General features: G+C 63.9%; 53 protein-coding genes and 1 tRNA gene (2 of these 54 cut by a window edge). 26 read left to right on the top strand and 28 right to left on the bottom strand.

Features of this window, described 5'->3' with window-relative positions; genetic code table 11:
* The 10 genes in view from dctP to ACN9MY_RS19520 are tightly spaced (at most 8 nt apart) and all read left to right on the top strand, a layout consistent with a single transcriptional unit that may run on beyond the window.
* Window positions 1-273 carry the 3' portion of a TRAP transporter substrate-binding protein DctP gene (gene dctP / locus ACN9MY_RS19475; protein WP_426162159.1) on the top strand. 744 nt of this gene lie to the left of the window's left edge, so only the last 273 of its 1,017 coding nucleotides appear in the window; its start codon lies off the left edge, out of view; its stop codon occupies window positions 271-273.
* Window positions 270-824 carry a TRAP transporter small permease gene (locus ACN9MY_RS19480; RefSeq protein WP_426335995.1) on the top strand — a complete coding sequence of 185 codons (555 nt, stop codon included), beginning with the start codon at window positions 270-272 and terminating at the stop codon, window positions 822-824. Before dctP ends, ACN9MY_RS19480 begins: the two co-directional genes overlap by 4 nt.
* Window positions 821-2,170 (top strand): TRAP transporter large permease, encoded by a 1,350-nt coding sequence (locus ACN9MY_RS19485; protein WP_426335996.1) that lies wholly within the window; start codon window positions 821-823, stop codon window positions 2,168-2,170. Before ACN9MY_RS19480 ends, ACN9MY_RS19485 begins: the two co-directional genes overlap by 4 nt.
* Window positions 2,171-3,838 carry a malonate decarboxylase subunit alpha gene (mdcA, locus tag ACN9MY_RS19490; protein WP_426335997.1) on the top strand — a complete coding sequence of 556 codons (1,668 nt, stop codon included), beginning with the start codon at window positions 2,171-2,173 and terminating at the stop codon, window positions 3,836-3,838. It abuts the gene before it with no gap.
* Window positions 3,839-3,846: 8 nt separating this feature from the next.
* On the top strand, window positions 3,847-4,161 hold the full coding sequence (gene mdcC, locus ACN9MY_RS19495) for a malonate decarboxylase acyl carrier protein (protein WP_426335998.1): 315 nt from the start codon (window positions 3,847-3,849) through the stop codon (window positions 4,159-4,161).
* Window positions 4,158-5,042 (top strand): biotin-independent malonate decarboxylase subunit beta, encoded by an 885-nt coding sequence (locus ACN9MY_RS19500; RefSeq protein WP_426318352.1) that lies wholly within the window; start codon window positions 4,158-4,160, stop codon window positions 5,040-5,042. Before mdcC ends, ACN9MY_RS19500 begins: the two co-directional genes overlap by 4 nt.
* Before the next feature lie 2 nt (window positions 5,043-5,044).
* Window positions 5,045-5,761, top strand: coding sequence for a biotin-independent malonate decarboxylase subunit gamma (gene mdcE / locus ACN9MY_RS19505; RefSeq protein WP_426162165.1), 717 nt, complete (start codon window positions 5,045-5,047; stop codon window positions 5,759-5,761).
* Window positions 5,745-6,443, top strand: a complete 699-nt coding sequence (gene mdcG / locus ACN9MY_RS19510; protein ID WP_426162166.1) for a malonate decarboxylase holo-[acyl-carrier-protein] synthase — start codon at window positions 5,745-5,747, stop codon at window positions 6,441-6,443. The genes mdcE and mdcG overlap by 17 nt, the downstream gene beginning before the upstream one ends.
* Complete coding sequence (mdcB, locus tag ACN9MY_RS19515) at window positions 6,440-7,366, top strand: triphosphoribosyl-dephospho-CoA synthase MdcB (protein WP_426335999.1); 927 nt, start codon at window positions 6,440-6,442, stop codon at window positions 7,364-7,366. Before mdcG ends, mdcB begins: the two co-directional genes overlap by 4 nt.
* Window positions 7,324-8,256 (top strand): ACP S-malonyltransferase, encoded by a 933-nt coding sequence (locus tag ACN9MY_RS19520; protein WP_426336000.1) that lies wholly within the window; start codon window positions 7,324-7,326, stop codon window positions 8,254-8,256. The genes mdcB and ACN9MY_RS19520 overlap by 43 nt, the downstream gene beginning before the upstream one ends.
* On the opposite strand, the gene trxC is transcribed toward ACN9MY_RS19520, so the two are convergent.
* Window positions 8,253-8,687: a thioredoxin TrxC gene (gene trxC / locus ACN9MY_RS19525; RefSeq protein ID WP_426162169.1), complete on the bottom strand. Its 435-nt coding sequence runs from the start codon at window positions 8,685-8,687 to the stop codon at window positions 8,253-8,255. The genes ACN9MY_RS19520 and trxC overlap by 4 nt on opposite strands.
* Before the next feature lie 61 nt (window positions 8,688-8,748).
* On the opposite strand from trxC, the gene ACN9MY_RS19530 reads away from it, so the two are divergent.
* Window positions 8,749-9,630 carry an alpha/beta fold hydrolase gene (locus ACN9MY_RS19530; protein WP_426336001.1) on the top strand — a complete coding sequence of 294 codons (882 nt, stop codon included), beginning with the start codon at window positions 8,749-8,751 and terminating at the stop codon, window positions 9,628-9,630.
* On the opposite strand, the gene ACN9MY_RS19535 is transcribed toward ACN9MY_RS19530, so the two are convergent.
* Genes ACN9MY_RS19535 through ACN9MY_RS19560 form a run of 6 tightly spaced genes read right to left on the bottom strand, consistent with a single transcriptional unit; the run spans window position 9,627 to window position 17,218 of the window.
* Window positions 9,627-10,433 carry a substrate-binding domain-containing protein gene (locus ACN9MY_RS19535; RefSeq protein ID WP_426318357.1) on the bottom strand — a complete coding sequence of 269 codons (807 nt, stop codon included), beginning with the start codon at window positions 10,431-10,433 and terminating at the stop codon, window positions 9,627-9,629. The two genes, ACN9MY_RS19530 and ACN9MY_RS19535, sit on opposite strands and share 4 nt — an antisense overlap.
* Complete coding sequence (locus ACN9MY_RS19540) at window positions 10,434-11,087, bottom strand: energy-coupling factor ABC transporter ATP-binding protein (protein ID WP_426162172.1); 654 nt, start codon at window positions 11,085-11,087, stop codon at window positions 10,434-10,436.
* Window positions 11,084-11,791, bottom strand: a complete 708-nt coding sequence (locus ACN9MY_RS19545; RefSeq protein WP_426162174.1) for an ABC transporter permease — start codon at window positions 11,789-11,791, stop codon at window positions 11,084-11,086. Before ACN9MY_RS19545 ends, ACN9MY_RS19540 begins: the two co-directional genes overlap by 4 nt.
* Complete coding sequence (locus ACN9MY_RS19550) at window positions 11,791-12,747, bottom strand: formate dehydrogenase accessory sulfurtransferase FdhD (protein ID WP_426318358.1); 957 nt, start codon at window positions 12,745-12,747, stop codon at window positions 11,791-11,793. Before ACN9MY_RS19550 ends, ACN9MY_RS19545 begins: the two co-directional genes overlap by 1 nt.
* Complete coding sequence (gene fdhF / locus ACN9MY_RS19555) at window positions 12,744-15,527, bottom strand: formate dehydrogenase subunit alpha (RefSeq protein WP_426336002.1); 2,784 nt, start codon at window positions 15,525-15,527, stop codon at window positions 12,744-12,746. The genes ACN9MY_RS19550 and fdhF overlap by 4 nt, the downstream gene beginning before the upstream one ends.
* Complete coding sequence (locus ACN9MY_RS19560) at window positions 15,524-17,218, bottom strand: NADH-ubiquinone oxidoreductase-F iron-sulfur binding region domain-containing protein (RefSeq protein ID WP_426336003.1); 1,695 nt, start codon at window positions 17,216-17,218, stop codon at window positions 15,524-15,526. Before ACN9MY_RS19560 ends, fdhF begins: the two co-directional genes overlap by 4 nt.
* A gap of 99 nt (window positions 17,219-17,317) precedes the next feature.
* Here ACN9MY_RS19560 and ACN9MY_RS19565 point away from each other — a divergent pair, with 99 nt between their 5' ends.
* Window positions 17,318-17,728, top strand: coding sequence for a hypothetical protein (locus ACN9MY_RS19565; RefSeq protein ID WP_426318361.1), 411 nt, complete (start codon window positions 17,318-17,320; stop codon window positions 17,726-17,728).
* Here ACN9MY_RS19565 and ACN9MY_RS19570 read toward each other — a convergent pair whose 3' ends face one another.
* Together ACN9MY_RS19570 and ACN9MY_RS19575 are read right to left on the bottom strand one after the other, a co-directional pair.
* Entirely contained in the window at window positions 17,729-18,769 is a 1,041-nt protein-coding gene (locus ACN9MY_RS19570) for a dienelactone hydrolase family protein (RefSeq protein WP_426323801.1), read from the bottom strand.
* 201 nt (window positions 18,770-18,970) lie between these two features.
* Entirely contained in the window at window positions 18,971-19,528 is a 558-nt protein-coding gene (locus tag ACN9MY_RS19575) for a TetR/AcrR family transcriptional regulator (RefSeq protein WP_426318362.1), read from the bottom strand.
* Between the two features lie 114 nt (window positions 19,529-19,642).
* Here ACN9MY_RS19575 and ACN9MY_RS19580 point away from each other — a divergent pair, with 114 nt between their 5' ends.
* The 3 genes from ACN9MY_RS19580 to ACN9MY_RS19590 are packed head-to-tail and all read left to right on the top strand — an operon-like array spanning window position 19,643 to window position 21,682.
* A complete protein-coding gene (locus tag ACN9MY_RS19580; RefSeq protein WP_426318363.1) occupies window positions 19,643-19,978 on the top strand; it encodes a flagellar basal body protein in 336 nt (111 codons plus the stop codon).
* Window positions 19,979-20,032: 54 nt separating this feature from the next.
* Window positions 20,033-20,674 (top strand): phosphoribosyltransferase, encoded by a 642-nt coding sequence (locus ACN9MY_RS19585; protein ID WP_426336004.1) that lies wholly within the window; start codon window positions 20,033-20,035, stop codon window positions 20,672-20,674.
* Between the two features lie 54 nt (window positions 20,675-20,728).
* Window positions 20,729-21,682, top strand: coding sequence for a gamma-glutamyl-gamma-aminobutyrate hydrolase family protein (locus tag ACN9MY_RS19590; protein ID WP_426162183.1), 954 nt, complete (start codon window positions 20,729-20,731; stop codon window positions 21,680-21,682).
* Between the two features lie 24 nt (window positions 21,683-21,706).
* On the opposite strand, the gene ACN9MY_RS19595 is transcribed toward ACN9MY_RS19590, so the two are convergent.
* From ACN9MY_RS19595 to ACN9MY_RS19615, 5 genes are all read right to left on the bottom strand, one after another.
* Window positions 21,707-22,183 (bottom strand): hypothetical protein, encoded by a 477-nt coding sequence (locus ACN9MY_RS19595; RefSeq protein ID WP_426162184.1) that lies wholly within the window; start codon window positions 22,181-22,183, stop codon window positions 21,707-21,709.
* Window positions 22,184-22,232: 49 nt separating this feature from the next.
* Complete coding sequence (locus tag ACN9MY_RS19600; protein ID WP_426162185.1) at window positions 22,233-24,173, bottom strand: hypothetical protein; 1,941 nt, start codon at window positions 24,171-24,173, stop codon at window positions 22,233-22,235.
* A 7-nt stretch (window positions 24,174-24,180) separates the two neighbouring features.
* The gene (locus ACN9MY_RS19605) at window positions 24,181-24,495 is read right to left on the bottom strand and encodes a hypothetical protein (protein WP_426162186.1); all 315 of its coding nucleotides are present in this window, start codon (window positions 24,493-24,495) and stop codon (window positions 24,181-24,183) included.
* An 83-nt stretch (window positions 24,496-24,578) separates the two neighbouring features.
* Window positions 24,579-25,697 carry a YbdK family carboxylate-amine ligase gene (locus ACN9MY_RS19610; RefSeq protein WP_426162187.1) on the bottom strand — a complete coding sequence of 373 codons (1,119 nt, stop codon included), beginning with the start codon at window positions 25,695-25,697 and terminating at the stop codon, window positions 24,579-24,581.
* A gap of 1 nt (window position 25,698) precedes the next feature.
* Complete coding sequence (locus ACN9MY_RS19615; protein ID WP_426162189.1) at window positions 25,699-26,883, bottom strand: cation:proton antiporter; 1,185 nt, start codon at window positions 26,881-26,883, stop codon at window positions 25,699-25,701.
* A 65-nt stretch (window positions 26,884-26,948) separates the two neighbouring features.
* Here ACN9MY_RS19615 and fghA point away from each other — a divergent pair, with 65 nt between their 5' ends.
* Complete coding sequence (gene fghA / locus ACN9MY_RS19620; RefSeq protein WP_426162190.1) at window positions 26,949-27,803, top strand: S-formylglutathione hydrolase; 855 nt, start codon at window positions 26,949-26,951, stop codon at window positions 27,801-27,803.
* Between the two features lie 7 nt (window positions 27,804-27,810).
* On the opposite strand, the gene ACN9MY_RS19625 is transcribed toward fghA, so the two are convergent.
* Together ACN9MY_RS19625 and ACN9MY_RS19630 are read right to left on the bottom strand one after the other, a co-directional pair.
* Window positions 27,811-28,764 (bottom strand): chemotaxis protein, encoded by a 954-nt coding sequence (locus ACN9MY_RS19625; protein WP_426162191.1) that lies wholly within the window; start codon window positions 28,762-28,764, stop codon window positions 27,811-27,813.
* 141 nt (window positions 28,765-28,905) lie between these two features.
* Window positions 28,906-28,981 (bottom strand) — tRNA-Gly (locus ACN9MY_RS19630).
* Between the two features lie 77 nt (window positions 28,982-29,058).
* On the opposite strand from ACN9MY_RS19630, the gene ACN9MY_RS19635 reads away from it, so the two are divergent.
* From ACN9MY_RS19635 to ACN9MY_RS19650, 4 genes are all read left to right on the top strand, one after another.
* Window positions 29,059-30,705, top strand: coding sequence for a Na+/H+ antiporter (locus ACN9MY_RS19635; RefSeq protein WP_426336005.1), 1,647 nt, complete (start codon window positions 29,059-29,061; stop codon window positions 30,703-30,705).
* A complete protein-coding gene (locus tag ACN9MY_RS19640; RefSeq protein WP_426336006.1) occupies window positions 30,702-31,751 on the top strand; it encodes a sensor histidine kinase in 1,050 nt (349 codons plus the stop codon). Before ACN9MY_RS19635 ends, ACN9MY_RS19640 begins: the two co-directional genes overlap by 4 nt.
* Window positions 31,739-32,455 (top strand): LytR/AlgR family response regulator transcription factor, encoded by a 717-nt coding sequence (locus ACN9MY_RS19645; protein WP_426336007.1) that lies wholly within the window; start codon window positions 31,739-31,741, stop codon window positions 32,453-32,455. Before ACN9MY_RS19640 ends, ACN9MY_RS19645 begins: the two co-directional genes overlap by 13 nt.
* Window positions 32,456-32,543: 88 nt before the next feature.
* Entirely contained in the window at window positions 32,544-33,260 is a 717-nt protein-coding gene (locus ACN9MY_RS19650) for an SDR family oxidoreductase (protein WP_426336008.1), read from the top strand.
* Here ACN9MY_RS19650 and ACN9MY_RS19655 read toward each other — a convergent pair.
* Window positions 33,141-34,139, bottom strand: coding sequence for a LysR family transcriptional regulator (locus tag ACN9MY_RS19655; RefSeq protein WP_426336009.1), 999 nt, complete (start codon window positions 34,137-34,139; stop codon window positions 33,141-33,143). The genes ACN9MY_RS19650 and ACN9MY_RS19655 overlap by 120 nt on opposite strands.
* Before the next feature lie 90 nt (window positions 34,140-34,229).
* Between ACN9MY_RS19655 and ACN9MY_RS19660 the strand changes: the two genes are divergently transcribed.
* Window positions 34,230-35,249: a metallophosphoesterase family protein gene (locus ACN9MY_RS19660; RefSeq protein ID WP_426162197.1), complete on the top strand. Its 1,020-nt coding sequence runs from the start codon at window positions 34,230-34,232 to the stop codon at window positions 35,247-35,249.
* On the opposite strand, the gene ACN9MY_RS19665 is transcribed toward ACN9MY_RS19660, so the two are convergent.
* Window positions 35,223-36,812 (bottom strand): sigma-70 family RNA polymerase sigma factor, encoded by a 1,590-nt coding sequence (locus ACN9MY_RS19665; RefSeq protein WP_426336010.1) that lies wholly within the window; start codon window positions 36,810-36,812, stop codon window positions 35,223-35,225. The genes ACN9MY_RS19660 and ACN9MY_RS19665 overlap by 27 nt on opposite strands.
* A 177-nt stretch (window positions 36,813-36,989) precedes the next feature.
* Between ACN9MY_RS19665 and ACN9MY_RS19670 the strand changes: the two genes are divergently transcribed.
* Window positions 36,990-38,180, top strand: coding sequence for an acyltransferase family protein (locus ACN9MY_RS19670; protein WP_426336011.1), 1,191 nt, complete (start codon window positions 36,990-36,992; stop codon window positions 38,178-38,180).
* 97 nt (window positions 38,181-38,277) lie between these two features.
* Here ACN9MY_RS19670 and ACN9MY_RS19675 read toward each other — a convergent pair whose 3' ends face one another.
* The 3 genes from ACN9MY_RS19675 to ACN9MY_RS19685 form a co-directional block, all read right to left on the bottom strand.
* On the bottom strand, window positions 38,278-39,027 hold the full coding sequence (locus ACN9MY_RS19675) for an RNA-guided endonuclease InsQ/TnpB family protein (RefSeq protein ID WP_426336012.1): 750 nt from the start codon (window positions 39,025-39,027) through the stop codon (window positions 38,278-38,280).
* Window positions 39,028-39,186: 159 nt separating this feature from the next.
* The gene (locus ACN9MY_RS19680; RefSeq protein WP_426336013.1) at window positions 39,187-40,302 is read right to left on the bottom strand and encodes a suppressor of fused domain protein; all 1,116 of its coding nucleotides are present in this window, start codon (window positions 40,300-40,302) and stop codon (window positions 39,187-39,189) included.
* 281 nt (window positions 40,303-40,583) lie between these two features.
* The gene (locus tag ACN9MY_RS19685; protein WP_426336014.1) at window positions 40,584-41,513 is read right to left on the bottom strand and encodes a sensor domain-containing diguanylate cyclase; all 930 of its coding nucleotides are present in this window, start codon (window positions 41,511-41,513) and stop codon (window positions 40,584-40,586) included.
* Window positions 41,514-41,614: 101 nt separating this feature from the next.
* Here ACN9MY_RS19685 and ACN9MY_RS19690 point away from each other — a divergent pair, with 101 nt between their 5' ends.
* Window positions 41,615-42,478: a dienelactone hydrolase family protein gene (locus tag ACN9MY_RS19690; RefSeq protein WP_426337646.1), complete on the top strand. Its 864-nt coding sequence runs from the start codon at window positions 41,615-41,617 to the stop codon at window positions 42,476-42,478.
* On the opposite strand, the gene ACN9MY_RS19695 is transcribed toward ACN9MY_RS19690, so the two are convergent.
* Window positions 42,468-44,855 carry a penicillin acylase family protein gene (locus ACN9MY_RS19695; protein WP_426336015.1) on the bottom strand — a complete coding sequence of 796 codons (2,388 nt, stop codon included), beginning with the start codon at window positions 44,853-44,855 and terminating at the stop codon, window positions 42,468-42,470. The genes ACN9MY_RS19690 and ACN9MY_RS19695 overlap by 11 nt on opposite strands.
* Before the next feature lie 185 nt (window positions 44,856-45,040).
* On the opposite strand from ACN9MY_RS19695, the gene ACN9MY_RS19700 reads away from it, so the two are divergent.
* A complete protein-coding gene (locus tag ACN9MY_RS19700) occupies window positions 45,041-45,454 on the top strand; it encodes a hypothetical protein (RefSeq protein WP_426162206.1) in 414 nt (137 codons plus the stop codon).
* 34 nt (window positions 45,455-45,488) lie between these two features.
* On the opposite strand, the gene ACN9MY_RS19705 is transcribed toward ACN9MY_RS19700, so the two are convergent.
* The 6 genes from ACN9MY_RS19705 to ACN9MY_RS19730 all read right to left on the bottom strand — a co-directional run bounded on the left by ACN9MY_RS19705 (window position 45,489) and on the right by ACN9MY_RS19730 (window position 53,609).
* Window positions 45,489-48,740, bottom strand: a complete 3,252-nt coding sequence (locus ACN9MY_RS19705; protein ID WP_426336016.1) for an EAL domain-containing protein — start codon at window positions 48,738-48,740, stop codon at window positions 45,489-45,491.
* Window positions 48,741-48,759: 19 nt separating this feature from the next.
* On the bottom strand, window positions 48,760-49,638 hold the full coding sequence (locus ACN9MY_RS19710) for a pyridoxamine 5'-phosphate oxidase family protein (RefSeq protein ID WP_426336017.1): 879 nt from the start codon (window positions 49,636-49,638) through the stop codon (window positions 48,760-48,762).
* Window positions 49,635-50,246, bottom strand: a complete 612-nt coding sequence (locus tag ACN9MY_RS19715) for a glutathione S-transferase family protein (RefSeq protein WP_426318380.1) — start codon at window positions 50,244-50,246, stop codon at window positions 49,635-49,637. The genes ACN9MY_RS19710 and ACN9MY_RS19715 overlap by 4 nt, the downstream gene beginning before the upstream one ends.
* Before the next feature lie 99 nt (window positions 50,247-50,345).
* Window positions 50,346-51,485 (bottom strand): esterase-like activity of phytase family protein, encoded by a 1,140-nt coding sequence (locus tag ACN9MY_RS19720; protein WP_426162210.1) that lies wholly within the window; start codon window positions 51,483-51,485, stop codon window positions 50,346-50,348.
* Window positions 51,482-52,783 (bottom strand): DUF3422 family protein, encoded by a 1,302-nt coding sequence (locus ACN9MY_RS19725; RefSeq protein WP_426162211.1) that lies wholly within the window; start codon window positions 52,781-52,783, stop codon window positions 51,482-51,484. The genes ACN9MY_RS19720 and ACN9MY_RS19725 overlap by 4 nt, the downstream gene beginning before the upstream one ends.
* A gap of 67 nt (window positions 52,784-52,850) precedes the next feature.
* Entirely contained in the window at window positions 52,851-53,609 is a 759-nt protein-coding gene (locus ACN9MY_RS19730; RefSeq protein ID WP_426336018.1) for a hypothetical protein, read from the bottom strand.
* Window positions 53,610-53,787: 178 nt separating this feature from the next.
* On the opposite strand from ACN9MY_RS19730, the gene ACN9MY_RS19735 reads away from it, so the two are divergent.
* Both ACN9MY_RS19735 and ACN9MY_RS19740 read left to right on the top strand, forming a co-directional pair.
* Entirely contained in the window at window positions 53,788-54,768 is a 981-nt protein-coding gene (locus ACN9MY_RS19735; protein ID WP_426337647.1) for a L,D-transpeptidase Cds6 family protein, read from the top strand.
* Window positions 54,769-54,773: 5 nt separating this feature from the next.
* Window positions 54,774-55,248, top strand: partial view of a L,D-transpeptidase family protein gene (locus tag ACN9MY_RS19740; RefSeq protein WP_426162213.1) — the 5' end (the start) only. The gene runs 746 nt beyond the window's last position; only the first 475 of its 1,221 coding nucleotides appear in the window; its start codon is at window positions 54,774-54,776; its stop codon lies beyond the right edge, outside the window.

Here is a 55,248-nt window from a genome sequence, read left to right on the forward strand (position 1 = left end):
TCGCGCGCCGCCTATGAACGCCTGCCGAAAGACCAGCAAGCCGCCATCATGGCCGTTGGCGCCGAACTGGAAGCCTTCGCCAAGACCGCGGCCCAGGCCGACGACACGCAAGTGGCAGCCGTCTACCAGAAGGCCGGCGCCAAGGTGGTCGACCTGAACGCAGCCTCCGTCAAGAAATGGCAAGCCATCGCCCGCACCACGGCGTGGAAGGACTACGGCGAACGCAACGACAACTGCGCGAAACTGCTGGCCCTCGCGGAGAAAACGCTGTGAGCCAAGGATTCGAACTCAACCCGCCCAAGGAGGCGGCCTTGCCGCAAACGCCCGGTCTTTCGACGGTCGGCATGCTGCTGGCGAAAGTGAACCAGGGCCTGCTCGTGTTGTCCATGGTGGCCATGGTGACCACCGCCCTGATCCTCACCTATTCCGTGGTGTCGCGCTACTTCTTCCACGCGCCGACCGACTGGCAGGACGAAGCGTCGATCTTCATGCTGGTTGGCGTCACCTTCTTCTGCTGCGCTTATGTGCAAAGCTTCCGCGGCCATATCGGCATCGAGGCGCTGGCTGCGATCCTGCCGCCCAAGGCCAATGCGGTGCGCCTGTTCGTCGTCGACCTGCTTTCCTTCGTATTCTGCGCCTTCTTCTCCTGGAAATCGTGGACGCTGTGGCACGAGGCCTGGGTCGACGGCCAGACCACCACTTCCACCTTTGCGCCGCCGCTCTGGATTCCCTATTCCATGATGGCGGCCGGCATGACCTTGCTGACCCTGCAGATCCTGCTGCAAGTGCTGGCTCGTATCACTGAAAAAGGAGCCGCAAAATGAGCGAGCTGACATTGGGCGCCCTGTACGGCATCGTCACCCTGGTGGTCATGTTCTCCGGCATGCCGATCGCGTACGCGCTGGGCATCGTGGCGACCACCTTCATGTATTTCTTCATGCCCGCCAGTTCGCTCGACACGGTGACCCAGAACGTGTACGAGGAAATGGCTTCCATTACCCTGTTGTCGATCCCGCTGTTCATCCTGAAGGGCGCAGCGATCGGCAAGTCGCCGGCCGGCAAGGACCTGTATTCAGCCATTCACACCTGGCTGCACAAGGTGCCTGGCGGCCTGGGTATCGCCAACGTGTTTGCCTGCGCACTGTTTGCCGCCATGGCCGGTTCCTCGCCGGCCACCTGCTCGGCGATCGGCTCGGCCGGCATTCCTGAAATGCGCAAGCGCGGCTACTCGCCCGGTTTCGCTGCCGGCATCGTCGCGGCCGGCGGTACGCTCGGCATCCTGCTCCCGCCATCGATCACCATGATCCTGTACGCCGTGGCGGCGGAGCAGTCGCTGGGCCGCCTGTTCCTCGCTGGCATCGGTCCCGGCGTGCTGCTGGTGCTGCTGTTTGCCGGTTATGCCGTCTACCGTGCCCGCACCGAATACAAACTGGCGCTGGCGGCTTACCAGAAAGGCGGCGTCAAGTCGGCCTACCTGGAAGACGAACATTTCACGCTGCGCGAAAAAGTGGAAATGCTGCCGCGCGTGCTGCCCTTTATCATCCTGTTGATCGGCGTGATGGTTGCGCTGTACGGCGGCTTTGCCACGCCTTCCGAAACGGCGGGCCTGGGCGCCCTGCTCGCGCTGGTGCTGATCGCCGTGGTGTACGGCGCCTGGCGGCCGAAAGACATGTCGCCGATCCTGTCCTCCACCATCAAGGAATCGACCATGCTGCTGCTGATCATCGGCATGTCGCTGCTGTATTCCTACGTCATGAGCTACCTGCATATCAGTCAGGCGGCTGCGAGCTGGGTGGTCGGCATGCACCTGTCCAAATGGGTGCTGCTGGCGACCATCCTGGTGCTGGTAGTGGTACTGGGCTTCTTCCTGCCGCCGGTCTCGATCATCCTGATGACGGCGCCGATCATCCTGCCGCCGCTGCGCGAAGCAGGCTTCGACCTGGTGTGGTTCGGCATCGTGATGACGGTAGTGATGGAAATGGGCCTGATCCACCCACCGGTAGGCCTGAACATCTTCGTTATCAAGAACATCGCGCCGGATATTCCACTGCGCGACGTGATCTGGGGCGTGATGCCTTTCCTGCTGCTGATGGTGGCAGCGGTGATCCTGCTGTGCATCTTCCCTGGCATCGCTACCGGCCTGCCGGACATGATCATGGGAGCCAGGTAAATGAATGCACCAATCCGCGTGTGGGACAGCCTTCAACGCAATCGCAACGAGCGCCTGGCGCGCGCCCGCAGCGTGCTCGGCGGCGAACTGGCAGGCAAGGCGCTGCCGGCAGCCCGCATCGGCGACCTGCTGCATGCGGTACTGGAAAACGGCGACCGCGTCTGCATCGAAGGCAATAACCAGAAGCAGGCCGATTTCCTGGCGCAGGCGCTGGCCGGTCTCGATCCGCAGCGCGTGCGCGACCTGCACATGCTGCAATCGGTGCTGGCCCTGCCTGAACACCTGGACGTGTTCGAGCGCGGCGTTGCCTCGCAGCTGGACTTCTCCTTCTCCGGCCCGCAGGCCGCCCGCGTGGCAAAGCTGGCAGCGGCCGGCAAGCTGAATATCGGAGCCATCCACACCTACCTGGAGCTGTTCAGCCGCTACTTCATCGACCTGCCGCCGCGCGTGGCCCTGGTCGCTGCTGAAGCGGCTGACCGCCACGGCAACCTGTACACAGGGCCGAATACGGAAGACACGCCGCCCATCGTCGAGGCCACCGCCTTCAAGAACGGCATCGTGATCGTGCAGGTGAACCGCATCGTCGACGACCTGCCGCGCATCGACGTGCCAGGCGACTGGGTCGACTTCGTCGTGCAGTCGCCGACGCCCTACTACATCGAGCCGCTGTTCACGCGCGACCCGGCGCAGATTTCGGAAATCCAGGTCCTGATGGCCATGATGGCGATCAAGGGCATCTACGCCGAATACCAGGTGCAGCGCCTGAACCACGGCATCGGCTTCGATACCGCGGCCATCGAACTGCTGCTGCCGACCTACGGCGCCTCGCTCGGCTTGCGCGGCAAGATCGCCACCAACTGGGCGCTCAACCCGCATCCCGCCCTCATTCCAGCAATCGAAGCGGGCTTCGTGGAGTCGATCCATTCCTTCGGCTCCGAACTGGGCATGGAAAACTATATCCGCGCCCGGCCGGACGTCTTCGCGGTCGGTTCGGACGGCTCGATGCGCAGCAACCGCGCCTACTGCCAGGCCGCCGGCCACTACGCCTGCGACATGTTCATCGGTTCGACCCTGCAGATCGACCTGGCCGGCAATTCCTCCACCGCGACGCTGGGCCGAATCTCCGGCTTTGGCGGCGCGCCCAATATGGGCGCGGATGCGCGGGGCCGGCGCCACGCCAGTCCGGCATGGCTCAAGGCCGGCGAACAGGCACGCCAGGGCAGCGGCGCCATCCCGCGCGGCCAGAAACTGGTGGTGCAGATGGTCGAGACCTTCCGCGAACACATGCAGCCGGCCTTCGTCGAACGCCTGGACGCCTGGGAACTGGGCGAACAGGCCAAGATGGCGATTCCGCCGGTGATGATCTACGGCGACGACGTGACCCACATCCTGACCGAGGAAGGCATTGCCAACCTGCTATTGTGCCGCAATGCGGAAGAGCGCGAGCAGGCAATCCGCGGCGTGGCTGGCTACACACCGGTTGGGCTGCAACGCGACAAGCGCATGGTGGAAAACTTGCGCGAGCGCGGCATCATCACGCGTGCCGAAGACCTGGGCATCGACAAGCGCCATGCCACGCGCGACCTGCTGGCGGCAAAGAACATGAAAGACCTCGTGCGAGCGTCGGGCGGCCTGTATGACCCGCCCAAGCGCTTCCGCAACTGGTAGGAGCCAAGATGGAAACACTCAAGTACCGATTCGAACAGGGCCGCCGCGCGCTGTCGGCCGAACCGCGCATTGTCGGCGTGGTCAGCTCCGGCAACCTGGAAGTGCTGATCGAGAGCACGCCGCTGGGCGGTGCCTGCGAGGTAGGCATCCAGACCGCCGCCGTCGGCTTCGGCCCGATCTGGGAGGCCGTGATCACCGACTTCCACGAACGCTGGCAGCTGGCCGACACGCGCATTGCCATCAACGATATGGGCGCGACACCGGCCGTGGTCAGCCTGCGGCTGGACCAGGCAGTGGAATCCATGCTGGGAGAAGGCCAATGAGCAGCTACCTGGAGGCCAATGCGCGCGAGCGCCTGGCGCTGTTCGACAGCTTTGAGGAATTCATCGGTCCTGCGCAGCGCGTCGTCAGCCCGCACCTGGCGCAACTGAATGCACCGGTGGCGTTCGACGACGGCGTGGTTGTCGGCCGCGCCACCCTCGACGGACTGACCGTCTTTGCCGCCGCGCAGGAGGGAGGCTTCATGGGCGGCGCGGTGGGCGAAGTCCATGGCGCCAAGCTGGTTGGTCTGCTGCGGCGCGCCGCGCTTGACCGTCCTGCCGCCGTGCTGCTGTTGCTGGAAACTGGCGGGGTGCGCCTGCACGAAGCCAACGCCGGCCTGATTGCAGTGTCGGAGGTGATGCGCGCCGTGCTGGATGTACGTGCAGCCGGCGTTCCGGTGGTGGTGCTGATCGGCGGCTCCAACGGCGCCTTCGGCGGCATGGGCATCGTGGCGCGATGCGCCAACTCGCTGGTGATATCCGAGGAGGGCCGGCTGGCCATGTCGGGCCCGGAGGTGATTGAAACCGCCAGCGGCGTCGAGGAATTCGATTCGCGCGACCGCGCCCTCGTGTGGCGCACCACGGGCGGCAAACACCGCTACCTGATGGGTGATGTGCAACGCATCGTGGAAGACAGCATTTCCGCATTCCGCCAGGCTGCGCTGGACGCCATCGAGGAAGCGAGCAGCGGCACCGTCGAACTGACATTGGCCGCCCTGGAAGCGGAACAGGCCATGCTGGAGCAACGCATCGAACGCTTTGGCGGCTTGCGCGACCCGGCTGATATCTGGTCCGCGCTGGGCATCGCCGCCCCCCACGACGTTCCAATGCTCGATATCGATTCCTTCACCGCCGCCGCGGCGCCTTGCCGACTGGGAGCATGACCATGGACTGGAAAATATTGGCCGACGCCCTGTTCCCCGGCGGGCATGACATCGTCGAACATGAGCAATTCCTGAACGGCAGCGCACGCGTGGAGGGCCAGGACGTCAGCGTAATCGGCACCACCGGCCATGCGCCGATCGGCGTGGAAATCGCCCTGGCACAGGCCAAAGCCGTGCTGGCGACGGTGCGCAGCCACCCAGGCCGCCCTATCGTGCTGCTGGTCGACACGCAGGGACAGCGCCTGCGCCATCGCGACGAGATGCTGGGCATTAACAGCTACATGGCCCACCTGGGCAAGTGCATCGACCTCGCACGCCACATGGGACACCGCATCATCGGGCTGGTGTACGACCAGGCATTGTCCGGCGGCTTCATCACCAGCGGTTTGATGGCAGATGCCTGCTACGCCCTGCCCGATGCCACGATCCGCGTCATGGGCTTGCCTGCAATGGCGCGCATCACCAAGGTACCGGAAGAAAAACTGGTGGAGCTGGCGCGCAGCAATCCCGTGTTCGCGCCGGGGCCGGAGAACTACTTGCGCATGGGCGGCTTGCAGGCAATCTGGGAGGGCGACCTTGCCGCCCACCTCGCGCACGCCATCGACAATGCGCCGCGCGAAGACCAGCGCAGCGCCCTCGGCCTGCTGCGGGGCGGCCGCAAGGCAGCGCAACCGGTCATCGAAGCCATCATCGGCGGCAGCAATGCACGCGCGGCATGACCTGGCGTGGCTGACGCGCGACGGCTGGCAGGATGTGCTGGCCACGGCAACACAGGGCACGCCCGCCCACGCAGCGATTGCCCGCTGGGCCGCTTGCGACTGGCCGCTGGTCGTGCGCCGCCGGGACGACGCAGCGCAAGCGCCAGCAAGCGCCAGCGGGCACGCGGGCGAGCCTGCCGGCGAGATCTGCCTTGGCCTGGCGGCCCCGCCCGACCCGGTCAGCGCAGCAAAACTGCGCTTGCCATTACGCGTCCCGGCCCGGCACATCGCCCGCCACAGCGCACCAATGGCGCTGGACGCCGTGGTCCATGCCCTGCCCGCAGGCTGGCAAGCGCCGTTCGCCCGCCTGGCCACGGCCAGTGCAGGCCTTGACGTCCGGGTATTCGGCTCGCTCGCCCTGCAAGCGCTCACGGGCCAGGCCTACCTGCGTGACGCCTCCGACATCGACCTGCTGTTCCGCCCCCGGGACAGCCTCGAACTGGACGCAGGCACCCTGCTGCTTGCCGGCTTCCTCGATGAACTGCCGCTGGACGGCGAAATCATCTTCCCCAGCGGCCAGGCCGTGGCCTGGAAAGAATGGCTCAACGCCCACGCCCACACCGAACGCGTGCTGGTCAAGTCGCATGCCAGCGTCAAGCTCGGCACGCGGACCGAGCTGCGCGCAGAACTGGAGCCTGCATGACCACCTCCGCCATCCGCACGACGGAGGCCGCCCGCGCAATGGCGGCTGCGCTCAGGCGCAGCGCCGGCCCTACCGCACACCGGCATCCAGCGCAAGCGCTCTCCCGCGAAGTCGCCCTGCGCGCAGTGCGCAGCCTGTACCACGAACTGGCCCTTTACCCCAAGCCCGGCCTGGTCTCCTTCGTCGACAACGGCAGCCATGCCGACATGGATGCGGACACCTTCATGCGCAGCCTGTTCTCGCTGCGCCACTACTTCGCCCGCATCTGCAGGGCGGGCTACGACGGCGTTCCCTTTGCGGAACTCAAAAGACTCGGCATCGCCGCCGAACAGCGCATGATGGCCGCGACCCAAGGCATCAACACCCACCGCGGCGCCATCTTCGCCCTCGGCTTGCTGTGCGCCGCAATGGGCCGCGTCCGCGCGTTGCGCATGACCTTGACGCCAGCCGCCTTGCGTACCGCCCTGCTGCTGCACTGGGGCGAAGAGCTGGCTGCCCATACGCATGCCAGCGGTGACTCGCATGGCCAGCAAGCCGCCGCCCGGCATGCCGCCAGCGGCGCCCGCGAAGAAGGCGCGCTCGGCCTGCCCTCGGTATTCGAAGTCGGCCTGCCCGCGCTGCAAGACACGCTGGCGCGTGGCGCCCCCATGCTGCACGCCCGCGTCGACGCCATCTTCGCCCTGATGGCGCATATCAGCGACACCAACATCTACCACCGCGGCGGGGCCCAAGGCGCCGGCACGGTGCGCCATGCCGCCCGCGACTTCCTGCGACAGGGAGGCACCACAAACCGGCAATGGCAAGAGCATGCGCTGGATTGCCACCGGCGCTTCATCGCCCAGCGCCTGTCGCCGGGCGGCGCCGCCGACCTGCTGGCCGCATGCTGCCTGGTGCACAGCCTGACAACCCTGCCACCGCCATGAATAGCCGCTTGCTGATCCTGTGCCCCGGCCAGGGCGGCCAGCATGCCGCCATGTACGACCTGGCCCGTAGCGACCCGCACGGCGCGGCCCTGCTATCACAACTGGCGCCAATGCTGCCCGGCTTGAGCGACCCCGCAGCGATGTTCAGCAACCACAACGTCCAGCCAGCCATCGTTGCCAGCAGCCTTGCCATGTGGGAGGCATTGCGCCGCGATTGCCCGCAGCCGGCGCTGGTGGCCGGCTACAGCATCGGCGAACTGACAGCATACAGCGTGGCAGGCGCATTCACTCCGGAACGCACCGTCGCCCTCGCAGCACAGCGCGCCGCACTGATGGACGCCTGCGTCGCAGGCGACAGCCCGCAAGCCATGCTCGCGATCAGCGGACGCCGGACAGCAGCGCTGCGGCCCCAGCTTGCAGCTCACGGCTTCCACATCGCGATAGAAACAGGGGAAGACAGCTGCATCGCCGGCGGTCCCGCCGCGAATGCTGCATCCCTGGCGATTCCCGGCGCGCGCATCGCACAGTTGCCGGTCGCAGTCGCTTCGCACACACCCTACTTGCGGGCCGCAGTCGAACCCTTCGCAAGCCTGCTCTCCCAGGAAGCATTCGGTACGCTGCAGGCGCCGGTACTGGGCGGCATCGACGCCGCGCCCGTACGCGACAAGGCGACGGCAATTGGCCATCTCTCCCGTCAGTTGGCAGAAGCAATCTTGTGGGCAGATTGCATGGATGCCTGCGCCGAGCGGGGAATCACCGCAGCGCTGGAACTGGGGCCAGGAAGTGCTCTATCGAAGATGTTGTTGGCACGCCACCCTGGCATTGCCTGCCGCTCGGTGGCCGACTTCCGCTCATTGGACGGAATCAGGAACTGGCTGGCGCATTTCTAACGCAAGTGCTGCTGCACCCAGGCGATGATGCTCTTGCTGTCCATTGCGCCGGCCTGGCGCGCCAGTTCGCGGCCACCCTTGAACACCGCCAGCGTAGGAATACTGCGGATGACATAGCGCGCCGCCAGTTGCTGTTCCGCCTCGGTATTAACCTTCACCACACGGAAATAGGGTTCGAGGTGCTGGGCCGCCTGCTCGTAGAAAGGCGCCATCGTGCGGCACGGGCCACACCACGGCGCCCAGAAATCGACCAGCACAGGAATATCGTTGCGCTCGATATGCTTGAGGAAACGCTCCGTCGACAGGTCCACCGGATGGCCAGTAAACAAGGGCCGCTGGCATTTGCCGCAGGTAGCCTCTTCTTCCAGGCGTACCGAAGGCACGCGGTTGACCGCGTCGCAGTGGGGGCAGACGATATGCAAGTTTTCCATGGGTCCCAGTATAGCGCAGGCTTATAATCCTGAGGGCACGCTTCGCCAGCCAGGAGTCAACATGGAATACGTGAACACCGACCGCTTGCGCATTGCCTTTCGCCAGCATGGCGACCTGCAGGGGGAACCGATCATCCTGCTGCATGGCTGGCCGGATGATATGCACACCTGGGATGGCGTGCTGCCCTTCCTTGCAGGCTCCGGCTACCGGCTGATCGTGCCCAGCCTGCGCGGCTTCGGCGAAACCCGCTTCCTCGATCCGGCCACGCCGCGCAGCGGCCAGCTAAGCGCCCTTGCGCAAGACCTGCTGGACTTCGCCACGGCGCTGGGCATCGAACGATTCAATGTCATCGGCCACGACTGGGGCGCGCGCGCCGCCTACAACGCCGCCTTGCTGGCGCCGGAACGCGTGATGCGCTGCATGGCCTTGTCGGTCGGCTGGGGCACCAATGACCCTGGCCAGGCCCTCAGCTTGCACCAGGCGCGCAATTACTGGTACCACTGGTATATGGCAACCGATCGCGGCGCCGAAGCGCTGCGCAAGGACCGGCGCGAATTCGCCCTGCTGCTTTGGCGCACCTGGTCGCCTTCATGGCATTTCGGCGAAGGCGTGTTCCACGACGCCATGCATGCCTGGGACAATCCGGACTGGGTGGACGTCACGCTGCACTCCTACCGTCACCGCTGGGGTCTCGCCCTGCCCGACCCTCACTACGCCTTGCAGGAAGAGCGGCTGCGGCACGAATCCATGATCAGCGTGCCGACGCTCACCCTGCACGGCACGGAAGATGGCGCCAACAGTCCGCAGACCTCGGAGCACAAGGCGCACCTGTTCAGCGGGCCGTATCACCGCGCGCTGCTGGCCGGCGTCGGCCACTTTCCTCAGCGCGAGAATCCGGGCGCCGTGGCCGACGCCCTGCTCGCCTGGCTGCAGCGCGCCTAATCAGGCCTGGCGCTTGGGAAGAACAACTGCTGGCCGCCTGGACGGAACTGCGCAATCCTGGCCTGCCCTTCCGGCGACGTGATCCAGTCGATCAGCTGGCGCGCGCCCTTGTAGTTCACGCCGGGATGCCTCGCCGGGTTGGTCGCGATAATACCGTAAGGGTTGAACATGCGCTGGTCGCCCTCCACCATCAACGCCAGGCTGGTCCTGGCCTGGTACGCAGCATAGGTAGCGCGGTCGGTCAGGGTATAGCCGCCCATCTCGGCCGCCATGTTCAACACCTCGCCCATGCCCAGGCCAGCCGAAACGTACTGCGCGCCTGCAGGCTGCGTGCCCACCTGCTTCCAGTAAGCCTTTTCCATGATATCGGTGCCGGAATTGTCGCCGCGCGAAATGAACTTCGCCGGACCGCCCGCCAGCTTGCGGAACGCGGCCAGCACATCCCTGCCGCCTTTGATACCCGACGGATCGCTGGATGGGCCGACCACGATGAAGTCGTTATACATCACGTCGCGCCGGTCAATGCCCCAGCCTTCTGCCACGAACTTGTCTTCCGCCGCGCGTGCATGCACCAAGGTCACGTCCACGTCGCCGTTTTTCGACAGTTCGAGCGCCTTGCCGGTGCCCACCGAAATCACATGGACCTTGCTGCCGGTCCTGGCTTCGAAGGCCGGCAGCAGGAAGGCCAGCAAGCCAGAATTTTCGGTGCTGGTCGTGGTGGACAGCCGGATGACCTGCTGGGCAAAGGCGCTGCCGGACAGCGCAAATGCAGCGGCAAAGGTGAGCAGCAGCCTGCGTTTCATTCACTTCTCCTCAAGTTGTCCATCGCGCAGCTTCAGGCGCCGCACATCCGGCAGGTTGATCAAGTCACGGTCGTGGCAGGCCATGACAACGGTGCTGCCCGACTGGGTCAGCGACGGGATCAAGGCCAATACCTGCTCGCGCGCCTCGCCATCGAGGCTGGCAGTCGGTTCATCGAGCAGCAACAGGCGCGGATGCAGCACCTTGGCACGGGCCAGCGCCACCCGCTGCTTCTCGCCGCCGGACAGCGTGGCCGGCCGGCTGCCGCGCAAATGCTGCACCCCCGCCCAATGCATCGCCTCCTCCACCATGCTTGCAGCCTCGGCGCGCGCCATGCCGCGCGCCTTCAGGCCGAAGCCGATATTTCCCGCCACGCTGGTCGAGAACATCACCGGATGCTGGTGCACATAGACGATCTCGCGTCGCAAGGCAGCAGGGTAAGGAGACAGCATCACCGCCTTGCCCGCAAAATGCACGCCATCCGCATCAGCCGGCGCCAGGCCGGCCAGCACGCGCAGCAGCGTGCTCTTGCCGGCGCCGTTCACTCCGGTCAGGACGTAGGCCCGCGCCGCATCAAGCCTGAAATCACGCAGGTCGAACAGCATTTTTTCACCATAGCGTTTGGTCAGGCGGGCGATCGACAGCATGGGCGTCATCCCCGGCCCCTGGCGGCATGGGCATCGCCCTGCAGCACCATCATCGCGCCATTCATCGCCAACGCGATGGTGACCAGCACCACGCCCAGTGCGATGCCCTGGGCGAATTCGCCCTTGCTGGTTTCAAGCGCAATGGCGGTGGTGATGGTGCGCGTTTCGCCGGCGATATTCCCTCCCACCATCATGGCGCAGCCGACTTCCGAAATCACTCGCCCGAAGCCGCTGATGATCGCCGCCATCACGCCGAAGCGGACCTCATACAGCAGCGTCCCCATGACGCGCCATGGCGAAGCCCCGTGTGCGATGGCGGTTTCCGCAAAACGCGGATCGGCCGCCTGCACCGCCGCCAGCGTGAAAGCCAGCAGCACCGGCAGCGCAATGACGACCTGCCCCGCCACGATGCCCGGCTGCGAAAACAGCCACTGCAAGCTGCCCATCGGACCGTGGCGGGACAGCATCATGTAGAGGAGCAGGCCGATCAGCACCGTCGGCAGCGACAAAGCCGCCTGCACCAGCCAGATCACCACACGCCGGCCGCGAAACTGCGTCATCGCAATCGCATAGCCCCCGATCACGGCGAAGGGCGCCGCCAGCAGCAAGCCGAGTACGCTGGTACTGAGCGAAACCCAGACGATCCCCCACAGCACAGGATCGCCATTGAACAGCAGCCCGAACGCCCCCCGCACCGCTTCCATCAGCCCCATCACGCCTCCCGGCCGAGCCCGTGTCCCACCATGGGGTCACACCCCAAAGGTGACACGGGCTCGGCTGTGGGCTCGGCTGAGGCTGTGTCACTCTGAGGGTGTGACCCCAGGGTGTGACACGGGCGCGGCGGTAGGTCGGCCAACTCGGGTTCGGGGATCAGGCGCTGCGGTGAGGTCAGCAGCAGGTAGTGGCGTCCGGTGCAACGGGCCAGCAGGGTCATGCCGAGGCGGGTGGCGACGCTGTGGCCCATCTGGGTGGTGCCGGAGCGCGATAGCAGGAAGGGGATCGACATTTGCGCGCCCTTGATCACCATTTCGGAGGTCAGGCGGCCGGTCGTGTAGAACACCTTGTCGCTGCCCTCCATCCCGTCCAGCCACATCTTGCCGGCAATGGAGTCGACCGCATTGTGGCGGCCGACGTCTTCGACAAAATACAGGAGTTCGCCGCCTTGCGTGAACAGGGCGCAGCCGTGCACCGAGCCGGCCTGCTTGTAGATCGACTGCAGCGTGCGGATCGTTTCGACTATCCGGTATACGCCCGATTGCTTCAGGCGTGCAGCGGGCGGCAGGACGATGTCGTCCACTTCGTCCATCAGGTCGCCGAACACGGATCCCTGGCCGCATCCGGTGGTCACCACCTTGCGCGCTGTGCGCTCTTCGATACCGGCGATGCCTGCGCGCGTCCTGACCGCTGCGGCGCCGACCGACCAGTCGACGTGGATGGATTCGACATCTTCCACTGATCGTACCAGGCGCTGGTTGCGCAGGTAGCCGAGCACCAGGGCTTCGGGGGCGCCGCCCAGCGTCATCAGGGTGACCAGCTCGCGCTTGTCTACGTACACCGTCAGCGGGCGCTCGGCGGGTATGTGGATCAGCGAGCGGCGTCCTTTTTCGTCGATCGCTTCCACTTCCTGCGTCAGCGGCACGCTGGCCTGTGTCATCTCCGGTAGTCTCATGCGCCTGCTGCCTCCATTGCCTTGCCGCCGCCAAAACTGGACTGGGCGCCGACCGTGCCGCCCAGCGTGACCTTGACTGCACAGTACTTGAATTCGGGGATCTTGCCAAACGGGTCGAGCGCCGGATTGGTCAGCTTGTTGATGGCGGCTTCGTAATAGCAGAACGGTACGAACACTGCGCCGCGCGGGGAACTGTCGTCGGCTCGCGCATACAGCGAAACCTGGCCCCGCCGCGAGGCGATGGTCACCACGTCGCCCGGCGTGCCGCCAAGCGCCGCCAGGTCAAGCGGATGCACCATGGCCACCGGGTCCGGTTCGATGGCATCGAGCACCGCCGTGCGGCGCGTCATGCTGCCGGTGTGCCAGTGTTCGAGCTGGCGGCCGGTGATCAGGACCATCGGGTACGCGGCGCTGGGTCTTTCATCCGCGGGGATGATATCGGCCGGGACAAAACGAGCCCGGCCGGACTCGCGCGGGAAATCCTCTGTAAATACCACCGGCGTGCCTGGATCGCCCTCCGCATGGCAGGGATAGGTCACCGCGTGCTCGCGCTCGAGCCGTTCCCACGTAATGCCTGCGATGCTTGGCATCACTTGCCGCATTTCCGCAAACACGTCGGCTGCAGAGCCGTAGTGCCAGTCCAGCCCGAGGCGCTGCGCAAGCTGCTGGATGATCCATAAATCCTGCTGTGCCTCGCCCGGCGGGTCCAGCGCCTGCCGGCCGATCTGCACCAGGCGGTCGGTGTTGGTGAAACTGCCGGTCTTTTCCGGGAAGGCGCTGGCGGGCAGGATCACGTCGGCCAGGCAGGCTGTCTCGGTGAGGAAGATGTCCTGTACTACGAGGTGCTCCAGCGACGCCAGCGCCGCCCGCGCATGGTTGGCGTCGGGGTCGGACATGGCGGGGTTTTCGCCCATGATGTACATACCCTTGACCTGGCCTGCCTCGGCGGCGTCCATCACCTCCACCACGGTCAGGCCGGGTTTGTCGTCCAGGGTGCCGGGCGCCAGGCCCCAGGCGCTTTCGAAGCGCGCCCTGGCGGACGGCTCGCTCACGCGCTGGTAGTCCGGGTACATCATGGGAATCAGGCCGGCGTCGGACGCGCCCTGCACATTGTTCTGTCCCCGCAGCGGGTGCAGGCCGGTGCCCGGCCGGCCGATTTGCCCCGTCATCAGGGACAGGGCAATCAGGCAGCGTGCATTGTCGGTGCCGTGCACGTGCTGCGAGATGCCCATGCCCCACAGGATCATCGAGGCGCGGGAAGCGGCGTACATGCGCGCCACCTCGCGAATCGTCCCGGCTTCGATGCCGCAGATCGGCGCCATGGCCTCCGGACTGTAAGCTGCGACGTTTGCCGCCAGTTCCTCGTAGCCGATGGTGCGGCGGGCGATAAATTCCTGGTCGACCAGTCCTTCCGTCACGATCACGTTCATCATCGCATTCAGCAGCGCCACGTCGGTATCGGGCTTGAATTGCAGGAAGCGGTCGGCGATGCGCGACAGGTCGGAGCGGCGCGGGTCGCATACCACCAGCTTCGTGCCTTGCCGCACGGCGTTCTTGATCCAGGTCGCCGCCACGGGGTGGTTGACAGCCGGATTGGCGCCGATCAGGAGCACCACCTCGGCCTTCATCACGTCCTTGACCGGATTGGAGACTGCGCCCGAACCTATCCCCTCCAGCAGCGCCGCTACCGAGGAGGCGTGGCACAGCCGCGTGCAATGGTCGACATTATTGCTGCCAAAGCCGGTGCGCACCAGTTTCTGGAACAGGTAGGCTTCTTCGTTGCTGCCCTTGGCGGAGCCGAAGCCGGCCAGCGCACGCGCGCCGTGCCGGTCGCGGATGGCGGCCAGCTTGCCGCCGGCCAGCGCCAGCGCTTCGTCCCAGCTCGTTTCGCGGAAGATGTCGTGCACACGCTCTGGGTCCATGCTGAAGTCGCCCGATTTTGGCGGTGCGTCGGTGCGCCGCACCAGCGGCTTGGTCAGGCGGTGCGGGTGATGCGCGTAGTCGAAGCCGTAGCGGCCCTTGACGCACAACCTGCCCTGATTGGCAGGGCCGTTTCTGCCTTCCACGTATAGGATCCTGTTGTCCTTGATGTTGTAGGTGAGCTGGCAGCCCACGCCGCAGTATGGGCACACCGAGTCGATGCGTTTGTCCGGCATCGCCAGCGCCGCTTCGCGCGCCGGCATCAGCGCGCCGGTCGGGCAGGCTTGCACACATTCGCCGCATGCAACGCAAGTGGAGGCGCCCATCGGGTCGTCCATGTCGAACACGACTTTTTCATGGTCGCCGCGCCAGGCCAGGCCGATGACGTCATTCATTTGCTCGTCGCGGCAGGCACGCAGGCAGCGTGTGCACTGGATGCAGGCGTCGAGGTTGACCGCAATCGCGGCGTGCGTCAGGTCGCAGGCGGGTTGCAGGCGGGCTGAAAAACGGGGCTTGCCGAGGGCCAGCCTTGCGGCCCAGTGTTCGACTTCGTTATGCCGCGTATGCGTTTGTTGCGGCATGTCCGCCAGCAGCAGTTCCAGCACCATCTTTTGCGCTGCGCGCGCCCGTGGGCTGTCGCAGCTCACCTTCATCCCCTGCACGGGATGGCGGCAGCAGGATGGCGCCAGTACGCGCTCGCCATCGATCTCCACCATGCAAGCGCGGCAATTGCCGGCCGGCGCCATGCCGTCCTTGTAGCACAGGTGCGGAATCTCGATGCCTGCGCGCCTTGCCGCCTGCAGCAGCGTTTCGCCTTCCGCCGCCTGCATTGCGCGCCCATTGAGCTCGAAGTCGATCATCGCGTGACCTCGTGCGGGAAGTAGTTCAGCACGCAGTCGACCGGATTGGGGGCGGCCTGGCCAAGTCCGCAAATCGATGCATCGCGCATCACTTGCGACAGTTCCCTGAGCAGGCTTGCGTCCCACACCGGTGCTTCGATCATGTCAGCCGCCTTGGCGGTGCCGGCACGGCATGGCGTGCACTGGCCGCAGGATTCGCGACGGAAGAAGCGCATCATATTGGCTGCCGCGGCCCGCGCGCTATCGTGTTGCGACAGCACGATGACGGCGGCGGAACCGATGAAGCACCCATAGGGCTGCAGCGTGTCGAAGTCGAGCGGGATATCGTTCATGCTAGCAGGGAGGATGCCGCCGGATGCTCCGCCCGGCAGGTAGGCGTAGAGCTGGTGCCCGTCCTGCATGCCGCCACAGAATTCGTCGATCAGCTCCTGCACCGTGATGCCGGCAGGCGCCAGCTTGACGCCCGCTTGCTTCACGCGGCCGGACACGGAGAACGAGCGCAGCCCTTTGCGGCCGTTGCGGCCATGGCCGGCGAACCACGCGGCCCCTTTTTCCAGTATCTCCGGCACCCAGTACAGGGTTTCGAAGTTGTGTTCCAGCGTTGGACGGCCGAACAGGCCCACCTGCGCCACGTAGGGTGGCCGCAGGCGCGGCATGCCGCGCTTGCCCTCGATCGATTCGATCATCGCCGATTCTTCGCCGCAGATGTAGGCGCCGGCGCCGCGCCGCAAATGGATGCGCGGCGTTCCTTCACCGAGCCGCGCCAGCTCCTGTTGCAGCAATCTGCGGCAATCATGGTATTCATCGCGCAGATAAATATAGATTTCGTCGATGCCGGCAGCCCAGGCGGCGATCAGCATGCCTTCGATGAATTGCCGGGGATTGCGCTCGAGGTAGTAGCGGTCCTTGAAGGTTCCAGGCTCGCCTTCGTCGATATTGACCGCCATCAGGCGCGGGGCCGGCTCCTTGCTGACGATGCGCCATTTTCGCCCAGCCGGGAAACCGGCCCCGCCCAGGCCGCGCAGGCCAGAGTCTTCAAGCTCCGCGATCACAGCCTCGACGGAGCGCAAGCCCGACAGGCATTCGCGCAAAACCGCAAACGCGCCGGCCTCCGTCGCCGCAACCGTGCCCGCTGTGGCGGACTGCGCCGCGTGGCCGCCCGCCACACCCGCACTGGGAACGGCCGCCGACACGCCCTCGCAACTGGCCGGCGCGATCGCGCGCTGTCCAAGGAGGACGGCGGGCGCCTGGTCGCAACGCCCGATGCAAGGCGCCGGCACGACCCGCACTTCCCGTCCCAGCAACTGCGGCAGGCGCGCCAGCAGTTCGCCAGCGCCTGCCATCTCGCACGACAGGCCGTCGCACACGCGCACGGTCAGCGCCGGAGGCGCAAGCTCGCCCTCGCGGACAATATCGAAATGGTGGTAGAAGGAAGCGACTTCAAAGACCTCAACCTGCGCCAGCCGCAGTTCGGATGCCAAGGCCGCCAGGTGTGCCGCCGACAGGCAGCCATAGGCATCCTGGACCAGATGCAGGAATTCGATCAGCAGATCCCGCCTGCGCGGCAAGTCGCCCAGCAAAGCCTGCACCTGCTGCAGCGCAGCAGCATCGACTTGCCGACCTTTCGGCAGCTGGCGTTTCCTCTCCCGGCTGGCACCCTGCACTGCAATAGGAATCATGCCCTGATTCACCTCGCAAAATGGCGTTGCTTACCTCAGGGTATCATGCGTAGCCCTGCGGCGGAACATGTTATTGTCAGTATAAGGATGCCACAGCACGGGAGGTCAACCGTGGAAATTTTTCAATCGCTGGCGTCCATGTTGGACCTGTACCAGTTGAGCCTGACGATCATCCTTGTCCTGCATGCGTTCAGCCTGGTACCGCAATGGCAGCGCCAGTATTTTCACCCCCGCCTGATGCGGGTGGCGATGCTTGGAATGATGCTGGGGATAACACAAGGTGCGGTCATCGCCGTCGCCGTCGAAGATGGCGCGATCGCGCGTGGCGGCGGCATTGCCCTGCTGGGCGCCGCAATCATGATGCATGCCTGGGTCGCGCTGCAGAACCTGCTGGCCAGCTACGCCTTCGTCCATCTGCACCACGCCAGCGCCGTCATGTCCCACCGCATGCGCTGGGGCCAGCGCCCGCTCGGCTACCTGAGTGCCGCGCTGACTCTGGCCGCCGGACTCACGCTGGCGTAATCAGTTGCGGCCGGCGGTGCCGTGCTCCGACGACCAGACGATGTCGTTGTCGACCGAATACAGGCGGCACGGCTCCCTGCTCGCCGCCTGGCAGGCCGCCAGCGCCTTCTCGTTGGTGTTTTCGCCCTCTTCCGCCCAGCCCCACGATCCCGTCGCCGAAATCGCAAACGCACGCGGCGTGGCCTTCTTCAGGAATTCACGATACTGTTCGCGGCCGCGTTGCGGCAGGTAAGGCACGGCATTCACGTCATCCAGCGCGGCGTAATGGGTGGCCTTTTGCGCAGGCGGTTCGGCAATTGCATAGACTTCGCGCGTCGGCATGCCAACCGCGGCCAGGAAGCGCTCGACTTCCGGCAGCCAGATCGCTGCGCCATCGCGGTTGCCCAGCAGGCCATGGGCATCCTTCTTGAACGGGCCATACGCCACCAGGTCCGCCTTGCCGCCGGCCGCCGTGAAGGCGCCGTGCATGCGCGCCACCAGTTCCGGGCCGAAGTAGCTGTCATTGGCGCCGTACAGCCACATGCTGGGCAGCTTGTTGCGGCGGCCGTACTCGCCGAAGGCCTTGACCAGGGCGCCCTGCCAGTTGCACAAGTCCCCGTGCACCTTCAGGCCGCCGGCGAAATTCATGATGCCACGTACGCCGGGCAGGTCTTGCGTGGCGGCCGCCATGCTCGCCAGTCCGCCGAAGGACTGGCCGGCCAGCACGATATGTTCATTGTCGACCCAGGGCTGGCTGCGCGCAAATCGCACCACGTCGGCGATATCGCCAGCCTGCTCATAGCCATTGGCCGTCATATTGCAGCCGTATTCGACAAACTTGCCTGTCGAATTGGCGAATCCGGTGCGCATCGGCACCATCACCGCATAACCGCGGCGCACGAACGCCGTGGCCAGGTAGATGAAACGGTCGCGCGCCTGCAGCTTGGGGTTGCCGGGCGCCTTGCCGTGGTTGACGATCAGCAGCGGGAAGGGGCCGGGGCCGGAGGGACGGAACACGGTGGTCTCCAGCTGCACGCTCTGCGCGCGGCCAGCCGGCACCATGATGACTTGCTCGTTCAGGCGCGCATCGAGCGCAGCCTCCCCCGCCTGCGCCAATGGCAGGCTTGCACAGGCCAGCAGGATGGCAGCGACACGTGCAATGAGGGAATTAATGATGCTCTCCAGAACAATGCGTTTGGGCAATAACCCAGATTCTTATGCGCACAGTTCAGGAAAGCAATCCCAAAACGTTAAACGTAGCAATTAGCTCAGCTTCAGGAGCATGGAACGTACCGATTCCAGCACTTCATCGGCCAGTTTGGGGTCGGTTTTGTAGACATTTCGCGACACTGAGACGCCGCCTACCATCGCTGCCACGATGGCAAGCGCCTGTTGCCGCCGGCCCTCCCCGGCCGGCAACAGGGTTTCGATGTAGTCCGCCATCTGCCGCACACCGCCGGTATAGCCCGCGCCCACCGAGGCATCCTGGCGCGCCACCTCGCTGGCGGCGGCGGCCAGCGGGCAACCCTGCGCCAGGTTGTCGCGCTGCTCGGGCGCCAGGTAGTAATCGACCAGTTGTGGCAGCGTGACCGGATGCTCAGTCAGCTTGCCGTAGGCGGAGCGGGTGCTGAACTGCATGGCCTCGGCCGCCAGCGCGTCTTTCGAGGGGAAGTGGGCATACAGGGCGCCGTGGGTCAGCCCGGCTGCCTTGCTGATCTCTGCCACGCCGACCCCGTCCATTCCCTTTTCCCGGAATAGCCGGGAGGCCGTCTCAACCAGCAATTGCCGGTTTTCCGCTGCTTTTTCCTTGGTAATCTTCATGGCCAGCCTCCCGCCTCAATCATTGCGATCATCATCATATCATGTGTTGCGCGGCGTGCCCGTTTTTTAGGCAGGTAATGGCAATTTCCGTATGGAATCATGTAAACTAGGACCATGACGATCCCAGCACTTCAATCCGGCCTGTCCGGCCTCCAGGCAAACCAGCGCGCACTGGATGTGGAAGGTCACAACGTCGCCAATATGGCGACCCAGAACTTCCAGCCGCAACTGGCTACGTTCCAGGAAACGCCGGGCGGGACCAGCGTCACCATTTCGACTGCCGCGCGCGACCTGTCGGCGGCCGCCAATGCCGGCGGCGCCCCATCGGGCACCGACCCGGCCAGCTCCATCACCAACTCACTGGTCTACAAGGCCAACTTCGACCTGTCGGCCAAAGTGATCCAGGCCGCCGACGAGCGAATTGGCACACTGCTCGATATCAAGGCTTAACGCCGCCGCCTTCCCGCGCTATGCTGTCGTATGTGCAGCGTGGCGGAGGCTAGCATGGACGACCTCGAACTCCCCCTGAAGGACCGCAAGCAAGCGGCCGAGCTGCTGGCCGAAAAGCTGGCGCACCTGCGCGGCAGCCATCCCCTGATCCTTGCCATTCCGCGCGGCGCGGTACCGATGGGGCGCATCATTGCCGATCGCCTCGAAGGCGAGCTCGATGTCGTGCTGGTGCGGAAAATTCCCTCTGCCATTGATCCCGAACTGGCGGTTGGCGCCGTCGACGAGCATGGCAACCGCGAACTGGCCCCCTACTTCAACCGCACCCGCACCAGCATGGAATGGGTCGAGCTGCAGACCCACGAGCAGCTTGAACTGATGCGCCGCCGCCGCGCCTCCTACGGCGGCAAGCGTCCGCCAGCCGATCCGGCAGGCCGTACCGTCGTGATCGTCGACGATGGCCTGGCCACCGGCTCCACCATGGCGGCGGCCCTGCGCTCCACGCGCGCCCGCCAGCCAAAGCAACTGATCGCCGCCGTGCCGGTGGCTGCCCCGGATTCCCTGGAAATGATCGCACCCTTGGCCGATGACATCGTCTATCTCGCCGCGCCGATGAACTTCATGTCGGTCAGCCGTCATTACCGCAGCTTCCCCCAGGTATCGGAAGAGGAAGTGCTGGAACTGCTGACGAGCCAGTAGTGCGACTTTGAATTGCCGCGTGTGCGACACTGGCGACAAGGAGGCAGCCAACGGATGACCGAACACGATCCCCGCCAGCATGACCGCCGCGAGAGCGACCGCGGGCAACGGCGCCGGGCCGGCGATGCGCCGCGCTACCTTGATCCGGGCGAGACCATCTTTACCTTGTGGGGACGCGTGATCGTGGCGCGCTACAAGCGCTGGGCTGCCGCCGCCACGCGGCATATCATCCAGCGGCCTTTGCACATCGGGGTTTCAGCCCGCATCTACCATCCCGAACCTGGCGCCACGGGGCTGCGCAGCAAGAACCTGCAGTACCTCGAAGAGTCGGTGGCGCAGTGGGTGATGTCGCGCGACGTGCTGGTGTTCATGATTCCGACCGTGAATACCTCAGGCCTGCTGCATCCGTCCAATATCCGCCTGCGCGATTATGCCAAGCACCTCGATGGCCTGGTGCTGCAAGGCGGCGCCGACGTGTCGCCCCAAAGCTATGCCGAATCGCCGACCAAGCCCGAATGGAGCGGCGACCGGGCGCGCGATATGTACGAGCTGGAACTGCTGCATGAGTTCGTCGAAGCAGGCAAGCCGGTGCTAGGCATCTGCCGCGGCTGCCAGCTGTTGAATGTCGCGTTCGGGGGCAGCCTTTACCAGGATATTGCGACCGACGTGCCGGACGCGCATGCCCACGTGTCCGATGACTACGACCGGCACCGCCATGAGATCACCTTCCCGCCCGGCTCTTCCCTGCCCGCGATGGTAAGGGGGCCGCAGCGCGCGCTGGTCAATTCCATCCACCACCAGGCGGTGAAGTCGCTCGGCAAGGATATGCAGGTGGAAGCGCTGTCCTACCCGGACAATATGATCGAAGCGATCCGCTACACGCGGGCGCCCTTCGTCATGGGGCTGCAATGGCATCCTGAATTCCACCGCGCCGGCGGCGTCGAGCTGCTCGATTGCACCGGCATCCTCGACAGCTTCCTGCGCGCCGCCCGCGAAACGCGCTTCTAGCTTGCGCCGGCCGCTTCCCGCTCGTCAGCGCTGGCAGGGCTTGCCTTCGTATTGCTTGCCAACGACCTTGTATTCGCTGCCGTTCCAGCGCTCGACGGGGAAGCAAAAGCCCGGGCCGCCGATTTCCAGGTCGGGCCAGCCATCCTTGCCTCGCGCTCCCAGCACCAGCAAGATGCCAACGCCGCGCGACATCACCTTCCAGTTGCCGTCGGCTTGCTTGCTGACCAGGGTATAGCCAACGCCCGTATCGCCAAAGCAGGCCGTGCTGCCTTCAGTGATGATGGCTTCGGGAAGGCCATCCCCATTCAGGTCCTGGACCTTGTCGATTGCGCCGGGAACATAGCTTCCGCTCGCGTCCTTGCAGGACTTCCAGTGCTTGCCGTGTTCTTTGAAGCCCGCCGCCTTGAAGGCGGCAGCCTCGTCGGCCGGCTTCAAGGCGCCGCCCGCAGCCAGCGCAGCCTGGCATAAAACCATGCTTGTTATCGCGATAATTGCTTTCATATTGCACCTCTAGGGGGAAAGGATACGCCTCCCTCCCGTCCAGGGCAACTTATGGCTGAGCCGCCAGCCAGTCCAGCAACGCCTTCTCTTGCGCCTTCGATGCCGACATGGCAACAACAAGCTCGCGAAGTTCGCCGCGCCTGGCGGGCGATAAAGGCTTGCGCGCAAGGACCTCCAGCACCGGCTTCATTCTTTCCGGCCCGATCTCCCGGGCTGCAGCCTTCAGCAAATGAGGCTTGTAGTTGGCCACCACCTGAGTCACATCACCGGCGTAGGAACCCAGGTGCGGCACGAGCTTCATCAGCATTTCCCTGGAGTTCCGGGTATCGGCGACCCGCGAATAAGCGAGGAGCGCGGCTTCATCGCCAGGTTCCGCTTGAAGGAAGCGCTGCAACAGCCCGGGCAGTTCCGGATCACCAGGCGCCACCTTCTCCATTGTCCGTATCGCGATGCGAGCGTATATTTCATCCGGGCGGATCAGCCTCTTCAACGCCGGCGCTGCGAGCCGCCCTCGATCCCCCATGCGCGCGATGATATCGAGGATGTCGCCGGTCTGCCCCGGCTGCGGCGCCCCCGCCAGTAACGCGGAAATTTGCGGCAGCTTCGCTTCCAGTTGCATCTGAAGCAGTTGGGTCGCTTGCGGATTATCGACTGTGGCGTCCAGCATCCGTTTATAGTCAAGGACACCCTGCATGCGCGTTGCGGGATCTGCCAACTCACGGCTGCCAATCACTCCAAACATATGAACCGCCTGTAGGGCCTGGTAGTTTTTTTGCCACGCATAGCCGGCCATCAAATCCGTCGCGCAGGAATTGGGCAAAGGATGCACTTGCATCAGGCGGGCGATCGTAGCCAGCGACGGCATTTTTGGTGCGGCTCCCCGGCTATTTCCCACTTCGTTCATGCTTGCATCGTTCGCGATATTGCAAGCCGCGTAAGCAGCACTATCCATGTCGCCCGCCATCAGCGACTCATTCAACAATGCCACCGCCGTGCATGCCCGCCCTTTGGCCGACCCAAATGGGGCAAGAACAGGCCCAACAAGCTGCAACCTGCCGTCAACCTCGGGAAAGCCTACCCAGCCGCGCACCTGTACTGGCCGTGTTGTCTCGCAGCCGACTACCGCCCCCCCGCGCCCGCCAGTATTCCTCGCCAACTCCGGCTCGGGCACGCTGCAAAGCGAGCCATGAATGACAGTGTCGTGAAATCGCCCGGGCACTTTCCGGCTTTCGACTTCCGGCAAATAGGTCAACGCCTCCCGATAGGGCTTGAGCGATTCCGGCGGCTCGAAATGGAATTCCTGCCGCAAGCTCAGATAGTCGCCGCTGCAACTGCCGCCTTGGGCAAAGGTGACCATCCTGCGGACCGGGGCGCCATCAAGGACCAGTTTGTAGGCGCCCTTGGTATCCACCGCATCCGGCGCGATCTCGTGGACCACCACCGCGCGTCCTCGCCCCGGAAAAGGCGAACGATAAGAAATGGTATAAGTCTGGCCGGGCTTGAAGCCGCCCTCGGGTGCAATCAGGAACAGCCGGCGCTCATCGGACATGGTGTACGAGATGTCCTTTACCTGCCCGCCACTCAGCAGCTCGGCGAGAGCCGGCTTCTCACGGGCAGCGGCGAAGTCCTTTTCCGCTTTCTTGCTGGCGAATGCGTAATAGCTGCCCCATTTCGACGCAGGAATGTCGCCGTCGCCCCTCAGCTCCAGCGGCGTGACCCGGGCGCGATATTTCTTGCCGGCGCCATCCTTGATGTCGAACGCTGAAGGCGAAAGCTCGATTCGCGGCGCCTTGATGATACTGGCGTTCTCGAAAGGGAAGTCGGCAATACTGACCGGCCCTGGCGGAGGCGCGAGGAACAGCGCGCCTTTGGCGTTGGCAGGCAAGCGCCGGACGAATTGGTGAGGAAACGATCCATCGACCGGATCGGGCATGGCGCAGCTGCAGGCGCCGGCAGCCAGCGGCAAGGCCGCCAGCACTGCCGCCAGCAAAAACCGCTCAAGCATCCGCGTAGAAGACCAGCGAGCTGCCCAGGGTCAGGGATTCTTCGATGTGGGAATGAAGGTCAACGAAAGGCTTCTGCTCCAGCATTTCGGTTTGCAAGATACTGAAGGCATCCATCGCCACTTCCTCAAAGCCGAACTTGCCGGCCTCGATGATCGCGGAATCCCAGAGCGCGTCGGCGCCTTCCTGCAGCAGGAAGAGCATGCACTTATGCAGCGCATGCTCTTGCGGGTGCGCGTATTCATAGACCGGCTTGCCTTCGAAAATCCCTTCGAAGGTGTAGATCCCCAGGACACTGTTATCGCTCATGAGCTATTCGAATTAACTGGTAGTGCCTGATTATACGATGGACTCAAGCCAGGCCAATCGCGGGAACAGAACCCTGAAAAAGCTCAATTCCCCCTGAACTTCGCAATCGCCGCATCCACCACGCCCTCCACGCTGCCGGAGGAGTCGAATTCCGCCCGCAGGTAGTGGGCGTCGCTGCCCATATGCGTCACCTGCATCAGGTGGTTCAGCGCGGCGCTGCCGCCGAGGGCTTCGGCGTGCAAGTCCATGCGGCGCAGCGTGGTCAGGATGTCTTCGCGCAGCGACAGGCTTTCATAGGTCTTCGGATGCACCACCGTGCCATCCAGGCCGAACCGGCAAGCCTGGAAGCGGTTGTAGTTGTAGACCAGGTAGTCGTCCTCGGCCGGCGGCGCTTCCTTGCGTTCCAGCAGGTAGGCGCACAGGGCCTGCAGGTAGCAGGCCAGCGCCGCGGCGCGCTCCACCGTCAGCGGCGTGTCGCAGACGCGCAGCTCGATGGTGCCGTATTCGGGCTTGGGCCGGATGTCCCAATAGAAGTCCTTCATCGACTTGATCACGCCCGTATGCTCCATCTTCGAGAAGAAGCTGTGCTCGAACTCGTCCCACTTGAGGATGAACGGCGCGCGTCCGCTCATGGGGAAGGCGAACACGCTGTTCAGGCGCGCGGAATTGAACAGGGTGTCGTTCCCCTGCACATAAGGCGAAGAGGCCGACAGCGCGATGAAGTGCGGCACATAGCGGCTCAGGGAATGCAGCAGGTACAGCGCATCGTCGCCGCTGGCGCAGCCGATGTGCACGTGCTGGCCGAAAATCGTGAACTGCTTGGCCAGGTAGCCATACAGCGCCGACACTTCCTTGAAACGCGGCTTGGAGAAGATCTTGCGCTCCGACCAGCGCTGGAACGGGTGTGTTCCACCGCCGCAGATGCCGATGTTCAGCGTGTCGGCCGCCCGCACCAGCGTATCGCGCGTTTCGCGCAGCTGGGCAAGAAGCTCGCCGTGCCTGGTGTGCACGTCGCTGTTGATCTCGATCATGCTCTCGGTGATCTCCGGCGTGACGTGGCCGGGGAATGGCTTGCGCGCGAGCAGGTGCAGCAAGTCCGGGCTCGACGCGGTCAGGTCGAAGTCGGACAGGCTGACCAATTGCAGCTCCAGTTCGACGCCCATCGTCAATGGCTGCGACGATTTGAATTCTTCCAACGGCATCTCAGCCCTCCTCTTTGGCCGTTTCGCGCGCGCGGATCAGCGCGCGCTGCGTGATGATCGGCCCCAGCACTTCCATGAACAGGGTCATGGAGGCCAGCGCTGCGAGTTCATCAACCAATACAATACCCATGTAGCGCGTCTGCTCCAGCAGCAGGATCGCGAACACGGACATCGGCGACAAGGCCACGCCGATCAGCGCGCCCTTGCGCCACGAAATGCCGGCGACGTGCGAGAGCAGCGCCACCGCAACGGTCTTGGTGGCAAAGCGCACCAGCAGCAGCAGCAGGCCGAGCGAGGCACCAAACACCACGCGCTGCCAGTCCAGCGTGGACACGGCAAACACGAACAGCAGCACCGTCAGCAACTCGCCGATCGCGCCGAAGTTGCGCTGCGTGCGCGTGAAGGTCACGCGGCGATGGCGCGCCATCAGGCCGAAGGTCAGTGTCGCCAATACCGGCGACAGGTCGGCCGCCTGGGTGATCGACACCAGCAGCACGACTACCATGGCAAAGGCCACGGTGCCGTCGCGCGCCAGCGTGCCGAGGCTGCGCAGCAGCGCAGGCACCAGCATGCCCGCCACCGCGCCCAGCACGGCCGACGCCAGCAATTCAATCACGCTGCGCGACACCGCTTGCGTCAGGCTGCCGGAAGTCTGGAACACCCAGAATCCAACGACAACCTTGAACACGAACAGCGCAAGCACGCAGTTCATCGCCACCAGGTGCAGCAGGCGCTCCGTCACCTGGCCCGAGCTGCGTTCTTCATTGATCACGCGCAGCACGCCGGCCGGCGAGGTGGACATCGCCAATGAAGCAAGCAGAAGCGCCGTCAACGGCGGCATGCCCTGCCAGTAGGCGATTGCAAACACAGCGCCGAACGTGAGCGCCGATTCTGCAAGGCCGCTGACGGCAATCCAGGGATTGACGCGCAGCCAGCGCAGATTGATGCGGTAACCAAATTCAAACAGGATGAGGCCGAAAGCGATATTGGCAAGCAGCGTTACCTGGCTGCTGCCGTCCGGCACGAGAAGATCGGGCATGGCCTGCGCAAGCAGGAAGCCCACCAGGCCGTACACACTGATGCGCGGCAGATTGGTCCAACGGTGAACAAACTCGCCTGCAAGCCATGCAAGCAGCATGGCGCAAGGCCATGCGAGTTCGTCAGAGATGACTAACAAATCGGTCATAGACTTACCTCCGAGCCGTACTATATTGCAATTGTGAAAAACGTGTCACACGAATCTTGGTTACAATGCCACGTATGGACATGATCAGCGAACACGTTTGCCACGGTGGAGTGCAGCGCTTCTACCGGCATGAGTCGGAAACGATTGGCTTGCCAATGCGCTTCTCCATCTTCATTCCGCCGCAGGCAGCGCAGGGGCCGGTGCCCGCGCTGTTCTATCTCGCGGGACTTACCTGCACTGAGGAGACCTTTGCCATCAAGGCCGGCGCGCAGCAGCATGCCGCACGCGAAGGCCTGGTCCTCATTGCACCGGACACCAGCCCGCGCGGCGCCGGCATCGAGGGCGAATCGGCAAGCTGGGACTTCGGCGAAGGGGCAGGCTTCTATCTCGACGCAACGCAAGCGCCGTGGTCGCGGCATTACCGCATGGAGAGCTACATCCACGAGCTGCGCCAAATGGTGATCGATGAATTGCCGGTCGATGCGAAGCGCATCGGCATCTTCGGCCATTCGATGGGCGGGCATGGCGCGTTGACGCTGGCCCTGCGCCGGCCGGACCTGTTCCGCAGCGTATCGGCTTTCGCGCCGATTGCAGCGCCGGTGCGCTGCCCGTGGGGACAGAAGGCTTTCGAAGGATACCTGGGGCCGGACAAGGAGACCTGGCTGCAGCACGACGCCAGCGCGCTGATGGCGGTGCAGGACGAAGCGCCCTTCCCCAGCGGCATCCTGATCGACCAGGGCCTGGCCGACAAGTTCCTTGACGAGCAGTTATATCCGGGAGTGTTCGAGGATGCGTGCCGCGCCGCCGGGCAGCCTTTGGAGCTGCGCCGGCATGCGGGCTACGATCATGGCTACTACTTCATTTCGAGCTTCATTGCCGACCATGTGAAATTCCATAGCCGGCAGCTGAAAGAGCTTTAATGCGACATCACTTGGTGAGGACGCGGCGGATGGTTTCCGCCAGTTCTTCCGCGACGAACTTGGCCACGTAAGCGTCTGCGCCGACACCCTTCACGTGGTCTTCGTTGGTCTTGCCCGACAGCGAAGAGTGGATCACCACCGGAATCTTGGAGAAGCGCGCATCCTGCTTCACCAGGCGGGTCAGCGTGAAGCCGTCCATCTCCGGCATTTCCAGGTCGGTCAGCACCAGCGCTACACGATCCTCCACCGCGATGCCTTCCGCCTTGCAGCCCTCGGCGATGTGATTCAGCTTGTCCCAGGCTTCCTTGCCGGTCTTCATCATCACGAACGGCGCATGCATGGCTTCCAGGCCGCGCTCGATCAGGTTGCGCGCCACCACCGAATCGTCGGCCGCCAGGATGAAGGTGCCCGGCTTCAGCGGCAGGCGGCCCACCGCGGTTTCATCGATATCCTTGCCATCGCTCGGGGTCAGGTTGCGCAGGATGGTTTCCACGTCCAGCACCTGCGCCAGGCGGGTGTTCTGCACGTCGCCATCGACGCGGGCGATGGATGTCACCATGCCGCCGCCGTGGCTGCCTTCGGCGCTCAACACCTGGCTCCAGTCCAGGCGCACGATCTCGTCCACCGATTCGACAGCGAAGGCCTGGGTGGTGCGCGCGAACTCGGTCACCAGCATGATGTTCAGGCCCGTCTTCGGCTTGACGCCGACGATGCCCGGCAGGTCCATCACTGGAATAATCTGTCCGCGCAGGTTGACCACGCCCAGCATGTGCGGCTCCGAACCGGCAACGGCGGTCACGGTCGGCATCGCCACGATCTCGCGGATCTTGAAGACGTTGATGCCATACAGCTCGGAGTTGCCGCTGGTGCTATCGACGCCGAGGCGGAACAACAGCAGCTCGAACTTGTTGGAGTTTGTGAGGTTACTGCGCTCGTCAACTTCTTGTTGAACGGAATTCATCGATCGCTCCAGTCTGCTTTAAATGGCATTCCCTTTGGTATGGAATGTTTCGGCAGTATACCGGCCCTTTTTAAGGGCCGGGAGCGATGAGGGGCAGAAACAACAAAAAAAGGACGCGCGATGGCGTCCTTTCAAGAATTCTGGAGCGGGAAAAGAGTCTCGAACTCTCGACCTCAACCTTGGCAAGGTTGCGCTCTACCAACTGAGCTATTCCCGCAGAGGAGGCGCTATTATGACAGTGACTACCCCGAGTGACAAGTTCTTTTTCATTTGGCATGCCCCTATAATGTCCGGATGGATTCTATCGAGATAGTTTTGGCAATGCTGCTGGCCGTGATCGCCAGCGCCTACGTGAAGCGGATGCTGTCAGGCGGCATTCCCCTCCCCCTGGTACAGATCGGCCTTGGCGCCGGGATCGCCGCATGGTCCGGCCACGGCATCCAGCTTGACCCTGAGATGTTCTTCCTGCTGTTCATTCCGCCGCTGCTGTTCCTCGATGGCTGGCGCATTCCGAACACGGGCCTGTTCCGCGACCGCGTGGTGATCCTGGAGCTGGCCTTGGGCCTGGTGATCTTCACCGTCCTGGGCGCCGGCTACATGATCCACTGGATGATCCCCGCCATGCCGCTGCCGGTGGCATTTGCGTTGGCCGCCATCCTGTCGCCGACCGATCCGATTGCGGTCGGCTCGATTGCCTCGCGCGCCCCGATTCCCAAGCGGCTGATGCACATCCTGGAAGGCGAAGCCTTGCTGAACGATGCCAGCGGCCTGGTGTGCTTCCGCTTTGCCGTGGCAGCGGCGCTGACCGGCACCTTCTCCTTGACTACCGCTTCGCTGACCTTTGTCTGGCTCGCGGCGGCCGGCATCGCGACCGGCGTGGCCGTCACTGCAGCCATCGCATGGCTGCAAGGCCAGCTCACCATGCGCTACGGCGAACCGGCCGGCTCGCCCATCCTGGTCAGCCTGCTGATTCCCTTTGGCGCCTACCTGGTCGCCGAGCGCCTGCACGCCTCGGGCATCCTGGCAGCCGTCGCTGCCGGCATCACCATGAGTTACGTGGAGCTGGGCGGCCAGGCCCTGGCAGCAACGCGCATCCAGCGCACGGCCGTATGGGACACGGTGCAGTTCACGCTGAACGGCGTCATGTTCGTGCTGCTCGGCGAGCAGTTGCCCGACATATTGCGCGGCGCCAGCGAATCGCTGGAACAGAGCGGCCATATCAATCCCTGGTGGCTGGTGCTGTACGCCTTCGCCATCAGCTTTGGCCTGATTGCGCTGCGCTTCGTGTGGGTGTGGGCGACGCTGCGCGTGACCCTGTACCGCCGCAGCCGCCGCGCCACCTCGGCGCAAGGCGGCAAGCCACACTGGCGGCTGCTGCTGGCAACCGCGCTGGCCGGTGCACGCGGTGCGATCACCCTGGCCGGCGTGCTGACCTTGCCGCTATTCCTGCCGAACGGCGAGCCCTTCCCGGCGCGCGACCTGACCATCCTGTTGGCCAGTTCGGTGATCCTGATTTCCCTGCTGGCAGCCAGCATCGGCTTGCCGCGCCTGCTGGGCGGCATGCGCTTCCCGGAGGAGCCGGCCGAGCGCCAGCAGGAAGACATGGCACGGCGCCAGGCCGCATCGGCGGCGATTGCCGCCATCGAGCGCGCGGAACTGACGCTGGCCGACGCCCACCATCCCGACGTGCTGCCGCAAGCGGCTGCGCGCGTGATTGCACTCTACGAATACCGCCTGAACGTGGCCTGGTCGGCGGAAGACCAGAACAAGGAGCACTTCCGCAAACTGGACCGCGCCGAGCGCGAACTGCGCCTGGCCGCCATGGTGGCCGAGCGCCAGGCCATTTTCGACCTGGCGCGCCACCACCATATTTCCGACGAAACGGCGCGCAAGCTGGTGCGCGAGATTGACCTCGTCGAAGCACGCCACCAGAAAAAATGAACCGGCGCGCCACGCTATCACTCCTCGCCGCGTGGCTGCTGTTCTGGGCCATGATGGTGGCGACCGCGGTGCAGGATTTCCTGCGCCACGACAGCGGCCCGCTGTGGCAGCCATTTCTCTGGGAGTCGTCGTCCATGGCGGTGGCCACGCTGCTGTTTACCGCACAGCGGCTTGCCACGCGGCGCTTTGACGGCATGCTCGCCACGCCGGCGCGCTGGCTGGCGCGGCAAGCCATGTGGCTGCCGGCCTGGTGGATCCTGTTCACGCCCCTCGCCTTCGGCATCCGCCACGCCGTGTATGCCATGGCCGGCATGACTTATGAACATGAGCCATGGGGCCAGACTTTCCTGTATGAGAACATCAAGATCTCGATCTTCGTCGTGATCTTTACGCTCATTGCTTTCGGCATGCTGTCCTTCCGCGCGGCCGAGCAAGCGAATGCCCAATTGCGCACGGCGCAGCTGCACCAGCTCACGCAGCAGATGCAGCCGCATTTCCTGTTCAATGCGCTGAACACGATTTCTTCCCTGATGCACAGCGATGTCGAGCGCGCCGACGCCACGCTGGTGCAATTGGCCGACGTGCTGCGCGCAACGCTGGATGTCAGCGGCCAGCAGCAGGCGCCTTTGCCGACCGAGCTGCGCCTGCTGCGTGGCTATGCCCGCCTGATGGAAGAGCGCTTCGTTGACCGCGTACAGATCGAATGGGATATCGACGCGGCCTGCGGCGAGTGCCTGGTACCGGTGATGAGCATGCAGCCCTTGCTGGAGAACGTGTTCAAGCACACGGTCGAAAGGCGGCGCGGCGTAACGAAGATCGCCATCAGCGCAAAACGGGATGGCGGCAGCCTCGTGCTAGCAGTCTGCGACGATGCCGGGATGCTCGCCTCCCACGCCGCGGGCAGCGCCACAGGCGGTGCAGGCATCGGCGTGAGCAACCTGCGCGAACGGCTACAGGCGCTGTATGGCGAGCGGGCGAGCCTGCGCCTGGTGCAGCTCGAACCGGCCGGCGTGCGCGCGGAGATGAGACTGCCATGCGTATCCTGATCGTCGACGACGAACGGCCGGCGCGCGACAAGCTACGCCGCATGCTGGCGCATGAGACGGACATAACAGCCATCGAAGAAGCGCGCGATGGCGTGGAGGCGCTGGAAAAAGTCGGGACCTTCGCACCCGACGCCATCTTCCTGGACGTGCAAATGCCCGAGGTAAGCGGGCTGGAGGTGGCCGCCTCCCTGCCCCATCCAGCGCCGCTGGTGGTCTTCGCTACCGCATTTGACGAATATGCCGTCCCTGCCTTCGACGCCAACGCCATCGACTACCTGCTGAAGCCCTTCGACGCCGCGCGCCTGCAGCGCGCCATGCAGCGCCTGCGTGAACGCGTCGCCAGCCGCGCCGCGCAAAGCGAGAACGCGCCCGGCGCCCTCGGCCTGCCGCTGCGGCAACTGCTGGTCAACGAGCGCGGCGGCACGCGCGTGGTGCCCGTCGCCGACATCGAGTGGCTCGAGACCGCCGACAACTACGTAATGCTCCACACAGCGCAAGGTGCACCGCTGCTGCGCCAGACCCTGGCCGACCTGCTGGACAGCCTGGGCAGCCAATTCGTGCGCTGCCACCGCCGCGCCGCCGTGCGCCTGGCGCTGGTCGACAAAGTCGACCAGCAAGGTCAACTGGTGCTGCGCAACGGTACCCTCGTCCCCCTCGGCCGCAACTTCAAGGCCGCCATCCTGGACGCCCTCGCCCATCGGTAATTCCGATAACAGGCATCGTAAAATCCCGTTTCCGTTTCGCGCAGTGCACCCGCGACAATGCCCCTGTCCACAACCAAGGAGGAATTCAATGGAACGGGTATTGATCGCCGGCGGCAGCTCCGGCATGGGTCTGGCGCTTGCCGAGCGCCTGCTGCGCGAGGACTGTGCAGTGACGATAATCGGCCGCACCGAGGCGAAGCTGGCCATGGCACGGGAAAAACTGAAGCACTCGCCGCAGCTGACAACCATTGTTGCAGACATCACCCAGGAAGACCAGGTCGCCGCCCTGTTCGCACAATGCGGCAATCTTGACCACATCGTCTGCACCGCCGCTGACATCGGCGGCGCCTACCAGCTCTTGCCGGACATCGACGTCGCGGTGATGCGCAAGGCCATGGACTCCAAGCTGCTAGGCCCGCTCCTGTTGGCCAAGCATGGCGCCCCGATGCTGCCCGCTTGCGGCAGCATCACCTTCACCACAGGCATCGCCTACTGCCGCCCAGCGGCACGCGGCTCGGTCGTCGCCGCGATCAATGGCGGCCTCAATTCGCTGGCCTACGCCCTGGCGGTTGAACTTGCGCCGATCCGCGTCAACGCAGTCTCACCCGGCTGGGTCGATTCACCAATCTGGGACTTTGTCGCAGGCGATGCCAAAGCCGGCATGCTCGAAGGAATGGCCAGCAAATTACCGGTTGGCCGCATCGGCCACGTCGACGACATCGCCGACGCCATCTGTTTCCTCATGCGAAACCGCTTCACTACCGGCAGCGTGCTGCACGTCGATGGCGGACACCGGCTCGTGTAACCCAACAGCCCCTAGCCGAAACGCATCCAGGAGCTGGCGCAAGGCAAATGGCAGTTGGCTTGGCCGCCAGCTCATATGGATGCCGATGCGCGCCGCGCCGCCCTCCCAAGGCAGGGCGGCAAGCCCGGCACCTTGCCCCGCGACGGCCAGGCGCGGCATCAACGCGCAACCGAAGCCGCCACGGACCATATTCACGATCGCACCCAGGCTGCCATATTCACCGGCCACCTGAGGCACCTGGCAACCCGAAGCGGAAAAAGCGCTGTCAAACATGCTGCGGTAGACACATCCTTGCGCTGTCACGAGAAAGCGTTCATGCGCAGCGTCCCGCGGCCCAACGCTGGCGAGACTGCCAAGCGCGTGTCCCGCAGGCACCAGCAGGACCAGTTCGTCCGAAGCAACGCATTCGCTGTGCAGGCCGCTGTCGGGCGGCGGCGGGGAAAAGGAAAAGCTCAGGTCCAGCGAACCATCCCGCACCGCATCGCGCAGCGCCCCGGTTCCGGCCACCTGCAAATCAACCTGCAATGCCGGATGCCGGCCCTGGAATTCTGCCAGGATCGGCGCCAGCCATTGCGCACACAAGGTTTCCAGCGCGCCGACTGCGAGCCTGCCCCGCACTTCCACACTGCCAAGCACAGCAGCCCGGGCATCGGCCGCCAGCGCCAGCATGGCCCCGGCATACTCCACCAGTGCCGCACCAGCATCGGTCAGCGCCAGTTTGCGCTGCGAGCGCTCGAACAACGCCACGCCCAAGTCCGCCTCCAGCGCCTGGATCTGCTCTGTTACGCTGGACTGCGCAAGATGCACCTTTTGCCCCGCCCTGGTGAAACTGAGGGTGGAAGCGACGGCCAGGAAAGTTCGTAAGTGTTTGAGCTGCATGTCACGCATTATCGCCGAGATTTCCCTTAAAAATCCCCTGAACTTTTGGTAGCCCCGCCTGTCCAAAGCGGACTAACCAGGGAGACCATCATGACAACAACACTGCTGACAACCTTGCTGCACATCTCCGATTTGCACATCGGAAGCCTTGATCCAAGCACAGGCGATGCAACGATCAGCCCCACCGTACAAGTTGGACTGGACAATTTTCCCCTCTTCGATGGTCTATTGGGACATCACGCCGTTGGCTTGCGTGCGCTTGCCGAATTCGTCGCAGACCTGCGCAACAGGGACGAGCAGTTCCAGATCCTGGTCACTGGTGACCTTAGCCGAAACGGAGATGCAGATGAACTCGCACTGGCGCGTCGTTTCTTTGAAAGCGAAATCGACCTTATCCCACCCAATGGTGATTACGTAGGCCTGAACGCCGCCGGAAAAATCATCGCCATCCCCGGAAACCACGATCACTGGGCAGGACTGCCGGTGCCCATTGGCGCGACCCCCACCAATTTTTACCACTACTTCATCCGCTCGTTGCCGGCAACACGCAGCTTCCCGCTGGGGAAGCACGGGCATGAGTTAACCCTGATCGAACTTGATTCGGATGCGGACGTGCGCCCCAATTCGATACAGCGCACCTGGGCGAGGGGAAGTTTCTGCTCGCAATTGAAACTACTGGATACGATGCTCGCAGCCCGCAAAGAACGAGAAATCCGCGCACTGGTCATACATCATGCCAGGACATGCACTGGCTTCAGCCTGGCCATGTCCAGCACTACGATGCAGGCGCTGGATCGCTTTCTGCAGCAGCATCAGATTGCAGTCATCTTATGTGGCCACACGCATAAGGCCTCCGTACGGCGCCATTATGCCGGCGCCAGGGAGTGCTGGGAATGCGGCGCGGGCTCAACGACGCAATTTGATGTCGTTCCCCGCAAGTGGCGGCTCAGGCTGCGCAAGCCAAACGCCATCAGCCCCGGGCCGAATGCATTAATGCTCCATCGCATCTTCGACAAGGATGGCAGGCTCGAGTGGACGACGACAACTTACGAGCGTTCAGCAAGGGGGTTCACTGCCACGCGCTCACCGCGCGAGTTCGCCTTGCAATAGCGGCGAGCCATGTGCGATGTCGCGTTGATTGGCGCACCAACGCTTCACTAGTGCGTCCCGCGTGAGGAATCCTGTTGGGCGCGTCGTTTCCGGCAACTTGAAGAAAGTGTTCGCACCCAGATAATAGTAGCCGCTGACCAGGAGCGGCGACGCTTGCATCATGCAGACAAGACTTCGCGCCAGCGCGGGCGCGAGCTCCAGCTCAAGATCAAGCGTACCCGCGATGGTCCCGCATAACAGCTTGGGCTTGATTGCTACGCTCTTGCCTTTTTGCTTGACGACGAGATCAGCGTCAGAGTCTTTGCGAGCTATCGCTCCTTCGCCGGCGCGACGAAGCGAGCGATTGAACAGCAGTTCCATTTCGCGCAAGGCTTCAAACACCATGCCGGGCGACAGGCCGTATTTCAGCAAACGTTCGCTAGCGGGGTCGCCACGCCGGCAGGAAGCGTGATACTGGCGCAAATGCTGTACCAGATCGGGTTCCGGTTTCTCTGCGGCCATCAACGCGAGTTCCCATTGCCCCGGCCCGGAAGGCGGACGCACTTCATCCAGCTTCTCGAGCAGCGCTGCCCAGGCATCGGCGATCACTTGCTGTTCGCCATCGAGCATGGCGGTCATGGAAGGCTGGAGCTCCTCCGATTCGATGCCCGCCAAGTCATTGCTACTCAGCGCAGTGTAGACGCTTGCAAGCCATTCGGGATGGGCAGCCAGTGCGGCACATTCGGCATTGTCAAGCAGCAGGTCTTCCTGCTCTAGCGCCAGGCGAATATCCTGCGCATGCGCGCGCAAATGTTCGAGGGCGTCGCTGTCATCAAATGCGCTGAGCGCTTTCCTAAGTATGTCGAGTTCCGGCATGATATTTCTCCCCTGTCGAACCGGCCGCTCTATGCCTCGAATCGAGTTGAGCAGGGCTTGCGCAAAGCGCGCCTTGGCCTGGTTCACCTGTTCAGTTGACATTCCGAGTTCGGCGGCCACAAAGCGTGGCGACTGGTCCATCACCCAAACCCGGTAAGCGATATCGGCGTCGGCCTCTTGCGGCCTTGCCTCCATCAATTGCAACGCGACCCGGCTGACCGTAGCCGCCAGCTGTTCGCGCATGCGATAGCGCGTGAGACGGTGTTTCTCCGCGAGTTCGCGCTCGCCAGGCGCATAGTCCGACAGGAAATCGGCCAGCAAAGCCTGCTCCGCCTCGGGCAAATGCGAAATGGCCTCCTTGAGCTGCGCAGTTTGCTGCTTCAATTCGGCCGCTTCGAGCGGCAAAGGGTCGGCTGCCGCCAGGTCGAGGCATTCCTCGATATCGACGGCGCGCGAGCGCAGCCGGTGCAGCTTCAATTGCCGACGGCGGCCAAAGCGGTAAAAGGCGGTGGCGAGGTAGGGGGCGAATTCGCCCTTGGCCGCGTCAAAGCGGCTATTGAGCGGTTCCCATTCAAGGAAGAAGTCGTGGATCAGGTCGCGGGCGTCGTGCGGCTGGATGTGATATCCATCGCGCACCAGTTTGCTCAGCACGCGCCACAGCAGCGGCTCGAACTCGAGGAAATTCCTGGGGGACGCCAACGCACTCATCACAACTCCAATCGGGGCACTCAATACAGTCATATTGCACGGCGCCAGCCAACTGGTTGAAATTTGGATCAATAAATGCGTTCGCCCCAACTAAATGCCGTTCGCCACCTATTGCTGGCCTGGCAAGACCGCCTTCCCTAAGCTGGAGCCATGTCCAACCCAGCTTGCCAAACCATCATGCAAAACCAACGCCTGTATTTCCTCGACTGGCTGCGCATCGGCGCATTCTTCCTGCTCGTGCTGTACCACACCGGCATGTATTACGTGACCTGGGACTGGCACGTCAAAACGCCCCACCCCAGCGACGCCATCGAGCCGCTGATGCTGCTGTCTTCGCCCTGGCGCATGTGCCTGCTGTTCCTGATCGGCGGGGCCGCAGCCGCCTTCCTGCTTGACAAGCTCGGCGGAAAAGGATTGGCCAAGGAACGCAGCAAGCGCCTGCTGATTCCGCTTATCTTCGGCATGTCCTTCATCGTCCCGCCACAATCCTACTTTGAAGTGGTGTCTGACGTCGCCTACCAGGGCAGCTATGTCGACTTCATGCAACTCTACGTCCGCGCCTACCACGGCTTCTGCGACCACAACGGCTGCCTCGACCTGCCGACCTGGAACCACCTCTGGTTCCTGCCCTACCTGTGGATCTACACCCTGCTGCTGGCCGCCATCGGCAGCCGCCGCGTGCAAGTGATGGGCAACTGGCTGCTGCGCCACCTGCAAGGCTGGAAACTGTTTGTGCTGCCAGTTGCTTTCCTCGCTGCAGGCCGCATCCTGCTCTTGCCGCACTGGCCGCATACCCACAACCTGACCTCCGACTGGCATAACCACGCCATGAGCCTGCCCTTCTTCCTGCTCGGTGCGGCCATGGCACGCCAGGCTGAATTCTGGCAGCGCCTGGAAAACGCCCGCTTCGCCGCGCTGGGCTTTTTCCTCGCCAGCTGGGCTTCTCTCATTTTCTTCTACGCGACGGGAGACACGTACAAGGACTGGCTGCCACTGGCGCGCACCGTGTACGCTTTCTGCCAATGGAGCGGGATCGTCGCAGTCTGCGGCTTCGGCCACCGCCACTTGAACTTCGACAGCGCCAAGCGCCGCTACCTGACGCAGGCCGTCTTCCCGGTCTACATCCTGCACCAGACCCTGATCGTCTGCCTGGCCATGGGCCTGCGCGCGGCCGGCCTGGCGCCGGTGACCGAAGGTGCACTGATCGTGGTGCTGACCTTCGCCATCAGTTTTGGCGTCTTCGAAATGGTACGCCGCGTACCTCTTCTGCAGCCGCTATTTGGATTGGCAAAGTCCTCGGCTACAACAACAGAGACGCCTCTTAGCGTGAAGCTGTCCGCCAAGTCATCTACCTTTCGGGAAACTTGAACTATCGCGCTCCACTACAATCAGCAACTAGAGACCGTTCGGCGGTTTGCGACCACGCCTCGATGCGAACTACTTCTTCTTTGACGCCCTCCCTGCCCTAAAGGACGGGGATTCCTGCAACCAGCGTCGCGCGCCCGCGACGGAGAATGTTTTTCGCAGCATTGAGATCACGGTCATGTGCCGCGCCGCAATCACTGCAAATCCACTCTCTTATTCCAAGGCCTGCAATACCTCTCGGCCGCGAATCGGGCAGTGCGCCACAATCCGAGCAGGTCTGGGTGGTAAATCGTTCGTTGACTTCCACATACCGCGCGCCATGCCTAACGGCCTTGTACGCCAGCATTCTCAGGAAGGACGACCAGCCTGCATCAAGCACGGACTTCGCCAGGCTGGTCTGGGCGAGTCCGGCGGCATTGACATTGCCGACAGCGATCCAGTCGAAGGCACGCGCGATCTTCAACGATTCGTTATGCAGAAAATCGAGCCGGCGGCGCGCCGTATAGGCATGGACGGCCTTGATCCTGCGCCGTTTATGCGCACGCTGCGCCACCGCGAGCGCCGCTTCGGCCTTGCTGTGGAACCCAGGCGCAAGAATCCTGTTCGTGTCAGACAGCACGGCCAAGCCTTTCAAACCCAGATCAATGCCAATTCCAAGATCAAGCGGTCGCACCGGCGATTTGGCAACCTCGATGACGATATTAAGGAACCAGTTGCCTCGGCTGTCTTGCGAAAAGCAGGCGCCATCTTTGATCTTGCCCTCAGGCAGAGGCCGCGAGTTGAACACACGGAAGGAAGGTATGACCCGCAAAGCGAATCGAATCGCCTTCCCGGTGAACTTGGCCTGCATTCCGACAGTATCAATCTCAAGGAGAACGACTGCTTCGCAGTCGGCTCCTTGCACTCCCCGTCCTGAAGGACGGGGTTTCACGGAACAAACCTGATGAATGTGAAACTGGAACTAGCAAAGTCCGATAACATTCGGCAATTTCGTTCGCCTGAATTCTTTTCACCACACGTCTAGCGTCAGCGTCCGCTGCTCACCGCTTTCCGAATGCGATGCATTCATATGGATGCGCGAAGGTACAAAACTTGTATCCTTATATTCAGGGCGGACGTCCAGGCTATTTATTGCGCCTTCCTTAACCCATGCCCGGAGCGTTTGTATATGGGCAGTCCGTTGTCTGACCGTCCTAAGTGGGACGTAAAGAACATTCATCGCCACATCTTCCCCTCCAAACTCTGCGGGGAACATCAAGAGCTTTGTCAATTGTCCCTTTGCCTCCAGTGCTTTTGCTTGTTCGAGGCTCGCCACCTGTGCGAAGTCGGGTTCCTCGATACAAATAACACTCGGCCGGTCCAGGATGCTAATCTGGCCCACGCCAGATTTCTTCAGTTCGCCTAGTAAGTTATTGCGCCCATTAGTCATGGACCAATGCATTTCGTCTTCGGTGATCACCGTCGCGACAAGCAGTTCCATCTTCCCGTTGGGGAGGGCAAGGTGATCAGGGAGCGGCTCATGCGCCTTGCTGATGAGCAGGTTGACGAATTTATCTTCACCGATGCCAATCTGTTCAACCGTGACGCCTTGGTGCCGTTCCACGACGCTGAGAAGGTCTGCATCTTTGAGCACCTCCGCTTTGGTAGCCCATTGCAATAGCCAAAGTGGCCAATCAGCATTCTCCTTGGCAAGCACGATCAGCTCATATCCATACCCTGGTCGATCAGTGCGTGGCCTTACATTTGCTTTCTGGCGCAACGTACCGGCAAACCCAACGGCTCGCACGCCGTTACTGGCGCTGGACGTGGGCTGCGCATCGACCATCTCCAATGTGGTGGGCATATCGGGATTGGAAAGCCCGAAGGTTGTGTAGATGAATCCAGGCTCCCCCGCGATCTTGGACGGGATGACGTAGAGCCCGCCGCCTGGCCATACGCCGGAAAGATCCATCAACTTGAGGATGTCGTTGGGCAATGAACCAAAATGCTGTTCGAACAACCGGGAGCGCGCGTCATAGACCTGCTGCCAAAGTGCCTCTTCCACCGATGGTGCGGCTTCCCTACCTTTAATGCTCGTACCTTGGTCTTTCTCCTTTCCACCAAACAACTTGCCAAATAGGCTCATTGTGCTTTCCCCCACTTCAATAAGTTATATGTTATTCAATTCCAACGGCGGCGATTGGCCGTTCGCAGGCGGAATAAAGACCTACGAAATCGCGACATGCCTTTCCTGGCCATGATTGTTTTGCCCCAGGGCCAGTTTATCATCTTGCCGAATGCAAAATGCCGGCAACCGTCAATTCAATGGGGAATTGTCCCTCGCCAGCAGGAGGGACAGCAGGTCATACGCGGACTCGCGTCTTCGCTCGGCGCCCGCAGTCGGACTGCCGTTTGTTACGGGGGCGATTAATTCAGCACTTTGCGTGACCGCTTTGCACGGTACATCTCAGCATCGGCTATTGCGAGAGCCTCCTCCAGGTCGATGCCGGGTTTGCGCATCGCCATGCCGATTGACGCGCGCACGTCGTAGCCGGCGAGCGTTTCCTGCACCCGTAGCAACATGGCCTGGGCATCGAAGTAATCGCATTCAACCATCAGCATCGCGAACTCATCGCCACCCATCCGTGCCACCACGTCGGAACCGCGCGTCACTTCTTTTAATGCCTTACTGCAACGAATCAACAGCGCATCGCCGGAAGCGTAGCCCTGCGTATCGTTATAGAACTTAAGGTCGTCCAGGTCGATCGAGACCACGCAGGCCGGGTGGCCATAGCGGCGGCAGCGCTCTTCTTCGCGCACCATCAGCATGTCCCAACCGCGGCGGTTGTACAGGCCGGTCAGTTCGTCGCGCGTGATGTCGACATCCATGCGTTCAGCCTTGCGCACGTTTTCAGCGTTGGCCAGTTCGGCTTCCAGCAAGCCGCCCAGCAGTTCGCCCATCAGCACGACCATGTCCTTGTCTTCGCGGATGCGTTCCGGTTGCGGCTCTGGATCGATGGCGCATAGGGTGCCGAACAGGGTGCCGTCGGCGCGCCGCAGCGGGACGCCGACGTAGGCGCCCACCGAGATCTTGTCGGTAATCGGTGCTTGCGCATAGGCCGGTTCGCTCGTCACGTCGGGCGCGATGTGCGGACCCTGTCCTTCGACCATGCGCGAGCACAAGGTTTCGGCCCAACTGTAGACCTGGCCGGCCTTCACGCCATAGCCATGGTCATCGGCAAACAGCACGATCCAATCTTTCCCGTCGGTACGAGTGACCATCCACAATTTGAAGCCCAGGCGCTGCCGAAGGAACTGCATGGTGGCCTTGGAAGCGGCCGCAAAATCGTTCATCATTGCTTGCCTCATCAATAGCTGGTTCCGGCTCGGAGTCGAAATGTCATTATGCACCGGTCGGAGTAGACTTGACAGCGCTAATTTACCTGGAGACCGCCACGATGACACGCCTGACCGCCAAAGACTTTGACCCCGAAGTACTGAAGCTGTTCGACAAATACGTTCATGGCCAGTTGAGCCGCCGTGAGTTCATTGCCGCTGCCGGCGCTGGCCTGCTGGCATCCCTGTCGCCGAGTTTTGCCGCCCCGCTGGTGCCGGCCGACGACAAGCGCCTCAAGGCCGGCTATGTGGAGCATCCTTCGCCGCAGGGCTACGGCAAGCTGCGCGGCTACCTGGTGCAGCCGGCCGCTTCCAAGGCCAAGCTGCCTGCCGTGCTGGTCGTGCACGAGAACCGCGGCCTGAACCCGCATATCGAGGACATCACGCGCCGCCTGGCGCTCGACGGCTTCCTGGCCTTTGCGCCGGACGCCCTGTTCCCGCTGGGCGGCTATCCCGGCGACGAAGACAAGGCGCGCGAACTGTTCGCGAAGCTGGACCAGGCCAAGACCCGCGCCGACTTCCTCGCTGCCGTGCAGGTCTTGAAGTCGCATCCGGCGGCAAATGGCAAGGTCGGCGTGGTGGGCTTCTGCTACGGCGGCGGCATGGCCAATTACCTCGCCACCATGGTGCCGGACCTGGCGGCAGCCGTCCCGTTCTACGGCGCCCAGCCGCCGGCCGCCGATGTGCCTAAGATCAAGGCGCCCTTGCTGGTCCACGATGCAGGCAACGATACGCGCATCCTGGCCGGCTGGCCGGGCTACGAGGCTGCGCTGAAGGCAGCCGGCGCCCGCTACGAGCACTTCGTCTACCCTGGCGTCGAGCATGGCTTCAACAACGACACCACGCCGCGCTACGATGAAGCGGCCGCCAAGCTGGCCTGGCGGCGCACGGTGGACTTCCTGCAGCAGAACGTCGCTACTTCGTAAACGCCAGCGTGTGAGCCGCAGGGCCGGGCAGCAGCGGCGTGGCCTTGCCGGCCACCCAGTCGGCATGCCCGGCCAGGAAGAACGGCGACAAGGGGTGGCCGCTCTGGCCGCCCGGCATATTGAACAGGCCCTGCTCCTCGTGGCCTGGCGAGACTGTCATGCGCTCGGACTGGCCGAAAGCGGGACCCGCCACGCGCGGCATATTGCTGTCGCCCGGCAGCTGGTCGGGCGGCACGCTGAGCCACTTCTTCAGCATCGGTACCGCGCCTGCAATCGGGTGCGCAATCGTGGCCGTATTGCGCGCGCCCCAGGTGGCCGAAGCCAGCGGCTTGCCGCCGGAGGTCAGGTGCGCGATGGCGCGGTCCAGCGCCGCCAGCTGCAGGGCCTTCCAGTCGGCATGACCTTGCGGCAGCCAGCCGCCGGGCTGTTCATCCAGCAAGCGTCCGATGACCACCGGCCAGCGGCTGGAGGCGGCGCGCATATTGGCATCCTTGTTCAATTTGGCCAGCTCGATGTTGGCGCCGCCATACAGCAGTTCGTAGAGCGACCACATGAAGGCTCGGCTGGCGCGGTAAGCCACCGAATCGACGCTGGCGTGCCCATTCCAGTTGTCCTTCAACAGGCGCGCCAGCTCGGCGCGCTGCGGCTTGCCCTTCACCGCTTCCGCATCCAGCACCGCCAGCGCGCGGTCGCGCCATTGGGAAATGAACAGTGCGCGATCGTCCAGCATCACGCCGTAGACGCCCTTCTCGTCGGCCTTGTCGCCCAGGGCTGCCAGCGCGTCGCGCGCCTGCCTGGCGCGGGCGCCCATGTCGAAGCCGCCGTCGCCCAGCTTGATCGAGTCGGCGCCCAGCAACTGGCGGCTGTTCGCCGTCACCAGCTGGCCGCCGGGCGGATTGCGCACCGACGGATACGCCGCCGCCGGCAGCAAGCCTTGCCAGCCGCGCGTGCTGCCGTTGGCCGACAGCGGATAGCTGGCGTCGACCGGCGTAGCGGGCCGCTGCGGCAGCGGGCCGACGATGGTCCAGCCGATATTGCCGTCGCTGTCGCCTGCCACCAGGTTCTGCGCCGGCATGCCGACTTTCGGCGCCAGCGCCAGCGCTTCGGCCACACTGTCCACTTCCTCCATATGGCGGATCGCCAGGTTGACAGCCTTCACGTCGTGCGCCACCCAGTGCACGGCATACTCGCGGCCGCCGCTCTGCATGACGGGGCCCAGCGAAGTCTCGCGCACCTTGAGGGTGACGGCCGGCTGGCCTTTGACCAGGATGGTCTCGGCATGCTCCGTCGGCGTTTCCCAACCGCCGGGCAGCTTCGCCTGGCCGGGACGGTCCTTGGCCGACCCCACTTCCACCAGGTCCACATAATCGCCATAGCTGTTGGTGAAGCCCCAGGCCACATTGCCATTGCTGCCCGCCACTACGGCCGGCACGCCCGGAATGCTGACGCCGACAATGCGGCGCGTGCTGCCGTCCTGGCCCGGCACGTGCAGCAACAGGCGGTACCAGGTGTTGGCCAGCTTGATCCCCAAGTGCATGTCGTCGGACACGATGGCGCCGCCATTGGCGCTGCGCTTGCCCGACACCGCCCAGTTATTGCTGCCGACGCCGTCGACGAATGCAGCGGCGGCCAAGGTGGCCGGCTCGCTGGCCACGCCCTTGCCCCACCAGTCCGGCGCGCGGGCCGGGATCGGCGCATCCGGTGGCGGCGGGCTGGCGGCGTCCAGCGGTGCATCCCACTGCGTGCTGGCCGGCAGCAGGAAGGCCAGTTGCTCGGCGCTGGCATGCTCTTTCAGCCAGCCGCGTGCGAACTCGCGGCCGATGCCTGTCACTTGCAGGTCGATATACATGGCCCAGGCCACCAGGAAGGAATCTTCCGGCGCCCAGGCACGCGGGCCGACGCCGACCAGGCCATATTCAAAGGGACGATTGCCAAGCGCATTCAGGCCATCGTTCACGCCTGCGGTATAGCGCTCCAGCAGCTGGCGGTCCGCCGCCGGCATGAGTTCGATCGCTTGCGCGGCGCGGGCACGGAATCGGTGCAGGCGGTTGATACGGTCGGTCTCCAGGGCCTTCTCGCCAAACAGTTCGGACAGCTCGCCGGCCGGCATGCGGCGCAGCAGGTCCATCTGGAAGAAGCGGTCCTGCGCATGCACGAAGCCGGTGGCATAGGCCACGTCGTTCCGGTCACCGCCGGAGATGGAAGGAACGCCCCTTGCGTCGCGGGTCACTGTGACGTTGCCGCTTAGTCCCGTTGCGGAACGCCGGCCATCGAGCTGGGCCAGGCTGCCGCGCAGGAAGAACCATAGTCCCAGTACGACCACCAGCAGCAGCGCCAATATTGCGAGGACAAGACGTTTCAGCCATAACTTCGCCATCGGCAACCCCATTGTTATTCTGTTGCCTTAAATCTTGCCAGAATTCCAAACGAAACGGAGCAAAAAAGTGCGGTGGGAGGGTGCTTCGTGCACGACTGGGAACTTTTCTGAGCTAGCCCTGTCCAAGCTCAAACATCTGCGCGGCAGTTTGCTACAGAGTTGGGGCATCTGTGCGGAGGTATTATATGACTGACTATGAGGCGAGAATCACGAAACTCGAAGCTGGGATGGAAACCGTTCGCGAAAGCAATGCAAACCTGTTGAGGGCTCTGGAACTGCTGCAAAGTGAGCACGTAGCACTGCGCAATCAAATTGAGCTGGGATTCGAAAAGCAACATGACCGCCTCAATGAAATGCGGGACAGAATCGACGCATTGCGAGACAGAATCGACGCATTGCGAGATGGCTTCGAACAGCAATTGGCCGAACAACGGATCTGGTCCGAGAAGAATTTTTCCGAGATAAGATCTAGCATTGAACGCGGCTTCGCCGAGAGCCGAGCCGAAGCCAGGGCCAGCACGCGCTGGCGAATCGGAACCACCATCGCCGTCATCCTCACGCTCGCGGGCCTCGCCGCCAAAGCGTTTGGCGCCTATTGAAAGACGGGAAACGTTCGCGCCTCTGGCAGGCGAGCTAAGTCCCGGTCGGGGCATGGCCATCGCCGCCATGCATCAGGGCATGGTAGCGGAACGCCTCCCGGATATTGTCGCGCAGCGCCTGGTCATCCCATGGCTTGGTGTAGAAACGGTAGATCTCGCCGCGGTTGATGGCGCCCAGCACCGATTCCAGTTCGGCATAGCCGGACAGGATGATGCGCACCGTGCCCGGATAGAGCTTGCGCACCCGGCTCAGGAACTCGGTGCCGTTCATGTCCGGCATACGCTGGTCGCTGACCACCACCTGCACCTCGTGCGTGGCCAGCATGGAAAACGCTTCCTGCGCATTGTGCGCTGCCAGGATCTGGTAGCCGTCGCGGCGCAAGAGGCGCATCAGGGACGACAACACGTTCGGTTCATCATCGAGCAGCAACAAGGTGCCCCTGCGCTGTTCCGCCGGGCGCAGCGCCGGCTGGCGCGATTGCTCCTGCTTCAGCAAGGCGGCAAAGGCTTCCGGCATGATCGGCTGGCTGAGGTGGAAGCCCTGGGCTTCGTCGCAGTTGTAGCGTTGCAGGTAGGCCAGTTGCCCTTCCGTCTCCACCCCTTCGGCAATGATGCGGAAATCCAGGCTGTGGCCCAGTGAAATGACCGAGCGTACGATGGCGGCCACCGTGGGGTCGCCCAGCATGTCGCGCACGAAGGACTGGTCGATCTTCAGGTAATCGATGGGGAACAGCTTGAGGTAAGCCAGGCTGGAATAGCCGGTACCGAAATCGTCGATCGATATGCCGACGCCGACTTTCTTCAGGCGCTGCACCGTCACCACCGCCTCGTCCGCGTTTTGCATCATCATGCTCTCGGTCAGTTCCAGCTCGAGGTATTGCGCCTGCAGGCCGGTACTGCGCAAGGCTTGCACCACCTCGTCGGCCAGGTTCTTGTCGCGGAACTGGCGCGCCGAGACATTCACCGCCACCCGCAGCGGCCGCAGGCCGGCATCCTGCCAGGCCTTGTTCTGAGCGCAGGCGGTGTGGATCACCCAGCGTCCCAGCGCTACGATCAGGCCCGTCTCTTCCGCCACCCCGATGAAGCGGCCCGGCGGAACCAGGCCCAGGGTCGGATGGCGCCAGCGCAGCAGCGCCTCGACCCCGGAGATCTCGCCGCTGGCCACGTTCATCTTCGGCTGGTAGACCAGGAACATCTCGCCGCGCGCCAGGGCGCCGCGCAATTCGTTTTCGATGGCGGCCCGTTCCACGATGCGCGCGTGCATGGCCGGCTCATAGAACTGAACCTGGTTGCGGCCGCTTTCCTTGGCGCGGTACATGGCGATGTCGGCATAGCGCATCAGCAGCTGCGGATCGGTGCTGTCGCCCGGGTAGAGCGAGACCCCCATGCTGCAGGTCACCGTACGCTCCTGTCCTGCCAGCTGCATTGGTGCCGAAATGCTGTCGAGGATCTTGCGCAGCATGGCTTGCGACGGCGTCGCCTCATGCCCGTCCAGCAGCACCAGCACGAACTCGTCGCCACCCATGCGCGCCACCGTGTCGGTGTCGCGCACGCAGCCGCGCAGGCGGGCCGCCACGGTGCGCAGCAATTCATCGCCGGCATCGTGGCCCAGGTTGTCGTTGACCAGCTTGAAGTTATCCAGGTCGAGGAAAGCCACCCACACCGTATGGCCATAGCGCTGCGCATAGCTGATCGCCTGCGCCAGCCGGTCGCCGCACAGGTTGCGGTTGGGCAGGCCGGTCAGCGCGTCGTGGCTGGCCTGGTGCTCGAGCTGCGCCTGGTAGTCCATGGTCGAGGTCATGTCGGTCAGCACGCAGACGCGGTGCGTGTGCTGGCCTTCGCTGCCGCCGACCGGCGCCACGTGCAACTGGGCCCACCAGCTGCGGCCGTCCCGATGGCGTCCGCGCAGCATGAGCTGGACGTCGCTTTGTCCTTGCACGGCTTCGTGCAAGGCCGTGCGGGCAGCGGCATCGTCGTCGCTGGCCAGCAGCTCTTCCAGGCTACGACCGGCCAGTTCGCCGGCTGCGTGGCCGGTCAGCTCGGCCAGCGCCCGGTTGGCATAGTTGATGGTGTCGCTGCCGTCGTCGATGGCCGTGATAGCAATAGCGTTGACGCTCGATTCCAGCGCGCGGTTATGTAGCTGCAGCATCAGCTCGACCTGCTTGCGCTCGGACACGTCCTCGATGGTGCCAAGCAGGCCGATGGTGCGGCCGGCCTGGTCGTGCAGCGGCAGCTTGTTGATCAGGAACCAGTGCACGCTGCCGTCGGCGAACAGCAGGTGGTCTTCGCGATTCAGCTGCGGCACGCCGCTGTGGATGATCTTCGCGTCGTCGGCGCGGATGCGCTCCGCGTTGTGCGACCAGGGGAAGTCGAAATCGCTCTTGCCAACCACCTCCTCCTGCGAGGACAGGCCGGCCGCGCGCAGGAACACGTCGTTGCAGCCGCGGTACCGCAAGTCCATGTCCTTCCAGAAGATCTGGTGCGGAATGTGGTCAACCACCAGCTGCGTCATCTCCTGCGATTCGTGCAGGGCTTTCTCGATGCGCAGGCGCCGCGTCACGTCGTGGGCGAAGACGAAGCGCGCCTTGTGGCCAGCCATCAGCAAGGGATGCGAGGAAATCTCCACCTGGATCAGGCGGCCGTCCTTGCAGCGGTGGGTCCAGGCGCCGGATTGCTGCGCCGCCGCCCGCGGCGAGGTTTCCAGGTCGTTGTGCAGGCGCGCCAGTTCGTGATCGGGACGAATATCCTCGATCGTCATCTCGAGGAATTCTTCTTCGCTGTAGCCGTAGATTGACACAGCCGCGCGGTTGACCACCAGGAAGCGCAGCGTGCTGACGTCGTACACCCACATCGGGTGCGGGTGGTGGTCGAACAGACGCTTGAAGCGCAGCCGCGAGCCATAGGAGTCGGCCTCGGGCAGCGGCGTGACGAGGCAGCGGAAGCATTCGGGCTGGGCGCCGTGGCCTGCGTAGTATTCCAGCGCCAGCGAGACCGGCGTGCCGTCGCCGTCTTTCTCGCACAGGGCCAGTTCGCCGCGCCAGACGCCGCGCAGCTTGGCCTCGGGGATGGCGTCGTCGCGCAGTTCGGCGGCGGCCCAGCTCCGGAACAGGCCGAACGCCTTCTCTCCGGCGCCGAGTTCCTCCGCCAACCGTCGCGCATGGGCGTTTGCGGCAAGCAAAGTGCCATCGGCATCCATCATGAAAGCCAAGTTGGGGCTGTGCTCATACACCGCAGTGAATGCATCCAGCCTGGTCCTTCCCGGCGAAGCGAGGGAAACCCTATCCATGCAATCGATGGTAGCAGAACTATTTTGCTAGCAGCGCCCATCTGAGCGGCAATGCATCTTCCCGCCACACAATCTGTTGCGGCTGGAATTCCCAGTGCCTTTCCGTTCCGTCCACGACAACGCGCGCGGTTCCGCTCATCTGCAACAAACCGCCGCTTTCAAAGTCCGGGAACACCAGCCCGGCACGGCCATTCAGCAGTATGTTACCGAGAGTCGCAAAGAAGCGGTTCCCTTCATAGTCTGGCACCAGCAAGCTTCCTGTGCTACTGATCTGGACAAACCCGGGCGGACCGCCGCGATGCGAGACGTCGACCCGCATTTCCTCGCCTTCGCCGGAATACGTTCCGACAAAAAAAGTTCCCGAGCGGCCGATCAGGTCGCGCGCCAGCGCATCGAGCTGCGGCAGGCGGCGCGGCGGCAGTCCCGATGGCTCGCCTGGCGCGCGCTCGAAGCGATAATCGCGCTGATGGATGTACTTCGGGCAGTTGCCGAACGATTCGGCGACCGCGATCTCGAACTGTTCGCCACCCAGCGCGCGCAGGCGGCCATTCAGGCGGTTGCGTCGCCGCGTATGCAGTTCGATGCCGAGCATGCCCACTGCAGCACCGTCGCGCAGGCCGGCCTGCGCCGGATCGTCGAGCTGCGCGGGCAGCAGCAACTGCAGATGCTGCGGGTCCGGCGAATGCATGAAACCCTCTTCCCCGGCACGCAGCGTGGCCCACGGCCGACCTTCCGCATCGACATTGCCGAACACGGCGAACGGCAACTGCGCGAAAAAGTCGCGGTGCTGGTCCGGCATGTAGTCGCGGATCACCTTGCGGCCGATCTCGTCCATGCGTTCCACCGCGCCGAGCGTGGCCTGCAGCGCGATTTCGCCGGCATGCCAGGGCCCGTTCATGCTGCCAGCCCGACCGCTGATTTGATGAAGGGCTGGAAGCGTGGCAGGCTTTCGACGCGTGCCAGCCAGGCGCCGACATTGGCGTAGCCCGAGAGGTCGACATTGCCCTCCGGTGCGCGTGCGATATAGCTGTACAGGGCGATGTCGGCGATGGTCGGCCAGCCGGCCGCGATCCATTCCTTGCCGGCCAGGCTGGCCTCGACCAGGGCGAGGATGCGGTGGGCGCGGGCGATGGCGTCGGCCGGATCGACCGGTTTCCTGAACAGGTTGATGATGCGCGCGGTGGCGGGCCCGCTGGCAATTTCGCCGGCGGCGACCGACAGCCAGCGCTGCACGGCAGCCGCGCCGGCCGGGTCTCGCGGCAGCCAGCTGGCATCGCCATAGCGCGTGGCGAGGTAGACCAGGATGGCGTTGGAGTCGGCGATCACCACGCCGTCGTCTTCCAGTACCGGCACCTGGCCGAAGGGATTGAGCTTGAGGAAGGCTTCGGTTTTCTGCTCGGCCTTCAGCAGGTCGACTTCGACCAGCTCAAAGTCCAGGCCTAGCAGGGACAGGAATAGGTGGGCGCGGTGGGCGTGGCCGGAAATTGGGTGGTAGTACAGCTTCATGGGATCTCCTTTCAAGTAATGATGAGAGTCTGATCCATGTCGGCGATGATGGGAATCACCGCCGGCAGCAATTAACCATTCCACCCAGCGGAATAATACTCAGGGCAGCACTTCAAACAGCAGGAACTGGGTAACCTGGCCCTTGCCAAAGTTGTCGTCGCTGGCGAACACCAGGGTGGCGTGGCCGTTCGGCAGGCGCGGGCCAAAGGACATCGCCTCCAGGTTGTAGGCTCGCGGCATGGGCTGCTTGCTGAAATCATGCACCAGGCGTTTGCGCGCCGGCGTGTATTGCGCGCCCGCCAGGCCCGGCAGCGCTTTCACATCGCTGGCGCCGCGCGCATCGGTGGCATACAGGCGGACGTAGTTGATGTATGCGCCGGCGGCATCCTGCACCGTGGCGCGCTCCAGCACCAGCAGTTCGCCATCTGGCAGCGCGAGAATCTCGGAGACGCCGTTTTCGGCTTCCTTGCCCGATCCCGGTGCGGCGGGAATCGCATCCAGCGGATAAGCGAACTGGCGCAGCACCTGTCCATCGCGCTGGAACTGCGTCATGCGCAGCACCGCGCCGTGCTGCGGGGTCGCGATCGGGCCGTCTTCGTACAGCGGCCATTCGATGGAAGCCCACAGGCTGCGGCCATCCGGCGCGAAAGCCAGTCCTTCGAAGGTGGCGTTGTAGCGCGAACCGCGCTCTTCGCCCTGATGCACGCGGAAGTTTTCCGGCAAGGGCAATTCGGCCAGCAGCGCGCCATCGCGCGTGGCATGGCGGATGAAGGGATCGAGGCCATAGCGGCGGTCGCCTTCGCTGGAATACCACATGCTTCCGTCCAGCGGGTCGATGCGGATCGATTCCACGTCGGCGCGCGTGCAGGCGGTGGCAGTAGCGGTAAAGTCCTTGCCGTCGGCGTTCAGGAAATAATGCAGGCCGCTGAAGCGCACAGCACGGAACGCACTGGCGTCAAAATCGAGCTCCGCTTCGTAATAGCGCGCGGGGTTGTGGGTGCAGCGGTCATCGCTTTCGACCACCCAGCGGCCGCGCGCCGCATCGTAATCGAGCCCGGAGAAACCGCCCAGCATGGTGTCCTGGAACATGGCTTGGTGTGCAACCCGCTGCTCGCCGATGAAGCGCAGCGCGCCCACCGGCGATGCCGTCGAAGCGGGTGCAAGTCGCGTGGCCGGTGCACAGGCGGCCAAAGCCGCGCCCACCGCCAGCCAGGCGAAGCGACGAGCAAGGTGCATCATGCGTGGTGCAGGCGCTTGTGCATGCTGCGCAGGCCGAGCCACATGCCGACCGCCACCACCGGCACCATGATGCCCATCAGCAGCTCGGGATTGACGCCGACACCCAGCACCTTGGCGCCCTTGGCGCTATAGCCGATCAGGCCCACCACATAGTATGAGATCGCCGCCACGGACAGTCCTTCCACGGCCTGCTGCAGGCGCAGCTGCTGCGCCGCGCGCGTATTCATCGACTGCAGGATCTTGCGGTTCTGCGCTTCCTGCACGATGCCAACGCGGGTGCGCAGCAGGTCGTTGCAGTTGGCGATACGGCCGGCCAGCGCCTGCTGGCGCGCGGCGACGGCCTCGCAAGTCTTCATGGCGGGCGCCAGGCGGCGCTCCATGAACTCCTCCACCGTTGGCGTGCCCTCGATGCGCAGTTCGCGCAATTCGTCGATGCGCGCATTGACCAGGCCGAAATAAGCCTTGGCCGCGGCGAAGCGGTAGCTGGTGTCGGCCGAGACCTTTTCGATCCGCGCCGCCAGGTGGGTGATGCGATCGAGCAGCGCCTGTTCGGTGGAGCCGTCGTCGACCTTGCCGTCGGCTTCCACCAGGGCGCCGGCCAGGGTAGCCAGCTCGGCCTCCACCTGGTTCAGCTCCGGCGTGGCGTTTTGCGCGACCGGCAGGCCAAGCAGGGCCATCATGCGATAGGTTTCGATTTCGAGCACGCGCTGCACCAGGCGGCCCGACTGCTGTTCGTGCATGCCGGCGTCGCAGATCACGAAGCGGCTGAAGCCATCCGCATGGATGGCGAAGTCGGTCCACATCTCGCCGCCGTTCATCACCTGGCTGCCCGCCAGCGGGGCGCCCTGGAACAGGCGTTGCAGGCTCTCCGCGAAGGCGTGCTGCATGCCGCCCGGCCGCCCAAGCAGCACATGCGCAGCCACCAGCACCCTGCCCTGCAGCTGCAGCAGCCACTGCTCCGGCAGATGGCGCGAAGGCATGTTGCTGAAGGCCTCTTCCGGCAGCGGCATGCTGGCCACTGTTTCGGCGAAGGTGAAGGTGGCGAATTCGGTGTGCAGCTCCCACTTCAGGCGGAAACGGCCGAAATCATGGGTAAAGTACTTGCCGCCTGCGGCCGGCGCCGCCACGCCGAAATGTCCGCACAGCCCTGCCAGCAACTCTTGCTGTTCCTCCTCGCCCATGATGGCGAAATGGGAGAGCAGGGTCGGCGCATCCAGTTTCAGGAAGGGGCGCGAGTGGATTTCGGCAGCGAGGGGCACGCGCTGCGCGTGGTTCAGGCTGGAAAACACGATACTCATTGGGCTGGGCTCGGTAATGGGGGAGTCCAGATATTAACATTGTTGTTACCACAAGCCCTGCGGGGGCCTAAGGCTGGGCAGTGAAGCGCAGGACCAGTTGACCGCCGGCTGCCGCCATGATGGGCTCCAGCCACAGAAAGACGGGCGGGTCGCCGCAGCCCAGCCGCAAGCTGGCGGCATCGGTGGCGAGTTCGAGCACGCGGCCCATGGCAGGGTCGAGCAGGCGCAGCGCGGCCTCGCCGTTTCCGTGCTTGTCCAGGAGGTAGCGCGCCTGCCCTGGCAATTCGGCCAGCGGGCGCGGCGAACGGCAATCCCATGGCGTGCCGGCCACGTCGCGCTCGTGTTCACCGGCCGGCACGACGCGCGTTGCGCCTACCACCAGCTGCTGGCCGAGGACGCCGCCCTCGCCGGCCATATTCAAGGCGATGCGCAGGCAGATGGTGGCCGAAGGGGCCGCCGGCGCCTGGCAATGCAGCGTCAGGCCGTTCGCCTCATCCAGCAGATAGGTCGCCAGCACCGCTTGCGGGCCTGGACTGGCCAGGCGCAGGCCGACGCTGGCATCTTCCACCAGCGGCATGGCGTGCCAGGGCACCCGGTGCAAGGCGCGCCCCGGCGCCGGCAGCAGGTGGATGCCGCAATCGGGCGCCGCGCCATGGATGACGTTGGCGAGCCGGCCACGCCGGTCGGGTGCTTGCAGCTTGGCAATTGCACCGCCCAGGGTACTGATCCTGGCTTCCATTCCGTGGCGGTTGCAGAGCGCAAAAATGAACAGCGGCAGACCCTCCGCCGTATGCCCCGCGTCCTCCTGCGTAATACTTAGTTCCATCTTCTAAGTATATTCAGCCCCCTGAGTTTTGATAAAATGGTTCTTTATTTCCCGTCGGCAAAATGAATAAATGCAGGCATCGCAAATTTCCTCTCGTACAGCCCTTGCGCTAGGGGCCGCGCTATTAATCGCGTGCTTTTCCGCGCAGGCCGATGAGGTCGCAGAAATCAATAAAATGATGCGCAGCGGACAGCTGCCAGCCGCCTTGGCGAAGGTTGATGTTGCGTTATCGCAACGGCCAAAAGATGCGCAATTGCGATTTATTAAAGGGATGATTTTGTCCGAACAGGGCAAAACAGCCGATGCAATTAATGTTTTCCAAAAGCTGACGGAAGATTATCCCGAATTACCGGAGCCTTATAACAACCTGGCCGTGCTGCACGCGTCGGGCGGCAATTACGATAAGGCCCGCGTTGCACTGGAACGCGCGATTCGTACCAATCCGGCTTATGCCACCGCCCACGAAAACTTGGGCGATGTCTATGCCAAGCTGGCCAGCCAGTCTTACGACAAGGCCATGCAGCTGGCCGATCCGAACCAGCAGCCGCCGCAGAAGGCCAAGCTGGCAATGGTGCACACCTTGACGCCGAAAGGCGGAGAAGCTGCCTCGCCGCTGGCTGCAATCGCTGCGGCGCCGGCGCCCGCGCCTGTCAAGGCGGCGGCGCCTGCCGCGGCGCCGGTCCCGGTCGTGGCGCAGGCCAAGCCCGTGGCAAGCGCCCCGTCCGCCGCGCCGGCTGCAGCTTCCGCACCAGCTCCCGCCCCGGCGGTACAATTGGCAAAAGCTGCTCCGAAGGCTGAGCAGGTACAGAAGGAAGACGCCGATGGCGCCGATGTCATCAAGGCTGTCGATAGCTGGGCCAAAGCCTGGAGCGCGCAAGACATGAAAGCCTACCTGAATGCTTACGGCAGCAATTTCCAGACGCCGAAGGGCCAGAACCGCAAAGCCTGGGAAGCCGACCGTACCGCCCGCATCGAGGGCAAAGGCCACATCAAGGTAAGCGTCGAGGCACCGCAAGTGACGGTCAACGGCAATACGGCGACCGTGAAATTCCGACAGAAATATGTGTCGGATCGCCTCAGCACCACGGGCCGCAAGACACTGGTGCTGGAAAAGCAAGGCAAGAATTGGCTGATCAGGCAAGAGCAGTCGGGGGGCTGATGGAGATGTCGAAGCGAGCAAGTGCCAGCGCCGCTGCCGCGCTGTTGGCAGCATGCGCCGTGCTGGCGCCAGCCGGCACCGGCATGGCCAAGTCCATCCATCCAGCCGAAGCCCCGCGCGCCCGGCAGGATGCCGAAATCATGCTGCTTGAGATTTACAAGAATCTGCGCGCCAGCCAGCTCCAGGAGGCGATGGCCAAGGCCGACGCACTGGTGCAGGCTTACCCGAATTTCCGCGTCGGCCACCTGATTCGCGGCGACCTGCTGCTGATGCACACCAAGCCGGTGGCCCAGCTCGGCGCCGGCGCCAGCGGCCCGGCCGACAAGCTGAAAGACTTGCGCGACGAAGCGCGCGTGCGCCTGCAAACCCTGGTGGCGCGCCCCGGTCCCGAACTGGCGCCGCGCTCCGTGCTGCAGCTGCGCGCCGACATGCGCCATGTGCTGGTGGTCGACGCCACGCAATCGCGCCTGTACGTCTACC

The organism is Pseudoduganella sp. R-31, assembly GCF_049913235.1.
Lineage (GTDB): Bacteria > Pseudomonadota > Gammaproteobacteria > Burkholderiales > Burkholderiaceae_D > Rugamonas.

Bases quoted from the DNA above. Each gene is read 5' to 3' on its own strand.
- ACN9MY_RS19485 (WP_426335996.1), top strand. From the start codon at position 821: ATGAGCGAGCTGACATTGGGCGCCCTGTACGGCATCGTCACCCTGGTG.
- mdcA (WP_426335997.1), top strand. From the start codon at position 2,171: ATGAATGCACCAATCCGCGTGTGGGACAGCCTTCAACGCAATCGCAAC.
- mdcC (WP_426335998.1), top strand. From the start codon at position 3,847: ATGGAAACACTCAAGTACCGATTCGAACAGGGCCGCCGCGCGCTGTCG.
- ACN9MY_RS19500 (WP_426318352.1), top strand. From the start codon at position 4,158: ATGAGCAGCTACCTGGAGGCCAATGCGCGCGAGCGCCTGGCGCTGTTC.
- mdcE (WP_426162165.1), top strand. From the start codon at position 5,045: ATGGACTGGAAAATATTGGCCGACGCCCTGTTCCCCGGCGGGCATGAC.
- mdcG (WP_426162166.1), top strand. From the start codon at position 5,745: ATGCACGCGCGGCATGACCTGGCGTGGCTGACGCGCGACGGCTGGCAG.
- mdcB (WP_426335999.1), top strand. From the start codon at position 6,440: ATGACCACCTCCGCCATCCGCACGACGGAGGCCGCCCGCGCAATGGCG.
- ACN9MY_RS19520 (WP_426336000.1), top strand. From the start codon at position 7,324: ATGCTGCCTGGTGCACAGCCTGACAACCCTGCCACCGCCATGAATAGC.
- trxC (WP_426162169.1), bottom strand. From the start codon at position 8,687: ATGGAAAACTTGCATATCGTCTGCCCCCACTGCGACGCGGTCAACCGC.
- ACN9MY_RS19530 (WP_426336001.1), top strand. From the start codon at position 8,749: ATGGAATACGTGAACACCGACCGCTTGCGCATTGCCTTTCGCCAGCAT.
- ACN9MY_RS19535 (WP_426318357.1), bottom strand. From the start codon at position 10,433: ATGAAACGCAGGCTGCTGCTCACCTTTGCCGCTGCATTTGCGCTGTCC.
- ACN9MY_RS19540 (WP_426162172.1), bottom strand. From the start codon at position 11,087: ATGACGCCCATGCTGTCGATCGCCCGCCTGACCAAACGCTATGGTGAA.
- ACN9MY_RS19545 (WP_426162174.1), bottom strand. From the start codon at position 11,791: ATGGGGCTGATGGAAGCGGTGCGGGGGGCGTTCGGGCTGCTGTTCAAT.
- ACN9MY_RS19550 (WP_426318358.1), bottom strand. From the start codon at position 12,747: ATGAGACTACCGGAGATGACACAGGCCAGCGTGCCGCTGACGCAGGAA.
- fdhF (WP_426336002.1), bottom strand. From the start codon at position 15,527: ATGATCGACTTCGAGCTCAATGGGCGCGCAATGCAGGCGGCGGAAGGC.
- ACN9MY_RS19570 (WP_426323801.1), bottom strand. From the start codon at position 18,769: ATGGTGCCGGCTGGCCGCGCGCAGAGCGTGCAGCTGGAGACCACCGTG.
- ACN9MY_RS19575 (WP_426318362.1), bottom strand. From the start codon at position 19,528: ATGAAGATTACCAAGGAAAAAGCAGCGGAAAACCGGCAATTGCTGGTT.
- ACN9MY_RS19580 (WP_426318363.1), top strand. From the start codon at position 19,643: ATGACGATCCCAGCACTTCAATCCGGCCTGTCCGGCCTCCAGGCAAAC.
- ACN9MY_RS19585 (WP_426336004.1), top strand. From the start codon at position 20,033: ATGGACGACCTCGAACTCCCCCTGAAGGACCGCAAGCAAGCGGCCGAG.
- ACN9MY_RS19590 (WP_426162183.1), top strand. From the start codon at position 20,729: ATGACCGAACACGATCCCCGCCAGCATGACCGCCGCGAGAGCGACCGC.
- ACN9MY_RS19595 (WP_426162184.1), bottom strand. From the start codon at position 22,183: ATGAAAGCAATTATCGCGATAACAAGCATGGTTTTATGCCAGGCTGCG.
- ACN9MY_RS19605 (WP_426162186.1), bottom strand. From the start codon at position 24,495: ATGAGCGATAACAGTGTCCTGGGGATCTACACCTTCGAAGGGATTTTC.
- ACN9MY_RS19610 (WP_426162187.1), bottom strand. From the start codon at position 25,697: ATGCCGTTGGAAGAATTCAAATCGTCGCAGCCATTGACGATGGGCGTC.
- ACN9MY_RS19615 (WP_426162189.1), bottom strand. From the start codon at position 26,883: ATGACCGATTTGTTAGTCATCTCTGACGAACTCGCATGGCCTTGCGCC.
- fghA (WP_426162190.1), top strand. From the start codon at position 26,949: ATGCCACGTATGGACATGATCAGCGAACACGTTTGCCACGGTGGAGTG.
- ACN9MY_RS19625 (WP_426162191.1), bottom strand. From the start codon at position 28,764: ATGAATTCCGTTCAACAAGAAGTTGACGAGCGCAGTAACCTCACAAAC.
- ACN9MY_RS19635 (WP_426336005.1), top strand. From the start codon at position 29,059: ATGGATTCTATCGAGATAGTTTTGGCAATGCTGCTGGCCGTGATCGCC.
- ACN9MY_RS19640 (WP_426336006.1), top strand. From the start codon at position 30,702: ATGAACCGGCGCGCCACGCTATCACTCCTCGCCGCGTGGCTGCTGTTC.
- ACN9MY_RS19645 (WP_426336007.1), top strand. From the start codon at position 31,739: ATGCGTATCCTGATCGTCGACGACGAACGGCCGGCGCGCGACAAGCTA.
- ACN9MY_RS19650 (WP_426336008.1), top strand. From the start codon at position 32,544: ATGGAACGGGTATTGATCGCCGGCGGCAGCTCCGGCATGGGTCTGGCG.
- ACN9MY_RS19655 (WP_426336009.1), bottom strand. From the start codon at position 34,139: ATGCAGCTCAAACACTTACGAACTTTCCTGGCCGTCGCTTCCACCCTC.
- ACN9MY_RS19660 (WP_426162197.1), top strand. From the start codon at position 34,230: ATGACAACAACACTGCTGACAACCTTGCTGCACATCTCCGATTTGCAC.
- ACN9MY_RS19665 (WP_426336010.1), bottom strand. From the start codon at position 36,812: ATGAGTGCGTTGGCGTCCCCCAGGAATTTCCTCGAGTTCGAGCCGCTG.
- ACN9MY_RS19670 (WP_426336011.1), top strand. From the start codon at position 36,990: ATGCAAAACCAACGCCTGTATTTCCTCGACTGGCTGCGCATCGGCGCA.
- ACN9MY_RS19675 (WP_426336012.1), bottom strand. From the start codon at position 39,027: ATGCAGGCCAAGTTCACCGGGAAGGCGATTCGATTCGCTTTGCGGGTC.
- ACN9MY_RS19680 (WP_426336013.1), bottom strand. From the start codon at position 40,302: ATGAGCCTATTTGGCAAGTTGTTTGGTGGAAAGGAGAAAGACCAAGGT.
- ACN9MY_RS19685 (WP_426336014.1), bottom strand. From the start codon at position 41,513: ATGATGAACGATTTTGCGGCCGCTTCCAAGGCCACCATGCAGTTCCTT.
- ACN9MY_RS19690 (WP_426337646.1), top strand. From the start codon at position 41,615: ATGACACGCCTGACCGCCAAAGACTTTGACCCCGAAGTACTGAAGCTG.
- ACN9MY_RS19695 (WP_426336015.1), bottom strand. From the start codon at position 44,855: ATGGCGAAGTTATGGCTGAAACGTCTTGTCCTCGCAATATTGGCGCTG.
- ACN9MY_RS19700 (WP_426162206.1), top strand. From the start codon at position 45,041: ATGACTGACTATGAGGCGAGAATCACGAAACTCGAAGCTGGGATGGAA.
- ACN9MY_RS19705 (WP_426336016.1), bottom strand. From the start codon at position 48,740: ATGGATAGGGTTTCCCTCGCTTCGCCGGGAAGGACCAGGCTGGATGCA.
- ACN9MY_RS19710 (WP_426336017.1), bottom strand. From the start codon at position 49,638: ATGAACGGGCCCTGGCATGCCGGCGAAATCGCGCTGCAGGCCACGCTC.
- ACN9MY_RS19715 (WP_426318380.1), bottom strand. From the start codon at position 50,246: ATGAAGCTGTACTACCACCCAATTTCCGGCCACGCCCACCGCGCCCAC.
- ACN9MY_RS19720 (WP_426162210.1), bottom strand. From the start codon at position 51,485: ATGATGCACCTTGCTCGTCGCTTCGCCTGGCTGGCGGTGGGCGCGGCT.
- ACN9MY_RS19725 (WP_426162211.1), bottom strand. From the start codon at position 52,783: ATGAGTATCGTGTTTTCCAGCCTGAACCACGCGCAGCGCGTGCCCCTC.
- ACN9MY_RS19730 (WP_426336018.1), bottom strand. From the start codon at position 53,609: ATGGAACTAAGTATTACGCAGGAGGACGCGGGGCATACGGCGGAGGGT.
- ACN9MY_RS19735 (WP_426337647.1), top strand. From the start codon at position 53,788: ATGCGCAGCGGACAGCTGCCAGCCGCCTTGGCGAAGGTTGATGTTGCG.